This window comes from Nocardioides marinquilinus (assembly GCF_039543705.1).
GTDB classification, from domain to species: Bacteria; Actinomycetota; Actinomycetes; order Propionibacteriales; family Nocardioidaceae; genus Nocardioides; species Nocardioides marinquilinus.
The window spans coordinates 1016173-1072617 of sequence record NZ_BAABKG010000002.1 but is presented as its reverse complement, the minus strand read 5'-3'; the positions used below and the strand labels follow the sequence as shown (position 1 = coordinate 1072617).

General features: G+C 74.2%; 55 protein-coding genes (2 of these 55 cut by a window edge). 38 read left to right on the top strand and 17 right to left on the bottom strand.

All coding sequences use genetic code 11. The annotated features are described in order from the left end of the window. On the bottom strand, window positions 1-40 hold the beginning of the coding sequence (gene rimP / locus ABEA04_RS11065; RefSeq protein ID WP_345458231.1) for a ribosome maturation factor RimP. The gene continues 464 nt to the left of window position 1, outside the view; the window shows 40 of its 504 coding nt (coding positions 1-40); the start codon lies at window positions 38-40; the stop codon falls past the left edge of the window. A 140-nt stretch (window positions 41-180) separates the two neighbouring features. Between rimP and ABEA04_RS11060 the strand changes: the two genes are divergently transcribed. Continuing rightward, window positions 181-717, top strand: coding sequence for a hypothetical protein (locus ABEA04_RS11060; RefSeq protein ID WP_345458229.1), 537 nt, complete (start codon window positions 181-183; stop codon window positions 715-717). Next, window positions 714-1139, top strand: a complete 426-nt coding sequence (locus ABEA04_RS11055; RefSeq protein ID WP_345458227.1) for a DUF4439 domain-containing protein — start codon at window positions 714-716, stop codon at window positions 1137-1139. The genes ABEA04_RS11060 and ABEA04_RS11055 overlap by 4 nt, the downstream gene beginning before the upstream one ends. A 554-nt stretch (window positions 1140-1693) precedes the next feature. Here ABEA04_RS11055 and ABEA04_RS11050 read toward each other — a convergent pair. Next, window positions 1694-2650, bottom strand: a complete 957-nt coding sequence (locus tag ABEA04_RS11050) for a zinc metalloprotease (protein WP_345458225.1) — start codon at window positions 2648-2650, stop codon at window positions 1694-1696. A gap of 109 nt (window positions 2651-2759) precedes the next feature. Beyond that, complete coding sequence (locus tag ABEA04_RS11045; RefSeq protein WP_345458223.1) at window positions 2760-3482, bottom strand: HAD family hydrolase; 723 nt, start codon at window positions 3480-3482, stop codon at window positions 2760-2762. 53 nt (window positions 3483-3535) lie between these two features. Between ABEA04_RS11045 and ABEA04_RS11040 the strand changes: the two genes are divergently transcribed. After that, entirely contained in the window at window positions 3536-4312 is a 777-nt protein-coding gene (locus ABEA04_RS11040; RefSeq protein WP_345458221.1) for a phosphotransferase, read from the top strand. A gap of 3 nt (window positions 4313-4315) precedes the next feature. Here ABEA04_RS11040 and ABEA04_RS11035 read toward each other — a convergent pair whose 3' ends face one another. After that, window positions 4316-6097, bottom strand: a complete 1782-nt coding sequence (locus ABEA04_RS11035; RefSeq protein WP_345458219.1) for a proline--tRNA ligase — start codon at window positions 6095-6097, stop codon at window positions 4316-4318. 110 nt (window positions 6098-6207) lie between these two features. Between ABEA04_RS11035 and ABEA04_RS11030 the strand changes: the two genes are divergently transcribed. Both ABEA04_RS11030 and ABEA04_RS11025 read left to right on the top strand, forming a co-directional pair. After that, window positions 6208-7191 carry a hypothetical protein gene (locus tag ABEA04_RS11030; RefSeq protein ID WP_345458217.1) on the top strand — a complete coding sequence of 328 codons (984 nt, stop codon included), beginning with the start codon at window positions 6208-6210 and terminating at the stop codon, window positions 7189-7191. Window positions 7192-7408: 217 nt separating this feature from the next. Next, entirely contained in the window at window positions 7409-8035 is a 627-nt protein-coding gene (locus ABEA04_RS11025; protein ID WP_345458215.1) for a GIY-YIG nuclease family protein, read from the top strand. A 427-nt stretch (window positions 8036-8462) separates the two neighbouring features. Here ABEA04_RS11025 and ABEA04_RS11020 read toward each other — a convergent pair whose 3' ends face one another. Beyond that, window positions 8463-9053, bottom strand: coding sequence for a hypothetical protein (locus ABEA04_RS11020; RefSeq protein ID WP_345458213.1), 591 nt, complete (start codon window positions 9051-9053; stop codon window positions 8463-8465). Between the two features lie 64 nt (window positions 9054-9117). Here ABEA04_RS11020 and ABEA04_RS11015 point away from each other — a divergent pair, with 64 nt between their 5' ends. Continuing rightward, on the top strand, window positions 9118-10896 hold the full coding sequence (locus ABEA04_RS11015) for an acetyl/propionyl/methylcrotonyl-CoA carboxylase subunit alpha (protein ID WP_345458211.1): 1779 nt from the start codon (window positions 9118-9120) through the stop codon (window positions 10894-10896). Window positions 10897-10965: 69 nt separating this feature from the next. Here the strand turns inward: ABEA04_RS11015 and ABEA04_RS11010 are convergent, their stop codons facing one another. Both ABEA04_RS11010 and ABEA04_RS11005 read right to left on the bottom strand, forming a co-directional pair. After that, window positions 10966-11139: a hypothetical protein gene (locus ABEA04_RS11010; protein ID WP_345458209.1), complete on the bottom strand. Its 174-nt coding sequence runs from the start codon at window positions 11137-11139 to the stop codon at window positions 10966-10968. Window positions 11140-11175: 36 nt separating this feature from the next. Continuing rightward, entirely contained in the window at window positions 11176-11301 is a 126-nt protein-coding gene (locus ABEA04_RS11005) for a hypothetical protein (RefSeq protein ID WP_345458207.1), read from the bottom strand. 79 nt (window positions 11302-11380) lie between these two features. On the opposite strand from ABEA04_RS11005, the gene ABEA04_RS11000 reads away from it, so the two are divergent. Genes ABEA04_RS11000 through ABEA04_RS10985 form a run of 4 tightly spaced genes read left to right on the top strand, consistent with a single transcriptional unit; the run spans window position 11381 to window position 17913 of the window. After that, entirely contained in the window at window positions 11381-12337 is a 957-nt protein-coding gene (locus ABEA04_RS11000; protein ID WP_345458206.1) for a nucleoside hydrolase, read from the top strand. Window positions 12338-12379: 42 nt separating this feature from the next. Then, entirely contained in the window at window positions 12380-12910 is a 531-nt protein-coding gene (locus tag ABEA04_RS10995; protein ID WP_345458205.1) for a PH domain-containing protein, read from the top strand. After that, window positions 12907-14454, top strand: coding sequence for a PH domain-containing protein (locus ABEA04_RS10990; protein WP_345458203.1), 1548 nt, complete (start codon window positions 12907-12909; stop codon window positions 14452-14454). The genes ABEA04_RS10995 and ABEA04_RS10990 overlap by 4 nt, the downstream gene beginning before the upstream one ends. Before the next feature lie 60 nt (window positions 14455-14514). Next, window positions 14515-17913, top strand: coding sequence for a pyruvate carboxylase (locus ABEA04_RS10985; protein ID WP_345458201.1), 3399 nt, complete (start codon window positions 14515-14517; stop codon window positions 17911-17913). Between the two features lie 28 nt (window positions 17914-17941). Here the strand turns inward: ABEA04_RS10985 and ABEA04_RS10980 are convergent, their stop codons facing one another. Continuing rightward, window positions 17942-19126 carry a SpoIID/LytB domain-containing protein gene (locus ABEA04_RS10980; protein ID WP_345458199.1) on the bottom strand — a complete coding sequence of 395 codons (1185 nt, stop codon included), beginning with the start codon at window positions 19124-19126 and terminating at the stop codon, window positions 17942-17944. Window positions 19127-19141: 15 nt separating this feature from the next. Beyond that, complete coding sequence (locus ABEA04_RS10975) at window positions 19142-20620, bottom strand: LVIVD repeat-containing protein (RefSeq protein ID WP_345458198.1); 1479 nt, start codon at window positions 20618-20620, stop codon at window positions 19142-19144. Window positions 20621-20655: 35 nt separating this feature from the next. Between ABEA04_RS10975 and ABEA04_RS10970 the strand changes: the two genes are divergently transcribed. Beyond that, entirely contained in the window at window positions 20656-21351 is a 696-nt protein-coding gene (locus tag ABEA04_RS10970; protein WP_345458196.1) for a DUF305 domain-containing protein, read from the top strand. A 109-nt stretch (window positions 21352-21460) separates the two neighbouring features. Here the strand turns inward: ABEA04_RS10970 and ABEA04_RS10965 are convergent, their stop codons facing one another. Together ABEA04_RS10965 and ABEA04_RS10960 are read right to left on the bottom strand one after the other, a co-directional pair. Further along, window positions 21461-22852: an NAD(P)H-quinone dehydrogenase gene (locus tag ABEA04_RS10965; RefSeq protein WP_345458194.1), complete on the bottom strand. Its 1392-nt coding sequence runs from the start codon at window positions 22850-22852 to the stop codon at window positions 21461-21463. Window positions 22853-22925: 73 nt separating this feature from the next. Continuing rightward, window positions 22926-23390 carry a MarR family winged helix-turn-helix transcriptional regulator gene (locus ABEA04_RS10960; RefSeq protein ID WP_345458192.1) on the bottom strand — a complete coding sequence of 155 codons (465 nt, stop codon included), beginning with the start codon at window positions 23388-23390 and terminating at the stop codon, window positions 22926-22928. Window positions 23391-23490: 100 nt separating this feature from the next. Here ABEA04_RS10960 and ABEA04_RS10955 point away from each other — a divergent pair, with 100 nt between their 5' ends. The 3 genes from ABEA04_RS10955 (at window position 23491) to ABEA04_RS10945 (ending at window position 26662) form a co-directional block, all read left to right on the top strand. Next, window positions 23491-23811: a GNAT family N-acetyltransferase gene (locus ABEA04_RS10955; RefSeq protein WP_345458190.1), complete on the top strand. Its 321-nt coding sequence runs from the start codon at window positions 23491-23493 to the stop codon at window positions 23809-23811. After that, window positions 23811-24761, top strand: a complete 951-nt coding sequence (locus tag ABEA04_RS10950; protein WP_345458189.1) for a DUF5996 family protein — start codon at window positions 23811-23813, stop codon at window positions 24759-24761. Before ABEA04_RS10955 ends, ABEA04_RS10950 begins: the two co-directional genes overlap by 1 nt. Window positions 24762-25438: 677 nt before the next feature. Further along, the gene (locus tag ABEA04_RS10945; protein WP_345458188.1) at window positions 25439-26662 is read left to right on the top strand and encodes an HNH endonuclease signature motif containing protein; all 1224 of its coding nucleotides are present in this window, start codon (window positions 25439-25441) and stop codon (window positions 26660-26662) included. A 474-nt stretch (window positions 26663-27136) separates the two neighbouring features. Here ABEA04_RS10945 and lpdA read toward each other — a convergent pair whose 3' ends face one another. Next, the gene (gene lpdA / locus ABEA04_RS10940) at window positions 27137-28546 is read right to left on the bottom strand and encodes a dihydrolipoyl dehydrogenase (RefSeq protein ID WP_425577007.1); all 1410 of its coding nucleotides are present in this window, start codon (window positions 28544-28546) and stop codon (window positions 27137-27139) included. 69 nt (window positions 28547-28615) lie between these two features. Between lpdA and ABEA04_RS10935 the strand changes: the two genes are divergently transcribed. Continuing rightward, window positions 28616-29068, top strand: coding sequence for a gamma-glutamylcyclotransferase family protein (locus ABEA04_RS10935; protein ID WP_345458186.1), 453 nt, complete (start codon window positions 28616-28618; stop codon window positions 29066-29068). A 26-nt stretch (window positions 29069-29094) separates the two neighbouring features. Here the strand turns inward: ABEA04_RS10935 and ABEA04_RS10930 are convergent, their stop codons facing one another. Next, on the bottom strand, window positions 29095-30729 hold the full coding sequence (locus ABEA04_RS10930) for a hypothetical protein (protein ID WP_345458184.1): 1635 nt from the start codon (window positions 30727-30729) through the stop codon (window positions 29095-29097). Between the two features lie 63 nt (window positions 30730-30792). Continuing rightward, window positions 30793-32508: a hypothetical protein gene (locus tag ABEA04_RS10925; protein WP_345458182.1), complete on the bottom strand. Its 1716-nt coding sequence runs from the start codon at window positions 32506-32508 to the stop codon at window positions 30793-30795. A gap of 79 nt (window positions 32509-32587) precedes the next feature. On the opposite strand from ABEA04_RS10925, the gene ABEA04_RS10920 reads away from it, so the two are divergent. The 11 genes from ABEA04_RS10920 (at window position 32588) to ABEA04_RS10870 (ending at window position 44081) form a co-directional block, all read left to right on the top strand. Then, window positions 32588-33400, top strand: coding sequence for a purine-nucleoside phosphorylase (locus ABEA04_RS10920; protein ID WP_345458180.1), 813 nt, complete (start codon window positions 32588-32590; stop codon window positions 33398-33400). 232 nt (window positions 33401-33632) lie between these two features. Continuing rightward, window positions 33633-34763 carry a heme/hemin ABC transporter substrate-binding protein gene (locus ABEA04_RS10915; RefSeq protein WP_345458178.1) on the top strand — a complete coding sequence of 377 codons (1131 nt, stop codon included), beginning with the start codon at window positions 33633-33635 and terminating at the stop codon, window positions 34761-34763. A gap of 77 nt (window positions 34764-34840) precedes the next feature. Beyond that, window positions 34841-35881 (top strand): FecCD family ABC transporter permease, encoded by a 1041-nt coding sequence (locus ABEA04_RS10910; RefSeq protein WP_345458176.1) that lies wholly within the window; start codon window positions 34841-34843, stop codon window positions 35879-35881. Beyond that, window positions 35878-36678, top strand: a complete 801-nt coding sequence (locus ABEA04_RS10905; protein WP_345458174.1) for a heme ABC transporter ATP-binding protein — start codon at window positions 35878-35880, stop codon at window positions 36676-36678. The genes ABEA04_RS10910 and ABEA04_RS10905 overlap by 4 nt, the downstream gene beginning before the upstream one ends. After that, on the top strand, window positions 36675-37874 hold the full coding sequence (locus ABEA04_RS10900; RefSeq protein WP_345458172.1) for a hypothetical protein: 1200 nt from the start codon (window positions 36675-36677) through the stop codon (window positions 37872-37874). Before ABEA04_RS10905 ends, ABEA04_RS10900 begins: the two co-directional genes overlap by 4 nt. Then, window positions 37871-39373, top strand: a complete 1503-nt coding sequence (locus ABEA04_RS10895; protein WP_345458170.1) for a hypothetical protein — start codon at window positions 37871-37873, stop codon at window positions 39371-39373. The genes ABEA04_RS10900 and ABEA04_RS10895 overlap by 4 nt, the downstream gene beginning before the upstream one ends. Continuing rightward, window positions 39370-41289, top strand: coding sequence for an Ig-like domain-containing protein (locus ABEA04_RS10890; protein ID WP_345458168.1), 1920 nt, complete (start codon window positions 39370-39372; stop codon window positions 41287-41289). The genes ABEA04_RS10895 and ABEA04_RS10890 overlap by 4 nt, the downstream gene beginning before the upstream one ends. Window positions 41290-41377: 88 nt before the next feature. Continuing rightward, entirely contained in the window at window positions 41378-42067 is a 690-nt protein-coding gene (locus ABEA04_RS10885) for a biliverdin-producing heme oxygenase (protein ID WP_345458166.1), read from the top strand. Between the two features lie 42 nt (window positions 42068-42109). Further along, on the top strand, window positions 42110-42496 hold the full coding sequence (locus ABEA04_RS10880; protein WP_345458164.1) for a MerR family transcriptional regulator: 387 nt from the start codon (window positions 42110-42112) through the stop codon (window positions 42494-42496). Window positions 42497-42632: 136 nt separating this feature from the next. Further along, window positions 42633-43634, top strand: coding sequence for an aldo/keto reductase (locus tag ABEA04_RS10875; protein WP_345458162.1), 1002 nt, complete (start codon window positions 42633-42635; stop codon window positions 43632-43634). 84 nt (window positions 43635-43718) lie between these two features. Further along, entirely contained in the window at window positions 43719-44081 is a 363-nt protein-coding gene (locus ABEA04_RS10870) for a hypothetical protein (RefSeq protein WP_345458160.1), read from the top strand. A gap of 202 nt (window positions 44082-44283) precedes the next feature. Here the strand turns inward: ABEA04_RS10870 and ABEA04_RS10865 are convergent, their stop codons facing one another. After that, entirely contained in the window at window positions 44284-44832 is a 549-nt protein-coding gene (locus ABEA04_RS10865; protein WP_345458158.1) for a HEAT repeat domain-containing protein, read from the bottom strand. 18 nt (window positions 44833-44850) lie between these two features. Between ABEA04_RS10865 and ABEA04_RS10860 the strand changes: the two genes are divergently transcribed. Beyond that, the gene (locus ABEA04_RS10860) at window positions 44851-46533 is read left to right on the top strand and encodes a phospho-sugar mutase (RefSeq protein ID WP_345458156.1); all 1683 of its coding nucleotides are present in this window, start codon (window positions 44851-44853) and stop codon (window positions 46531-46533) included. Between the two features lie 21 nt (window positions 46534-46554). On the opposite strand, the gene ABEA04_RS10855 is transcribed toward ABEA04_RS10860, so the two are convergent. Beyond that, window positions 46555-47157, bottom strand: coding sequence for a hypothetical protein (locus ABEA04_RS10855; RefSeq protein ID WP_345458154.1), 603 nt, complete (start codon window positions 47155-47157; stop codon window positions 46555-46557). A gap of 72 nt (window positions 47158-47229) precedes the next feature. Here ABEA04_RS10855 and deoC point away from each other — a divergent pair, with 72 nt between their 5' ends. The 9 genes from deoC to ABEA04_RS10810 all read left to right on the top strand — a co-directional run bounded on the left by deoC (window position 47230) and on the right by ABEA04_RS10810 (window position 54223). Further along, the gene (gene deoC, locus ABEA04_RS10850) at window positions 47230-48222 is read left to right on the top strand and encodes a deoxyribose-phosphate aldolase (RefSeq protein ID WP_345458152.1); all 993 of its coding nucleotides are present in this window, start codon (window positions 47230-47232) and stop codon (window positions 48220-48222) included. 11 nt (window positions 48223-48233) lie between these two features. Beyond that, a complete protein-coding gene (locus ABEA04_RS10845) occupies window positions 48234-49670 on the top strand; it encodes an aldehyde dehydrogenase family protein (protein ID WP_345458151.1) in 1437 nt (478 codons plus the stop codon). A 67-nt stretch (window positions 49671-49737) separates the two neighbouring features. Continuing rightward, window positions 49738-50634 (top strand): aldehyde dehydrogenase family protein, encoded by an 897-nt coding sequence (locus tag ABEA04_RS10840; RefSeq protein WP_345458149.1) that lies wholly within the window; start codon window positions 49738-49740, stop codon window positions 50632-50634. 10 nt (window positions 50635-50644) lie between these two features. Beyond that, window positions 50645-51004, top strand: coding sequence for a hypothetical protein (locus tag ABEA04_RS10835; RefSeq protein WP_345458147.1), 360 nt, complete (start codon window positions 50645-50647; stop codon window positions 51002-51004). A 127-nt stretch (window positions 51005-51131) separates the two neighbouring features. Then, a complete protein-coding gene (locus tag ABEA04_RS10830; protein ID WP_345458145.1) occupies window positions 51132-51836 on the top strand; it encodes a YbaB/EbfC family nucleoid-associated protein in 705 nt (234 codons plus the stop codon). A gap of 72 nt (window positions 51837-51908) precedes the next feature. After that, complete coding sequence (locus ABEA04_RS10825) at window positions 51909-52220, top strand: hypothetical protein (protein WP_345458143.1); 312 nt, start codon at window positions 51909-51911, stop codon at window positions 52218-52220. 121 nt (window positions 52221-52341) lie between these two features. Continuing rightward, window positions 52342-53079 (top strand): hypothetical protein, encoded by a 738-nt coding sequence (locus ABEA04_RS10820; protein WP_345458141.1) that lies wholly within the window; start codon window positions 52342-52344, stop codon window positions 53077-53079. 62 nt (window positions 53080-53141) lie between these two features. Beyond that, window positions 53142-53756: an ATP-binding protein gene (locus tag ABEA04_RS10815; protein WP_345458139.1), complete on the top strand. Its 615-nt coding sequence runs from the start codon at window positions 53142-53144 to the stop codon at window positions 53754-53756. Further along, a complete protein-coding gene (locus tag ABEA04_RS10810; RefSeq protein WP_345458137.1) occupies window positions 53753-54223 on the top strand; it encodes a hypothetical protein in 471 nt (156 codons plus the stop codon). The genes ABEA04_RS10815 and ABEA04_RS10810 overlap by 4 nt, the downstream gene beginning before the upstream one ends. A gap of 11 nt (window positions 54224-54234) precedes the next feature. Here the strand turns inward: ABEA04_RS10810 and ABEA04_RS10805 are convergent, their stop codons facing one another. Further along, window positions 54235-55326 carry an adenosine deaminase gene (locus ABEA04_RS10805; protein ID WP_345458135.1) on the bottom strand — a complete coding sequence of 364 codons (1092 nt, stop codon included), beginning with the start codon at window positions 55324-55326 and terminating at the stop codon, window positions 54235-54237. A 44-nt stretch (window positions 55327-55370) separates the two neighbouring features. Between ABEA04_RS10805 and ABEA04_RS10800 the strand changes: the two genes are divergently transcribed. Beyond that, entirely contained in the window at window positions 55371-55826 is a 456-nt protein-coding gene (locus ABEA04_RS10800) for a MaoC family dehydratase (RefSeq protein ID WP_345458133.1), read from the top strand. Between the two features lie 49 nt (window positions 55827-55875). Next, a protein-coding gene (locus tag ABEA04_RS10795) for a DedA family protein (protein WP_345458131.1) crosses the window boundary here: on the top strand, window positions 55876-56445 show its 5' portion. The gene runs 120 nt beyond the window's last position; 570 of the gene's 690 nt are visible here — the first part of the coding sequence; it begins with the start codon at window positions 55876-55878; its stop codon lies off the right edge, out of view.

The window sequence follows — 56445 nt, the reverse complement described above, 5'->3', positions numbered from 1 at the left end:
CGGCCGCGTAGCGGGTGGTCGACGCCTGGTCGGCTGGCATGGTTCTCGACCTCCTGTGCTGTTGTCCTTGCGTGCCCGGCGGTCGTGCGCGCCCGGACGGGGCGCCGCGCCGGGACGGCGGTGCGCGTGCCGCTCCACCATAGGGGATCGCCCGTGGCGCCCGGCGATATCGTCGGCCGGGTGCCCGTCCCCCGCCCCGCCTCCCGCCGCCTGGTGCTCGGCAGCGCGCTCGCGGGCGTCGCCGGGACGACGGCGTGCTCGCTCGACTCGCTCGACCCCTCCCCCGACGACCCGACCTACACCCCCACCACCTCGCCGACCGGCGAGGGCAGCGACGAGGTCGACCCCGACGACCCGACCGAGCCCGCGGAGCCCTCGGCCGACGAGGCGCTGACGCTGCGGGTGCGGCGGGCGGTGGCGCGCACGGAGGCGACCACCGCGGCGGCCGTGCGTCGTCATCCGGCCCTCGCCGGCGACCTGGGCCCGCTCACCGACCTGCACCGCGCCCACCTGCGCGAGCTCGGCGGCCCGGTGCGCGGCGCCGCGGCCCCCGAGCCCCCCGGTGGACGCCGCGCGGCGCGGGCGGGCGCCGTCCGGGCGGAGGCACGGTTGCAGCGCACGCTGCTGGCGGCCGCCACCGAGGCCGAGAGCGGCCCGCTGGCGCTGCTGCTGGCCACGATGGCGGCCTCGGTGGCCCAGCACCGGGAGGTGCTGTGAGCTACCGCGACGCCCTGCAGACCGCGCTCGCCGCCGAGCACGCCGCGGTGTGGGTGCTGGGCTACCTCGGGGCGCAGACCTCGGCGTCGGCCGAGCCGACGCTCTACGGGCTGCTGCAGGAGGCCTACTCGGTGCACCGCGACCGGCGCGACCTGCTCGAGGCGCTCGTGCGCGACGACGGCGGCGACCCGGTGGCGGCGGCGCCGGCCTACGACGTCACCGACGTCGACGCGGCGGCCGACCCGGTGCGCGCGGTGCGCAGCCGGGCGCTGCGGCTCGAGCGCGACTGCGGCGCCGCCTACGGGTTCGTGGTGGCGAACGCGCCGGGTGAGCGGCGGGGCGCGGCGCTCGAGGCGCTGCTCGACTCCGCGCTGCGCGAGCTGGCCTTCGGCGGGTCGCCGCGGCGCTACCCCGGTCGCTGAGGACCGTCCGCCGGGCTGACTGCCGGGGCGGGCGGAAAAAAGAAGCAGTCCGCGAACTCGTCCTCCCGGGGAACTCCCGAGATGCCCCCCGGAAAGACGAGCTTGCGGACTGCGTGTGGCCTGGGACAGAGGCCGTGTGGAGGGATCCGGCGGGGACGTGCCGGGGGGACACCCTCCGTGCATGAGTCTGCAACAGCCACCCCGCTCCCAAACATGGCTGCGCCTCATCACAAAACTGCAATGCAGAAACCTGCAACGTGGGACACCGAGGGCGGACGGCGCGAGAACCTGCAGCCGGCAGGTCTGGACCAGCGGTCCAGACCGCCGTCCCGGGTGCGCATCCCCCCGTGCTGCGGGCGGATGGCGGCCACGGAGCACCGCCCCGCCGGCAGCCTGGTCTAGACCGGGACGGGTCGGTCAGGAGCCGGTCAGGGGTCGTTCACGGGGTCGCGAGCACACCGGCGACGAGGCTTCCGGGACGTGCGGAGGGCCCCGCCCGTCGTCCTGCACAAGTCTGCAGGGGACGGGCGAGGCCCTCGGCCCGGCCGTGCGCGTCAGGCGCGGTAGGCGGCGAACATCTGGGTCATGCGCGAGCTCTGCCCGGGGCTGAACTCGGTGTAGCAGGCGTCGTAGCTGTAGTCCATGTAGTTGTGGATCGGGTCGAGGCCCGGCAGCGCGCACGAGTCGCGGCCCGCGGGGCAGCCACTGGTGGCGCTGGACTGCGCCGGGGTGTCGGCCACCTGGTCGTTGGTGGTCGTGCAGCCGCCCTGGAACGTGTGGTAGAGCCCGAGCCAATGGCCGGCCTCGTGCGTGGCGGTCTCGCCGAGGTTGTAGTTGGTGGCCGAGCCGCCCGGCAGCGAGGAGTACTGCACCCGGATGCCGTCGATCTTCGGGTTGCGGGCGTAGTCCCACGGGAACGTGGCGATGCCGAGGTAGTCGAAGTCGACGAGCCAGATGTTGAGGGCGTTGGCGCCGCCCTTGCGGGTCTGCGAGCGGTACTTGCTGCTCGCGCCGTCGCGGTGCCAGGTGTCGTTGGCGAAGCGGTCGATGCCGGCGAGGGTGAAGGTGAAGCCGGTGTCGACGGCGTCGCCGCGACCGCCGTAGGAGGCGTTGAGCACCGCGACCTGCTGGCTGACCTGGGCGTCGGTGACGTTGCCGGCGCCGTTCTTGGCCGTCATGACGTGCACGTAGACCGGTATGGAGGAGGCCTGGGCGACGGCGGCGCGATCGGCGGCGGTGGTGCCCTTCAGCAGGCCCGCGGTGCGGGCCTCGATGCGGCGGACCTCGGCGGCGTCCACGTGGCGGTGGTCGTGCTCCTGCCCGCCCCGGGCCGAGGTGGCGAGGTCGGCGCCCGGCTCGAAGCACTCCTGCTCGACGTCGCCGGACGGCGGCGCCTCGGTGGCGGGGTGGGCGGCGAACGCGGGCGCGGCCAGCTGGGTGCCGGTGGCGGCGGCCACGGTGAGGGTCAGGACGGCGAGGGCCCGGCGGGCGGGCAGGGTCGGGAGCGACATGCGCTCACCGTCCTCGCGACCGCGGACGTCGGCAAGGGTCCGTGACCTCAGGTTCGTGCGTTGCGAGAACCTGCAACGGCGACCTGGACCGCCGGGCCGGGCCGGCCGGTCAGCGCCAGCCGTCGACGACGTCCAGCACGTCGCCCAGGCGCTGCACGACGGCGTCCGGCTCGCCCTCGGTGTGGCCGACCTGCGAGCGCGGGATCGCGCTGTGCGGCACGTGGACGGCGCGCAGCCCGGCGTTGTGGGCGCCCCACACGTCGTCGAAGAGGCGGTCGCCGACGTAGACGCAGGCGGCCGGGTCGGTGGCGCCGACGGCGTCCATGGCGGCGCGGAAGGCGTGCGGGGACGGCTTGGTGTGGGCGATCTCGCTGGTGTAGACGTCGCCGTCGATCAGGTGGCGCACGCCGTCGCGCTCGAAGATGCGCTCGTGCACCGCGCGGGGCCAGATGGTGTTCGAGAGCACGCCCACCGCGATGCCGCGCTCGTGCAGGGCCTCCCACAGCGGCCCGACGTCGGGGTCGGTGAGGGTGTGCGGCTCCCAGAAGGCGTAGTAGCCCTCGAGCAGGTCGGGGTCGTGCTCGAGCCCGGCCTCGGCGAACAGGTCGGCGACCGTCGAGCTCTGCTGGTGGTCGCGGCTGCGGCCCCAGATCGTGTCGCCGGCCTGGTGCAGCAGGCGCTGCGAGACCTCGACGTCGTGGTCGGCGCCGACGACCGCCTGGGCCAGCGCGAGCGACTCGGCGTGGAAGTCGACGTCGTGCCAGGCGGTCAGCGTGCCGCCCCAGTCGAAGATGACCGCCTCGATGCCCGTGCCGCTCGTTACGCGGCACAAGGTAGGGCGCAACCGGGTTGCCCACGGAATCGGCCGGGTGGTGGGGTCGGCACGTGACCGACTTCGCCGACGACGGCTGGGACTGCCGCGCGGTGCTGGTCGACGGGCGCTGGGTCGACCGGACGCCGCGCGCGGCCGACCGCGAGCCGCAGCTGCGCCGTGAGGTCGCGCTGCTGCCGTGGCTCGGCCCGCTGCTGCCGCTGCCGGTGCCCGACCCGGTGGTCGTCGCGGAGTCGCCGCTGACGGTGCGGCACGCCCTGCTGGCCGGCGGGCCGTGCCCGGGGACGTCGTCCGCCCACGGGGCCGCGGTCGGCGGGTTCCTGCGGGCGCTGCACGGCCTCGACCCGGCCGAGGCGGTGCGGCGCGGCGCCCCGGACGCGAGCGCCTCGCACGCGGCGCGGCTCGCGGTGGTCGGGCGGATGCGGGTCGACGTGCTGCCGCTGCTGCCGCCGCGGCTCGTCGCCGCCGGGACGGCGCTGCTCGAGCGGGTCTCGGTGCCGCCGTCCGACCCGCGGCTGACGCACGGCGACCTCGGCCCCTCGCACCTGCGCGTCGTGGGCGAGCGGGTCACCGGCGTCATCGACTGGGGCGACGCGGCGGTCGGCGACCCGGCGATCGACCTGGCCTGGACCGCGTTCGGCGCCGGCCCGGCCTTCCGCGAGGCGCTGCTCGCCGCGTACGCCCCCTCCCCCGCGCTGCTGGCGCGCGGGCGCGACCTGCACCTGCTGGGTCCGTGGCACGAGGTGCTGCACGGGCTCGGGCCGGGTGACCCGTCGTTCGTGACGAGCGGCCTGGCGGGCGTGGTCGGCCGGCTCGAGGCGCCGGGCTGACCCTCAGGCGCGGACGAGGCCCACCAGGTGGTCGACGACGGCGCCGACGGCGACGTCCTGACGCTCGCCGGAGCGACGGTCCTTGACCTCGACCACGCCGTCGGCCAGGCCCTTCCCGACCACGGCGATCGTGGGCACGCCGATCAGCTCGGCGTCCTTGAACTTCACGCCGGGGCTGGTCTTGCCGCCGCGGTCGTCGAAGAGCACGGTGACGCCGGCGGCGTCGAGCTCGTGGGCGATCTGCTCGGCCGCGGCGAAGACGGCCTCGTCCTTGCCGGTGGCCACGAGGTGCACGTCGGCCGGGGCCACGTTGCGCGGCCAGCACAGCCCGATCTCGTCGAGGGTGTTCTCGGCGATGGCGGCGACGGCGCGGGAGATGCCGACGCCGTAGGAGCCCATCGTGACCGTGACGAGCTTGCCGTTCTCGTCGAGCACCCGCAGGTCGAGCGCGTCGGCGTACTTGCGGCCGAGCGCGAACACGTGGCCCATCTCGATGCCGCGGGCGCTCTCGAGGACGCCGTCGTCGCCGCGCGACGCGCAGACGGGACAGGCGTCGCCGTCGCGCACCTCGGCGGCCTCGATGGTGCCGTCGGGGGTGAAGTCGCGGCCGGCGACGAGGTCGATGACGTGGCTGCCGGCGACGTCGGCACCGGTGACCCACCGGGTGCCCTCGACGACGCGCGGGTCGACGAGGTAGCGGATGCCGGAGGCGTTCTTCTCCCCCAGCACGCCGGGGCCGATGTAGCCCTTCTTCAGCGCCGGGTGCCTGGCCAGCTCGGCCTCGTCCATGGGCTCGACCTCGATGGGCTCGAGCTGGCCCTCGAGCCGCTTCTGGTCGACCTCGCGGTCGCCGGGCAGGCCGATGGCCAGCGGCTCGCGGGTGCCGTCGGGGTGCTTGAGGACGACGAGCACGTTCTTGAGGGTGTCGGCCGCCGTCCAGGCGCGGTCGTCGCGCGCGAACGCCTCGTTGAGGTGGTCGACCAGGGTGTCGATGGTCGGGGTGTCGGGGGTCTGCTCGGCGTGCGCGGCCGGGGCGTCGTCGTACGGCACGGGCGCGGGCGGGCGCACCTCGACGGCCTCGACGTTGGCTGCGTAGTCGCAGCGGGTGCAGCGCACGTAGGTGTCCTCGCCGACGGCCGCCTTGGCCAGGAACTCCTCCGACCTCGACCCGCCCATCGCGCCCGAGGTCGCCTTGACGATCACGTAGTCGAAGCCGAGCCGGTCGAAGATCCGCACGTAGGCGTCGCGGTGGCGCTGGTAGCTCGCGTCGAGGCCGGCGTCGTCGACGTCGAAGGAGTAGGAGTCCTTCATCACGAACTCGCGGCCGCGCAGGATGCCGGCGCGGGGCCGCGCCTCGTCGCGGTACTTCGTCTGGACCTGGTAGAGCGAGAGCGGCAGGTCCTTGTAGGAGGAGTAGAGGTCCTTCACGACGAGGGTGAACATCTCCTCGTGCGTGGGGCCGAGCAGGTAGTCGCCGTCCTTGCGGTCCTTGAGGCGGAAGATGCCGTCGCCGTACTCGGTCCAGCGGCCGGTGGCCTCGTAGGGCTCGCGGGGCAGCAGCGCCGGGAAGCTCAGCTCCTGCGCGCCGATGCCGTCCATCTCGTCGCGCACGATCGCCTCGATGCGCCGCAGCACCCGCAGGCCGAGCGGCAGCCAGGAGTAGATGCCGGGGGCGGCGCGGCGGATGTAGCCGGCCCGCACGAGCAGCCGGTGGCTGGGCACCTCGGCGTCGGCCGGGTCGTCGCGCAGGGTGCGCACGAACAAGGACGACATCCGCAGGATCATGAGCGCGAGCGTACGGCGGGCGGCTCGGCTGCAACCAATCAGTTCCGGCGTGCGTCTCCCGGGTGTCGCCGGCTCTCGGCCGGCGCTTCCCCTTCCCGAGAGGACCCCCGATGCACCGACTCCTGCGAGGCCTCGCCGCCGCGGCCGCCGCCTCCACCCTCGCCCTCGCGCTCGTACCGGCGGGTGCGAGCCAGGCTGCGCCGTCCGCACCGAGCCGTGTGCTCGAGATCAAGCCGGCGAAGCTCGACCGTGGACCCGACGCCCAGGTGCCGCGGATGTCGGGCCGTACCGTCGTCGACGGCGACCGGCGGGTGCAGGTCGAGGGCCGCAGGCCCGTGCTGCTCGGGCGCTCGGGCTCGGCGTACGTCGTCGTCTCGCGCATCGACGGCCGCTGGACGACGCAGCGCGTGGCTCCCGGCCGGCCGGCGAGGACCCTGCTGCGCGGCGCCTTCCCCGAGTCGCTGCTGCTCTCCGACGACGGCGCGCACCTGGTCTACAACCAGTTCACGACCCGGCGGAAGACCGTGGTCGACGTGCGCTCGGCCCGCACCGGCAAGCTCGTCGACGGCACCGTCTTCACCGGCTACGTCGACGTCCTCGGCATGGACGGCGGGCGTCTCGTGCTCGGCGGCGACGACATCGGCACCCGCACGTGGAACGTGCCCGCCGGCGCCAGCCGCCGCATCAGCCCACTGCGGGGCTACGACGTCGACTTCGCCGGTGACCGCCTGGCCGTCTACACCGGCGACCCCTACGAGGGCGGCTGCACCCGCGTGCTCCGGCTGAGCAGGCCGGGCACCGTGCTGTGGCGCTCGTGCGACGAGCGGGTCGACTCGTTCTCGCCGCAGGGCCGCCGCATGGTCACCGTCGGCATCCTCGCCGACGGCCTCGGCCCGAACACGCTGTGGGAGCGCGCCACCCGCGGCCGCCTGTTCGCCCGCTACGAGGTCGCCGGCTGGTTCGGCGGCGTCCAGTGGGAGAACGACTCCGACTTCGTCGTCGAGGCCGCCGGCCGCAAGCAGATGGCGCTCGTGCGCTGCTCGGGCGGCGTGTGCGACCGCGCCTCCGCCCTCCGCCCCACCCCGTCGTACTGACCCACCCCACCGCGTCCCGGTGGAGGGCCGGTGGTTTCGACGACGCTCGCCGAGGGCTCGCTGCTCAACCACCGGAGTGCCCGGTGGTCGAGCAGGCCGAGCGGCTACGCGAGGCCGTCGTCGAGACCCCGGGACGTCGACGCGAACGTCCCCGCGCACGTCCGGCGGTTTCGACGACGCTCGCCGAGGGCTCGCTGCTCAACCACCGGAGTCCCCGGTGGTCGAGCAGGCCGAGCGGCTACGCGAGGCCGTCGTCGAGACCCCGGGACGTCGACGCGAACGTCCCCGCGCACGTCCGGCGGTTTCGACGACGCTCGCCGAGGGCTCGCTGCTCAACCACCGGAGTCCCCGTCCGTCACCGGTGGTCGAGCAGGCCGAGCGGCCACGCGAGGCCGTCGTCGAGACCCCGGAACGTCGACGCGAACGCGACCCCTGTCCACAGGCCGGCAACGGGCTGGTTCGGCGCCCGGCAGCCTCGGGCACCGCTCCTCGCATGCCCTGGACCTACATCCTCCGATGCGCCGACGACAGCTACTACGTCGGCAGCACCACCGACCTCGAGCGCCGACTGTGGGAGCACGACGAGGGGCTCGGCTCGACCTACACGCGCCCAGCCCGACGCCGTCCGGTCGAGCTCGTCTGGTCGGCGTCCTACGAACGGATCGAGGACGCGTTCCTGTACGAGACGCAGATCCAGGGATGGGGCCGCGCGAAGCGTGAGGCGCTGATCGAGGGGCGCTTCGAGCTGCTGCCGGCGCTGGCGCGCGGACACAACCGTCGACCGCTGCTGGATGACGATGCGTCCGCGGCCGAGGAGCCCGAGCCTCCGGGCGAGGAGACCTGAGGCCGACGCGGACGTGGCCTTGCGGGGCCGGTGGTTTCGACGACGCTCGTTCCTCGCTGCTCAACCACCGGAGTCGCCGTCCACCACCGGTGGCCGAGCAGGCCGAGCGGCTACGCGAGGCCGTCGTCGAGACGCCGGGACCTCCACGCGAACGTCCCCGTGCACGCCCGGTGGTTTTGACGACGCTCGTTCCTCGCTGCTCAACCACCGGAGTCGCCGTCCACCACCGGTGGTCGAGCAAGCCAAGCGCCCACGTCCCCGCGCACGTCCGGTGGTTTCGACGACGCTCGTTCCTCGCTGCTCAACCACCGGAGTCGCCGTCCACCACCGGTGGTCGAGCAGACCGAGCCCGCCCACGTCCCCGCGCACGTCCGGTGGTTTCGACGACGCTCGTTCCTCGCTGCTCAACCACCGGGGCCGAGCACGCTCAGTCGCAGTTGTCGCAGACGCCGGTGGCGGGGAGGGCCATGAAGCAGGTGGGGCAGACGTTGACGGGCTTGTCGCTCGCCGCGACGCGGGGGGTGCGGGTGGGGCGGGGGGTGCTCTCGGTGCGGGGGGCGCCGGGCACGCGGGAGGGGCGGGACGCCGCGCGGGCGCGCGGGGCGCGGGCGGGGGTCAGCGGGGCCGGGACGCCGCCGTCCTCGGGGGCCGAGCCCGCCCACCGGTAGCACTCCAGCCGCAGCCGCGCGGCGTGGATGTCGTCGTGGCGCGGGTCGAGGACGACCAGCGAGGTCAGCGGCGGCTGGTCGGAGCGCTCGCACCAGGCGGCGACCGGCGCCAGCACCTTGTCGAGCCACTTCTCGGGCGGCCGCGTGGTGTGCACGCCGCTGCGCAGCTGCAGCCGCTGGCCGAACTCCTCGGGGCTCAGGTGGCCGTGGTACTGCTCGGCCGCCTCCCCCAGGAGCTCGTGCGCCACCGGCACCCACGCCTCCAGCGCGTGCACCTCCGAGGTCGGCGTGCCCTCCGGCTCGCGCCAGAAGCCCTTGCGTTCCTGGGTGTACTCGACCAGTCCGCCCACGCCCCGAGCATAGAAGGCGGATCGCCGACCTGGCACGCGGCCACAGAGCGGTAGCCTGCCCGCCGTGCCCGACGTGAAGCCGCTGCAGAAGGTCCTGGTCGCCAACCGAGGCGAGATCGCCGTGCGCGTCGTCCGCGCCTGCAAGGACGCCGGCATCGGCAGCGTGGCGGTCTACGCCGAGCCCGACCGCGACGCCATGCACGTCCGCGTCGCCGACGAGGCCTACTCGCTCGGCGGCTCGACGCCGGCCGACTCCTACCTCGACATCGCCAAGATCGTGGCCGTCGCGCAGGAGTCGGGCGCCGACTCGGTGCACCCCGGCTACGGCTTCCTCGCCGAGAACGCCGAGTTCGCGCAGGCCGTCATCGACGCCGGGCTCACCTGGATCGGTCCGCCGCCGGTGGCCATCGACGCCCTCGGCGACAAGGCCAAGGCCAAGCACATCGCCGAGCGGGCGAACGCCCCGCTCGCCCCCGGCACCAAGGACCCCGTCGCCGACGCCGACGAGGTGAGGGCGTTCGCCGAGGAGAACGGCCTGCCGGTCGCCATCAAGGCGGTCTACGGCGGCGGCGGCCGCGGCCTGAAGGTCGCGCGCACGATGGAGGAGATCCCCGACGCGTTCGAGTCCGCCGTCCGCGAGGCCGTCAGCGCCTTCGGCCGCGGCGAGTGCCTGGTCGAGAAGTTCCTCGACCAGCCGCGCCACGTCGAGACCCAGTGCCTGGCCGACCAGCACGGCAACGTCGTCGTCGTCTCGACCCGCGACTGCTCGCTGCAGCGGCGCAACCAGAAGCTGGTCGAGGAGGCGCCCGCGCCGTTCCTCACCGACGACCAGGTGAGCCGGCTCTACGAGAGCTCGAAGGCGATCCTGCGCGAGGCGGAGTACGTCGGCGCCGGCACCTGCGAGTTCCTCGTCGCCCAGGACGGCACGATCTCCTTCCTCGAGGTCAACACCCGGCTGCAGGTCGAGCACTGCGTCTCCGAGGAGGTCACCGGCCTCGACCTGGTGCGCGAGATGTTCCGCATCGCCGCCGGCGAGGAGCTCGGCTACGACGACCCCGAGATCCGCGGCCACTCCATCGAGTACCGCATCAACGCCGAGGACGGCGGCCGCGGCTTCATGCCGGCGCCCGGCACCCTCTCGGCGTGGAGCCCGCCGCAGGGCCCCGGCGTCCGCATCGATGGCGGCTACGAGAACGGCGAGACCATCCCCGGCGCGTTCGACTCGCTGATCGCCAAGCTCATCGTCACCGGCCGCGACCGCACCCAGGCGCTCGAGCGCTCGCGACGCGCCCTCGACGAGTTCGTCGTCGACGGCATGCCCACCGTCGTCCCGTTCCACCGCGCGGTCGTGCGCGACCCCGCCTTCGTGGCCGCCGACGGCGACTTCGCGGTCTACACGCAGTGGATCGAGACCGACTTCGACAACCGCATCGAGCCCTACGCGGGCACCTCGGCCGAGGCCGGCGAGGCCGCCGAGCGGCAGAGCGTCGTCGTCGAGGTCGGTGGCAAGCGCCTCGAGGTCTCGCTGCCGGCCGGGCTCGGCGGCCTGGCCGCGGGCGGCGCGGCGGCGGGCGGCCCGGCCAAGCCGAAGCGGTCGGCCGGCAAGAAGAGCGGCGCGGCGGCGTCCGGCGATGCCGTCACCAGCCCGATGCAGGGCACCGTGGTCAAGGTGGTTGTCGAGGAGGGCCAGCAGGTCGCCGAGGGCGACACCGTCGTGGTCATCGAGGCCATGAAGATGGAGCAGCCGCTCAAGGCCCACAAGGCCGGCACCGTGACCGGCCTGCAGGCCGAGGTGGGCGCGACCGTCACCAACGGCGCCGTGGTCTGCGAGATCAAGGACTGATCCGGCACGGGCCCACGCGGGCCCGGGGGCCACGACCCGGTCGGGAGCGCTCCGACCGGGTCGGAGGGGTCAGACGCGTCGGCGTCCGGAGAGCACGAACTTGTAGAGCAGGAACGCGATCACCACGATCGCGATCACCAGCAGCACGAACTTCATCTCGTTGCTCCTCTCACCCGGCGTCGCCGCCCGTGCGTCGACTGCCGTGGGCTCAGGGTGGTGGTGCGCAGCACCGCGTGGCCCCACCCGAGCAGGTGGCCCCGGCTGCTCGCGAGGCCGACATCACTCCGGGTCGGGGGCGGGGTGGGTCTGCGGGTCGGCCATCGGCTGGTCGGGGTCGAGGCTCGGGACGACGTCGGGCTGGTCGGTCTCGTCGGGCTCGGGCGGGTCGATCGGCGTGGTCGTCATGCCTCCACCCTCCGCGGCCGGCCACGAGGTCGTCCTCACCGCCGCGGGTGGTCGCCTGAGGGCTCTAGAGTCCGACCCGATGACCGGATCCAGCGCCCCCGACCAGCCCGTGCCCGTCGTCCTCGACTGCGACCCCGGGCACGACGACGTCTTCGCGATCTGGCTCGCCGCCGCGCACCCCGCGATCGACCTGCGCGCCGTGACCACCGTGGCCGGCAACGGGCTGCTCGAGCACACCACCCGCAACGCCCTGATCGCGTGCACCGTGGCCGGCATCGCCGACGTGCCGGTCGCCGCGGGCGCCGAGGGGCCGCTGGCCGGTCCGCTGCGCCCGGCGGTCGACATCCACGGCCACGACGCCCTCGGCGGACCCGAGCTGCCCGAGCCCACCGTGCCGCTCGACCCCCGCCCGGCCGCCGAGCTCACCGCCGACGTGCTCCTCGGCGCCGACGAGCCGGTCACCTGGATCGCCACCGGGCCGCTGACCAACGTGGCCCTGCTGGTGCGCGAGCGCCCCGAGCTGCTCGAGCGCGTCGCGCGGCTGGTGTGGATGGGCGGCTCGACCGGGCGCGGCAACACCACGCCGTACGCCGAGTTCAACGCCTGGACCGACCCCGAGGCCGTGGACGTCGTGCTGCGCAGCGGCCTCGACGTCACGATGGTGGGGCTCAACATCTCCCACCAGGCGCTCGCCACCCGCCCGGTGCGCGAGCGGGTCGCCGCCACCGGCACCCGCACCGGCCGGTTCGGCGCCGAGCTGCTCGACTACTTCTCCCACGCCTACGAGACCGCCCAGCAGATGCCCGACGGCCCGCTGCACGACCCGATCACCGTCGCGCTCGTGGCCGATCCCGCCGTGGCCACCACGGCCCGCGCGCGCATCGACGTCGAGCTGGCCGGCACCGAGACCCGCGGCGCCACGAGCGTCGACCTGAACGGCACGCTCGGCCGCGAGCCCAACGCCACGGTGGCCCTCGAGCTGGACGTCGACCGGTTCTGGCACCTGATCACCGACGCCGTCGCCGCGCTCGCCTGACGACTCCGCCGCCCGGCTGGGGCGTGATGAGAGCCTGACCGGGTGGCCTCCCCCGTCCCACCGCCCGCGCTGCCGACCGTCCCCGAGCCGGGCCGGGGCACGCCGGCCCTGCGCGACCCGGCCCACCGCGTCAGCCCCCGCGCCCGGGTGATGTGGCTGCTCGGCGCGACGGTCGAGGGGCTGTTCCTGCTGGCGGTGCTGCTCGTCGTCGTCCTGGTGTGGGGCGTCTCGGCCTGGTGGCTCGCCCTGCTCGCGGCCGTCGTCCTGGCGTGGGTGGCGGTCGTGCCCCAGTGGCGCTACGCGGTGCACCGGTGGGAGGCCACCGAGACCGCGGTCTACACCCAGACCGGGTGGTGGGCGCGCGAGCGGCGCATCGCACCGATGAGCCGGGTGCAGACCGTCGACTACGCCGAGGGACCGGTCGCCCGGCTGTTCGGGCTCGCGAGCGTCACCGTCACCACCGCCTCGGCCGCGGGCGCCCTGAGCATCGACGGGCTCGACAAGCACGTCGCCCGGCGGCTCGTCGACGACCTCACCCGCCAGGCCGACGCCGTCGAGGGCGACGCCACGTGAGCGACGTCCCGCCCGCACCGCCCTCCCCCGCGACCCACGAGACGCAGGTGCACGAGGTCGAGTGGCAGCGGCTCGACCCGCGCATGCTGCTGGTGCACCCGATCCGCGAGGTCGTGAGGTTCCTGCCGGTGCTGATCGGCCTCGCCGTCGCCGGGACGGCGTCCGGTGGCGCGCCCTGGCAGCTGCTCGGCGTCGCGGTCCCCGTGGCCCTCGGCATCGGGCGCTACCTGACCACCCGGTTCCGCGTCGCCGACGGCCGCGTCGAGCTGCGCCGCGGGCTGCTGAGCCGGCGCGTCAGCTCGACGCCGATCGACCGCGTGCGCACCGTCGACCTCACCTCGTCGCTGGTGCAGCGCGTGCTCGGGCTGACCACGCTGCGCATCGGCACCGGGCAGCAGCAGTCGGACGGCGAGGGGCTCGACCTCGACGGCCTGCCGCACGACCGCGCCCGCGCCCTGCGCGGCGACCTGCTGCGCGCCTCGGCCGTCGCCGACGCGCCCGGGCACCCCGAGGGCCCGGCACCCGGCGTGCCCGGCGTGCCCACCGCCGGCGGCCCCTGGACGGCGCCCCCGCCCGTCCCGCCGCTGGTCACCTTCGACCCCGCCTGGCTGCGGTTCGCCCCCTTCACCGGCACCGGTCTGGTCGTCGCGCTCGCCGTCCTCGGTGGTGGGGCGCAGCTGCTCGACGCCTTCGACGTGTGGCAGCGCCTCGACCGCGACGACGTGCCTGCGGCCTCGACCGTCGGGCTCGTCGTGGGTGGCGTCGTGGTGCTGCTCGTCGTCCTCGCGCTGTCGGTGGTCGGCTTCCTGGTGGCCAACGGGGGGTTCCGGCTCAGCCGCGAGCACGGGTCGTGGCACGTCGCCCGTGGGCTGCTGACCACCCGCGAGACCAGCATCGACGAGGAGCGGCTGGCCGGCGTCGCGCTCGGCGAGCCGCTCGCGCTGCGCGTGGCCGGCGGCCGCCACCTGCAGGCCATCGTGACCGGCATCGACCGCAACCAGATGGGGGCCGCCACGCTCGTGCCGCCGTCGCCCGCCGACGTCGCGCCCCGGGTCGCCGCCCGGCTGCTGGGCGACCCCGCCCCGGTGGAGGCCCCCCTCGTCGGGCACGGACGCCGCGCCGCGACCCGCCGGTGGGTGCGGGCCCTGGTGCCGGCCGCGGTCGTCGCGGCGGTGCTCGTCGCCGTCGCGGCCGCGGGTGGGCCGTGGTGGCTGCTCGTGCCCGCCGCGCTGGTGCTGCTCGCGGCCGCCGCACTCGCCGCCGACCGGGTGCGGGGCCTCGGGCACGCACTCGTCGCCGGGCACCTCGTCGCCCGCTCGGGCAGCCTGAACCGCAGCCGCCAGATGCTCGACGTCGGCCACGTCATCGGCTTCACGCTGCGCTCGACCTGGTTCCAGCGCCGGGCCGGCCTCACCACGCTCGTCGCCACCACGGCGGGCGGCAGCGGCGCGGTCGGGGTGCTCGACGTGCCCACCGAGGAGGCGGTGCGCGTGGCCGACGAGGCCATCCCGGGCCTGGTCTCGCAGTTCCTCGCCCACCCGTGAGCCGTGGCGCGGGCTGAGACCCGCGCGGCGGCGCGCGCCGTCCCCACTAGGTTTTCGCCCATGTTCAGCAAGGTGCTGGTGGCCAACCGCGGCGAGATCGCGATCCGGGCGTTCCGCGCCGCCTACGAGCTGGGGGCGCGCACGGTCGCGGTCTTCCCCTACGAGGACCGGTGGTCGGAGCACCGCCTCAAGGCCGACGAGGCCTACGAGATCGGCGAGCGGGGGCACCCGGTGCGCGCCTACCTCGACCCCGAGGCGATCGTCGAGGTCGCGGTGCGGGCCGGCGCGGACGCCGTCTACCCCGGCTACGGCTTCCTGTCGGAGAACCCGGCGCTGGCCGAGGCCTGCGCCAACGCCGGCATCACGTTCGTGGGCCCGACCGCCTCGGTGCTCGAGCTGACCGGCAACAAGGCGCGTGCCATCGCGGCCGCCCGCGCGGCCGGCGTCCCCACGTTGCGCGGGGTCGACCCCGGCACCGACGTCGACACGCTCGTCGCGGCCGCCGAGCAGCTCTCGGGCCCGCTGTTCGTCAAGGCCGTGGCCGGCGGCGGTGGTCGCGGCATGCGCCGCGTCGACGACCGCGGCCCCGACAACGCCGCCCTGCGCGAGGCCGTCGAGACCTGCATGCGCGAGGCCGACGGCGCCTTCGGCGACCCGACGGTCTTCATCGAGGAGGCGGTCGTCGAGCCGCGCCACATCGAGGTGCAGATCCTGGCCGACGGCACCGGCGAGACCATGCACCTCTTCGAGCGCGACTGCTCGGTGCAGCGCCGCCACCAGAAGGTGGTCGAGATCGCCCCCGCGCCCGGGCTCGACCCCGAGCTGCGCGAGCGCATCTGCGCGGACGCCGTCCGCTTCGCCCGCGAGATCGGCTACCGCAACGCCGGCACCGTCGAGTTCCTGCTCGGCGCCGACGGCGAGTACCGGTTCATCGAGATGAACCCGCGCATCCAGGTCGAGCACACGGTCACCGAGGAGGTCACCGACGTCGACCTCGTGCAGTCGCAGCTGCGCATCGCCTCGGGCGAGACGCTGGCCGACCTCGGGCTGTCGCAGGAGACGGTCACGCTGCGCGGCGCCGCGCTGCAGTGCCGCATCACCACCGAGGACCCCGCCAACAACTTCCGCCCCGACACCGGCCGCATCACCACCTACCGCTCCCCCGGCGGCGGCGGCATCCGCCTCGACGGCGGCACCGTCTACACCGGCGCCGAGGTCTCGGCGCACTTCGACTCGATGCTGGCCAAGCTCACCTGCCGCGGCCGCACCTTCGACATCGCGGTGGCCAAGGCCCGGCGCGCCGTCGCGGAGTTCCGCATCCGCGGCGTCTCCACCAACATCCCGTTCCTGCAGGCGCTGCTCGACGACCCCGACTTCATCGCCGGCGGCGTGACCACCTCGTTCATCGAGACCCACCCGCAGCTGCTCAACGCCCGCAGCTCGGGCGACCGCGGCACCAAGCTGCTCACCTACCTGGCCGACGTCACGGTCAACCAGCCGCACGGCTCCGCGCCGGTGCGCGTCGACCCCGTTGCCAAGCTGCCCGACGTCAGCCTCGACGTGCCGGCGCCCGACGGCAGCCGGCAGCTGCTGCTCGAGGTGGGCCCCGAGGAGTTCGCCCGCCGGCTGCGTGCGCAGAAGCAGGTGGCGGTCACCGACACCACGTTCCGCGACGCCCACCAGTCGCTGCTCGCCACCCGCGTGCGCACCCGCGACCTGCTCGCGGTGGCCGGCCACGTGGCCCGCACGACGCCCGAGCTGTGGTCGCTCGAGGCCTGGGGCGGCGCGACGTACGACGTCGCCCTGCGCTTCCTCGGCGAGGACCCGTGGGAGCGGCTCGCCTCGCTGCGCCAGGCCGTGCCCAACCTCTGCCTGCAGATGCTGCTGCGCGGGCGCAACACCGTCGGCTACACGCCCTACCCGACCGCCGTCACCGAGGCGTTCGTGCAGGAGGCCGCCGACACCGGCCTCGACGTCTTCCGCATCTTCGACGCCCTCAACGACGTCGAGCAGATGCGCCCGGCCATCGAGGCGGTGCGGGCCACCGGCACCACCGTCGCCGAGGTGTGCCTGTGCTACACCGGCGACCTGTCGAGCCCCGACGAGAAGCTCTACACGCTCGACTACTACCTGCGGCTGGCCGAGCGCATCGTCGACGCCGGCGCCCACGTGCTCGCCATCAAGGACATGGCCGGCCTGCTGCGCGCCCCGGCCGCCCGCACCCTCGTCACCGCGCTGCGCGAGCGCTTCGACCTGCCGGTGCACCTGCACACCCACGACACCCCCGGCGGGCAGCTGGCCACCCTGCTGGCCGCGATCGACGCCGGGGTCGACGCCGTCGACGCCGCCACCGCCTCGATGGCCGGGACGACGTCGCAGCCGCCGCTCTCGGCGCTGGTCTCGGCCACCGACCACGCCGAGCGCGAGACCGGGCTGTCCCTGGGCGCCGTCAACGCGCTGGAGCCCTACTGGGAGGCCGTGCGTCGGGTCTACGCGCCGTTCGAGTCGGGCCTGGCCTCGCCCACCGGTCGCGTCTACCGCCACGAGATCCCCGGCGGTCAGCTCTCGAACCTGCGCCAGCAGGCCGTCGCCCTCGGGCTCGGCGAGAAGTTCGAGGCCATCGAGGACATGTACGCCGCAGCCAACGACATCCTCGGCAACGTCGTGAAGGTGACGCCGTCGTCGAAGGTCGTCGGCGACCTCGCCCTCTCGCTCGTCGGCATCGGCGCCGACCCGGCCGAGTTCGCCGACGACCCGGCGCGCTTCGACATCCCGGAGTCGGTCATCGGCTTCCTGCACGGCGAGCTCGGCGACCCGCCGGGCGGCTGGCCCGAGCCGTTCCGCTCCAAGGCCCTCGAGGGACGCACCTGGACGCCGCCGTCCGAGGAGCTCACCGACGAGCAGGAGGCCGGCCTCGCCGGCGGCTCGACCAGCCGGCGCCGCACGCTGAACCAGTTGCTGTTCCCCGGCCCGACGCGCGAGTTCGACGAGGTGCGCGAGACCTACGGCGACGTCTCGGTGCTGCCCACGCTCGACTACCTCTACGGCCTGCGGTTCGGCGAGGAGCACGAGGTGCAGCTCGAGGCGGGCGTGACGCTGCTGCTCGGCGTCCAGGCCATCAGCGACCCCGACGAGCGCGGCTTCCGCACCGTGATGACCACCATCAACGGGCAGCTGCGCCCGGTCTCGGTGCGCGACCGCGCCGCCTCGGCCGACGTCGTCGCCGCCGAGAAGGCCGACCCCGCCAAGCCGGGCCAGGTCGCCGCGCCCTACCAGGGCGTCGTCACGCTCGCCGTGGCCGAGGGCGACGCCGTCGAGGCCGGCCAGACGCTGGCGACCATCGAGGCCATGAAGATGGAGGCCGCCATCACCGCGCCCTTCGCCGGCACCGTCGAGCGGGTCGCCCTCTCCGGCACCCAGGCCGTCGAGGGCGGCGACCTGGTGGCCGTCGTCCGCTGACCCGTCGCTTGTAGGAGACGGGTCAGCGTCAGCCGATCCTGAACAGCGTCGAGCGGAGGCCGAAGAACGAGCGGAAGTCGTCGCCGGAGAGCACGGTGGAGGTGCGGGAGCCGACGACGCGGACACGGACGACGCGGCCGCCGTACGCGCCCTTGCCGTCGCGGGCGACGACCCGCACAGAGCGGAACGAGCCGATGGCCGGCAGCGCGCGCTCGATCTCGCCCGCGGTGACGGGGTCGCGCCAGTCGCGGTAGGCCGTGTCGTAGGGGTCCTTCCTGGCCACCAGGTAGGGCTGCGAGCCCGCCGCCATCTGGCCGCCGTTGCTGGCCGAGAACTGCGTGAACGCCGGCTGCCCGCGGTAGGTCAGCACGTCGTGGCGGGTCTGGTCGATGGCCCGGTTGGTGCTGGCGACCTCGTCGGTGGCGCCGCCGTAGACCTGGCACTGCGTGGTGTCGCAGATCTGGTAGTGCCGGGCGTTGGCGTCGCGGCGGTCGAAGGCGGCGTAGGTGCGCGCCGCGACGGCCTGCGCCCGCAGCGCCGCCGGGTGCCACGAGGTGTAGACCTCGCGCGGGACCACGCCCTTGAGGTAGCTCTCGAGCGGCAGCACGTTGACCGTGTCGCGGGTGCGGGACGACGCCGTTGGCCGCGCCGAGCGCAGGACGCCGCGGTAGGCGCGCCGCGCGACGGGCGTCACCAGCGTGATCGGCGCGCCCCCGGCCCCGAACTGCGCCTCCCCGGGCAGGGTGCGCGAGCGCTTCCAGCCGCCGGTCGCGCCGCGCCACTCCAGCAGCGTGGCGTCGCCGCCCGAGACGGGCGTCAGCCGCCAGCGTCGGGCGGCGGTCGGCCGGTCGAGCCGGGTGGTGCGGCCACCGCGCAGGGCGGTGACCCGCAGCCCGGGCCGGTCGAGGACGACGAGGTCCGGGCTGGTGTCGCCGCTGATCAGCACCGAGACGTTGCCGGTGGCCCTCCCCGGCTTCAGCGTCGGGTAGTAGAAGCGCAGGATGGCCTGGGTGCCGAGCCCGCGCTGCGCGGCACCCTGGGCGCCCCACTGCGACATCCCGTGGCCGTGCCCGTAGCCGCTGCCGACCACGGTGACGCCGGCCGGTCGCGGCGCCGGGCGCTCGGCGGCGGACGCCGGGGCGCCCGCCGGTGCCGCGGTGGCGACCAGCCCCAGCAGGGCGGCCGCCACCGCGATCGTCCGTCGTCGTCGCACCGCTGACGCCTCCGCTCAGCCGTTGTAGGACGGCTGGCTCTGGGCGTTGAAGAGCGACATCCGCACCTTCGCCGCCTCGCCGGCCCAGCGGAGCCCGCTCACCTCGAAGACCTCAAGGCCGCGGGTGATGTCGCTGGAGTAGATGTGGCCGTTGTACCAGTACGACGACCACGAGCCGCCGAGCACGAGCTCGTCGTCGCTGATCGCGCCGCGGTCGAAGTGGGCGAGCTCGCGCGGGTTGCGCGAGTCGGTGAAGTCCCAGACCGACGTCCCGCCCTGGTACCAGGCCTGCACCATGATGTCGCGACCCTCGACCGGCACCAGCGAGCCGTTGTGGGCCACGCAGTTCTCGGTGTCGGACTGCACCCGCGGGATCTTGAAGTAGCTGCGGAAGACCAGGCGCCGCTTGACGATGTCGTAGACGCCGTCGGCGCCGCGATTGGGACCGACGTCGTTGTTGCACTCGGCGCCGCCGCCACCGCCCAGCTCGTCGGTGAAGACGACCTTGGTGCCGGCGTTGTTGAACGTCGCGGAGTGCCAGAAGGCGAAGTTGCGGGTGTCGCGCACGCGGCTGATGACGCGCGGCGCGGAGCGCTTGGTGATGTCCATGAGGATGCCGTCGCCCATGCAGGCGCCGGCCGCGAGGTTCTTGGCCGGGTAGGCGGTGATGTCGTGGCAGCCGGAGGTGTCGCTGCTGTAGTCGTCGCCGTCGACGCCGCCGCCGGGGAAGAGCACCGGCCGCGCGGTCACCTTCGCCTGGCCGGGGTTCGCGACGGGGATCTTGACGATGCTGATCCGGTCGTGCGGCGGCTGGCAGTTCGGCAGTGCCGGGCTCGGGCCGTAGGAGGAGACGTAGACGAACAGGTCGCGACCGTCGCGGCTGGGCGCCAGCGTGTGGGTGTGCGAGCCGCACGCGGTGAGCACCGACTTCACGAACCGCGGCTTGCGCGGGTTGCTGATGTCGAAGACCCGGATGCCCTCCCAGGTGCCCGGCAGCGGCGCGGTGGCGGCCTCGTTGTCGCACGTGCTGTTGCTGCGCAGCGAGTCGACCGACAGCACGAGCAGGCCCTTGTAGAGCGAGATGTCGTTCTGCGAGCCCGGGCACTCCACCTGCGCCACGCGCTGCGGCTTCGCCGGGTTGCCGATGTCGTAGACGGCGAAGCCGAGGTAGTTGCCGACGAAGGCGTAGTCGCCGCGGAAGGCCAGGTCGGTGCCGAACGCGCCGTCCTGGGCGAAGGAGCCGGCGAGCGGCACCCGGGCGATCTGCCGCATGACCTTGCTGCGGTCGACCTCGCCGCTGCGCACCTCGGGCACCGCCGGCTCGAGGCGCGCGATGCGCTGGCCCGGCAGCACCGGGCGCTCCTCGATGGTCGGGTCGTCGGGGTCGGCCTGCTGGGTGCCGGCCGAGCTGACGGGGTCGGCGGTCGCCGGCGCGACGGCCGCGAGCCCCACCGCGAGCACGAGGGCACCGGCGGTGGTGAGGAGCTTCTTCACGAGACCTCCCGAGAGGGTCGCCTAGGGTGGAAGGGATGCGACTGATCCGAGGACGCCGGGCCGTGGCCGCCGCCACGGTGGTGCTGACGACGCTGGGCGCGGTGCTGGTCTCGGGGTGCGCTGGCGAGCAGACTACGCAGGATGCGGCCGGGTCCGCGCCACCCGTGGTCGACGGATCCGCCGATCACCCGGTGCACGGCGCGAGCGACGGCGCCGCCATGCCCGGGATGGAGCCGGTGCCCGAGCCGCCCGAGGACGCCGACTGGAACGCCGCCGACGCGACCTACCTGTCGATGATGGTCGCGCACCACAGCCAGGCGCTCGACCTCGCCGAGCTGGCCGCGACCCGCGCCCGTGACCCCCGCGTCCGGCGCCTGGCCGAGTCGATCGACGCCGGTCAGGGCCGCGAGATCATCGTCATGGCGACCTGGCTGGTCGACCACGGCCTGCCCGAGCCCACCGTCGAGGGCGTCGAGCACATGACCGAGATGGGCATGCCGGGCATGCTCACCACCGAGCAGGTCGACGACCTCGCGCAGACCAGCGGCCCCGCCTTCGACCGGCGCTTCCTCGAGGACATGGTGCAGCACCACCAGGGCGCCGTCCGGATGGCCGAGGACCACCTCGGCTCGGGCGAGGACGTGCGCGTCACCGAGATGGCCACCGACGTCGTGGTCACCCAGAACGCCGAGATCGCCCGGATGCGCGACCTGCTCGCCGTCCTCCCCTGACGCGCCAGCGGCGATAGTCCCGGACGTTTGGGGGGTCAGAACGGCCTTCTGACCCCCCAAACGTCCGGGACTACCTCGCGCTCGGCACCGCCCGGCGCGGAGCGACCGATCAGAAGCGGTGCAGGCGACGGGCGGCCTCGGCGACGGAGCCGCTGACCGAGGGGTAGACGGTGAAGGCCTGGGCGAGCTGGTCGGCGGTGAGCGACTCGGCGACGGCGATCGAGACGGGGTGGATGAGCTCGCTGGCGCGGGGGCCGACGACCACGCCGCCGACGACGATGCCCGTGCCGGGGCGGCTGAACAGCTTCACGAACCCGTCGCGCACGCCCTGCATCTTGGCGCGGGCGTTGCCGGCGAGGGGCAGCATGACGCTCTCGACCTGGATGTCGCCGGCGTCCACGGCCTGCTGCGACCAGCCGACGGTGGCGATCTCGGGGGCGGTGAAGACGTTGCTCGAGACCTTCTTGAGGTCGAGCGGGTGCACGGTGTCGCCGAGGAAGTGCCACATCGCGATGCGACCCTGCATGGCGGCCACGCTGGCGAGCATCAGGACGCCGGTGCAGTCGCCGGCGGCGTAGACGCCGCGGGCCGAGGTCCGCGAGACCCGGTCGACCTCGACGAAGGCGCCGTCGTCGAGGCGGACGCCGGCCTCCTCGAGCCCGAGGTCGGCGGTGTTGGGCACCGAGCCGAGGGCGAGGATGCAGTGGCTGGCCTCGACGGTGCGGCCGTCGGTGAGGGTGACCGTGACGACGTCGCCGTCGCGGGTCACCGACTCCATGCGCGAGCGCGCGAGCACGGTCATGCCGCGGCGGGTCGAGACCTCCTCGAGCACCTGCGAGGCGTCGGCGTCCTCGCCGGGCAGCACGCGGTCGCGGGAGGAGACGAGGGTGACCGGGATGCCGAGGGCGAGGTAGGCGCTGGCGAACTCGGCGCCGGTGACGCCGGAGCCGACCACCACCAGCGAGGTGGGGATCTCGGTCAGGTCGTAGACCTGCTCCCAGGTCAGGATGCGCTCGCCGTCGGGCTGCGCGCTCGGCAGCGTGCGGGGCGCGGCACCGGTGGCGACGAGCACGGCGTCCGCCTCGAGCTCCTCCTCGCCGTCGGCGCCGTGGGCGACCACCCGGTCGGCGGCGGCGAGGGTGCCGCGCGCCTCGATCATCCGCACGCCGGCCTCGTCGAGGCGGGCGCGGATGTCGGCGGACTGGTCGGCCGCGAGCCGCTTCACGCGCTCGTTGACGCGGCCGAGGTCGACGTCGATCGCGGTCGCGACGTCACCCTCGTGGTCGTGGAAGGTGAGGCCGAGCTCGCCGGCCTCGGAGACCTCGGTCATCACCTCGGCGGTCGCGATGAGGGTCTTGCTGGGCACGCAGTCGGTGAGCACGGCCGAGCCGCCGATGCCGTGGGAGTCGACGACGGTGACGTCGGCCCCGAGCTGGGAGGCGACGAGCGCCGCCTCGTACCCGCCCGGTCCGCCGCCGAGGATGACCACCCGATCGCTCATGCGGCCAGTCTCGCAGCCGGGGTGCGGGCGCGGCGGGGCGGTGCGGCGTGGTGGTGCGGCGTGGGCCGGGCGGTCAGTCGCCCAGCTCGTCGAGCCGGGCGACCACCTTCTCGACGGCGCGGCGCAGCGCCTGCTGCTCGGCGTCGTCGAGCGGGTCGAGGACGACGCGCCGCACGTGCGCGACGTGGTCGGGTGCGGCGTCCTCGAGGTGGCGGTGGCCCGCCTTGCTGAGGACGGCGAGGGTGAACCGGCCGTCCTCGGGGTCTGGCTCGCGGCGCACCAGCCCGCGCCGCTGCAGCCGGCTGATCAGGTGCGAGAGCCGCGACAGCTCGCAGTGGGCGAGCTCGGCGAGACGGCTGATGCGCACGGCGTGGCCGGGCTGGTCCGACAGCCCGGCGAGCACGTAGTACTCCATCAGGCTGAGGTCGGCGTCGCGCTCGAGCTGCCGTTCCAGGGCGGCGGGCAGCCGGTTCAGCAGGCTGTCGAGGGCACGCCAGGTCGCCATCTCCTCGGCGCTCAGCCAGGGCTCGTCCGGCACGCGCGCACCCTACTCAGCCGCCCGCGCGCCGGATCACTTGAATGCTCAAGTCATCACTGACACGATCGGGGCGACCCGTCCCCCCATCGAAGGGCCCCCCGTGACCGACCCCGCCGCCGACGTCTCCGTGACCCCCGACCGCGACCAGCACCGCTACGAGGCCCGGGACGGCGCCGGCGCCGTCGCTGGCTTCATCGACTACCAGGACGCCGGCCAGGTCGTGGTGCTCAGCCACACCGAGGTCGACCCCGCCTTCGAGGGCCGCGGCATCGGCAGCGTCCTCGCCCGCGCCGCGCTGGACGACGTCCGAGCGCGAGAGCTCAAGGCTCTGGTGACGTGCCCGTTCATCATCGGCTGGCTCAAGCGGCACCGCGAGTACGTCGACGTGCTCTACAACGCGCCGGCCCGGGGCGGGCAGTGATGGCGTCCGCGTCGGGGGCGGCGTCGGCGTGGCCGCGGCTGCGCGTCGACTCCTGGACCGAGACCCGCGACACCCTGCACATGTGGACCCAGGTGGTCGGCAAGGTGCGGATGGCGCACGCCCCGCTGACCAACCACTGGTGGCAGGTGACGCTCTACGTGAGCCCGCGCGGCCTCACGACCGGCCCGGTGCCGCACGGCTCCGGGGTGCTCGACCTCGAGCTCGACCTCGTCGACCACCGGCTCGCCCTGCGCACCAGCGCCGGCGAGCGGCGCGAGGTGGCGCTGTCGTCCCGGCCGGTGGCGGACTTCTACGCCGAGACGATGGCGGCGCTGGCCGACGTCGGCGTCGAGACCCGCATCGACCCGCGCCCCAACGAGGTCGACCCGGCGATCCCGTTCGACCAGGACGACGTCCACACCACCTACGACCCCGAGGCGGCGCACCTGTTCTGGCAGCAGCTGGTGCGGGCCGACCGAGTGATCGGTGAGTTCCGCTCGCACTTCGTCGGCAAGGTCAGCCCGGTGCACTTCTTCTGGGGTGCGCTCGACCTGGCCTGCACGCGGTTCTCCGGACGCCGCGCGCCCGAGCACCCCGGCGGCGCCCCGAACTGCGGCGACTGGGTGATGGTCGAGGGCTACTCGCGCGAGCTCAGCAGCTGCGGGTTCTGGCCCGGTGGCGGCGAGGAGGGCGCGTTCTACTCCTACGCCTACCCCGAGCCCGACGGGTTCGCCCAGGCCGCCGACCTGCCCGACGGCGCGTTCTACAGCGACCAGCTGCGGCAGTACCTGCTCCCCTACGAGGCCGCCGCCGACGCCGCCGACCCGGACGCCGTCGTCTCGCGGTTCCTGCACGCCACCTACGGCGCCGCCGCCGACCTCGCCCACTGGGACCGCGCCGAGCTCGAGGACGACCCCGCCCGCTGGCCCCAGCACCGCCCCGGCCGCTAGCGCACCGGCTGCCGGTGGTCGAGCGGCGAGGTCGGGACCTCCGGCCGTCGATGCGAACGTTCGCCTCCACCTCGCGCGGTCTCGAGGCTCGGCCGTGGCCGGCCTCGCACCTCGACCACCGTGCAGGTCCGCCCCCCACGATGGTCGAGGTGCGAGGAGCCCCGGCGACGAGCCTCGAGACCGCCGGCCCACCGATCCCACCCCGACCACACGGACCCTGAGCTTGTCGAAGGGTCACACCGGTGGTTGAGCAGCGCGCGTCGTCGAAACCACCGGCCCACCCAGCCCAACCCGACCCCACGGACCCTGAGCCCGTCGCGGGCCCGGTCTGCCGGTGGTTGAGCAGCGAGCCCTCGGCGAGCGTCGTCGAAACCACCGGCCCACCACGCAGACGTTCGGGCGCGACGTCCCTTCGGCAAGCTCAGGGTCCGTACGGGGACGTTCGCGTTGACCGTGCGAGGTCTCGAGGCTCGGCCGTGGCCGGCCTCGCACCTCGACCACCGCCAGGCCGACTCCGGTGGTTGAGCAGCGAGCCCCAGCGAGCGTCGTCGAAACCACCGGCCTTCACAGCCCAGCCAGACCCCACGGACCCTGAGCCTGTCGAAGGGCACCCCAGCGATCTCCACAGGCCATCGAACACCTCAGCGGTTGTCAGTGGTCAGCGATAGAATCGGCCTATGCCGACCACCACCCAGACACCCCGCCTCAGCAGCGACCCGCTGCTCGACGCGGTCGAGTCCGTGGTGGCCGAACAAGCCCGGGTGGACGTCGCCAAGCTCCGCGCCGTGCTCGCCTGGGCGGCCGAGAACGAGTTGCAGGACGCCGACTACATCACCGACGCCCTGGCCGAGCCGGGGCTCGAGGTAGCCGGCCCCGGCGCACCGGTCGTCCACGAATGGGCCGCGCTCGACCTCGCAGCCGTCATGGGCGTCTCCACCGACTCCGGACTGCGCTACCTCGGCCACGCCCTCGAGCTGCGGCACCGACTCCCGCGCTTGTTCGCTCGGGTCATTGGTGGCGAGGTTCCGGTCTGGCGGGCGTTCCGGGTCGCCGAGCACACCGTGATCCTGAGCAAGGTCGGCGCCGCGTTCGTCGACCAGGCCCTGGCGCCGTTCGCCCACGACCTCTCGCTGGCCCAGATCGAACGGACCACCGCCGCCGCCATCGCCCGGTTCGACCCCGCCGAGGCCGAACGACGACGTCAGGACGCAGCCGAACGTCGCGGCGTCGACATCCGACTCAACGGGCTCGACGTCCCGATCAACGGCACCGTCGAGATCGCCGCCACCCTCGACGTCACCGACGCGATCGACCTCGAAGCCGCCGTCCGCGCCGGCGCGCAGCAGCTCGCCGACCTCGGCTCGACCGAGACCCTCGACGTCCGCCGCTCCCAGGCCCTGGGAGAGATGGCCCGCGCGCAGCTCGCCCTCGACCTCAACACCGAGACCGGGTCGGGACGTGGGGTCACGCTGTACGCGCACCTCGACGGCAGCGATGTCGCGACCCTCGATAACACCCAGACCCCCGTGCTCATCGAGCAGATCAAGGAGTGGTGCGGGGCAGCCGCGACGAAGGTCACCGTGCGACCCGTCGTGGACCTCAACACCGAGACGGCGAGCGACGCCTACCGGCCCAGCCCCACCGTCGCCGAGCACGTCATGCTCCGCGACCGTCACTGCGTCTTCCCGCGCTGCACCAGACGGCGGGTCGACCTCGACCACATCCACCCGTACGAGTGCGGCGGACCGACGTCCACCGCCAACCTCGCGCCGCTGTGCCGACGGCACCACCGCGCCAAGACCCACAGCCGCTGGCGCTACCGCATGCTCGAACCCGGGCTCTACGAGTGGACCAGTCCCACCGGACGCACCTTCACCGTCGACCGACGCCGACGACCCTGACCGCCCTACACCCCGCCTCGGCGGGGCTATCGGCGTGCGTTGGGGCCCTTCGACAAGCTCAGGGTCCGTGGGGTCGCGTTCACGGTGACCTCCCGGGGTCCTCGAGGCTCGGCCGTGGCCGGCCTCGCACCTCGACCACCGTCAGGCCGACTCCGGTGGTTGAGCAGCGAGCCCCAGCGAGCGTCGTCGAAACCACCGGCCGTCCACGCAGACGTTCGCGCACGACGTCCCTTCGACGGGCTCAGGGTCCGTGGGGTCGCGTTCGCGTTGACGTCCCGAGGTCTCGAGGCTCGGCCGTGGCCGGCCTCGCACCTCGACCACCGCCAGGCCGAGTCCGGTGGTTGAGCAGCGAGCCCCAGCGAGCGTCGTCGAAACCACCGGCCGTCCACGCAGACGTTCGCGCACGACGTCCCTCCGACGGGCTCAGGGTCCGTGCGGGGCTGGGTTCGCGGCGGCTGTCGAGCCGCGGGGTCGTCAGAGGTTGATCATGTGGCCCGCGATGCCCTCGACGGCCTCCTTCATGGCCTCGGAGAGCGTGGGGTGGGCGAAGATGTTGCGGGCGACCTCGTCGGCGGTGAGGTCCCACTGCTGGGCGAGGGTGAGGGCGGGGAGCAGCTCGGTGACCTCGGGGCCGATGAGGTGGGCGCCGACGATCTCGTTGTGCTCGGCGTCGGCGACGATCTTGACGAACCCGACGCCCTCGGCCATGCCGCGGGCCTTGCCGTTGGCCGAGAACGGGAACTGCGCGACCTTGACGTCGTAGCCCTTCTCCTTGGCCTGCTCCTCGGAGTAGCCGAAGGAGGCGATCTGGGGCTGGCAGAACGTGGCCCGCGGGATCATGTCGAAGTTGATCTCCATGGTCTCGGCGTCGGCGATGGTCTCGGCCGCGACGACGCCCATGGCCTCGGCGGTGTGGGCGAGCATCAGCTTGCCGGTGACGTCGCCGATCGCGTAGACGTGCTCGACCGACGTCCGGCCGCGGCCGTCGACGGCGATGGCACCGCGGTCGGTCAGCTCGACGCCGACCGAGTCGAGGCCGTAGCCCTCCAGCCGCGGTGCGAAGCCGAACGCGGCGAGGAACTTGTCGGCCTCGAGGGTCTGGGAGTCGCCGCCGTCGGCGGGCGAGACGGTGACCGTCACACCGGAGCCGGTGTCGTCCACCTTCTCGACCTTGGTCGAGAGCAGCACCTTCACGCCGAGCTTCTTGTACTGCTTGAGCAGCTCCTTCGAGACGTCGGCGTCCTCGGTGGGCACCATGCGGTCGAGGAACTCCACGATCGTCACGTCGACGCCGAAGTTCTTCATCACGTAGGCGAACTCGACGCCGATGGCGCCCGAGCCACCGATGATGATCGAGCTCGGCAGCTGCTCGTCGAGGATCTGCTCCTCGTAGGTGACGACGTTCTCGCTGAGCTCGAGACCCGGCAGCAGCCGGACCTTGGCGCCGGTGCCGATGATGAGGTCGTCGCAGGTGTGGGACGTCGTCTCGCCGGCCCCGTCCTTGACGTCGACGCCCTGCTTGCCGCCGTCGGCGCCGGTGAGGGTGCCCCACCCGTCGAGCTCGGTGATCTTGTTCTTCTTCATCAGGTAGTGCACGCCCTTGGCGCTGGCCTCGGCCACCTTGCGGCTGCGCTGGTGGGTCGGCGCGTAGGCCATCGTGGCGTCGCCCTCGATGCCGAACGTCTTCTTCTCGTGCGTGATGATGTGGCTGATCTCGGCGTTGCGCAGCAGCGCCTTGGAGGGGATGCAGCCCACGTTGAGGCACACCCCGCCCCAGTACTTCTCCTCGACGACCGCGACCGACTTGCCGAGCTGGGCGGCGCGGATGGCGGCGACGTACCCACCGGGGCCGGCGCCGAGGACGATGACGTCGAAGTGGCTCACGACAGCCAGCGTAGTGGCGTGGCGGAGCGCGTCGGCCGCGGGCCACGGCCGGGCACTACCCTGCTGCCCGTGCCGCTCTACGCCGCCTACGGCAGCAACCTCGACCCGGCCCGGATGGGCGAGCGGTGCCCCCACTCCCCCTTGCAGACCACCGGCTGGCTCACCGGCTGGCGGCTGACCTTCGGCGGGGAGGAGCACGGCTGGGACGGCGCCCTGCCGACCCTCGTGCAGGACCCGATCGACCAGGTCTTCGTCGCCGTCTACGACGTCAGCCCGCACGACGAGTCGACCCTCGACCAGTGGGAGCAGGCCGACACCGGCCTGTACCGCAAGACCAAGGTGCGGGTGGCGACCATGACCGGCTCGCTCGTCGTCTGGACCTACGTGCTCGACGCCTACGAGGGCGGTCTGCCCTCGGCGGTCACGCTCGGCGTGCTCGCCGACGCCGCGGACGCCGCCGACGCGCCCGCCGACTACGTGGCGTCGCTGCGGCGTCGTCCGTGCCGCTCGACGGGGCTCTAGCCCGGGCGGACACCCGCGCGGAGGGGTCAGAGCATGCCGTCCATCGCTGAGCGGAACCGCTCGCGAGCGGAGTCGTCGGTGTCGTCGTAGGTGTCGGCGACGGTCGAGAGGCCTTCGGCGCTGACGTCGGTTGCGTACGTCGCGGCCTTCGTCGACTCCAGCGTGTCGTTGAAGTACTTGGCCAGCTGGGAGGCGAACGCGGGGCCGCCGTCCACGTCGCCGACCGCAGGGGCCGGCAGGTCGAACCCTTGGATCTTGTTGCGCTCGCCCTCCAGGCCGGCCTTCGCGGCCCGCAGCTCGCGCATGCCCTCGCGCAAGGACTCGGTGTGCACCTGATAGCCGGCTCCGGAGTTCGGCACCTCGAAGATGTGGGTGGTGCCCCAGAGGTCGAGCGGGCTGTCTCCGGCCTCCTTCGGCTGGTCGTAGAGGGCCGAGCCCGACTCCGACATGCCGTAAACCCGATCGCCGACACGCGTCAGGTTCTGCGACATGTTCGGGATCTCGTCGGTCGAGATGGTGTGGTAGTCCGAGGGGTCCTCGCCCGGCAGGACACGGACGAGCTCGGCAGGATTGTCGCGCCCCTGCTGTGTCGAGTAGGTGAAGACTCCGTTGTTGATCTCCAGGCCGTTCACGTGCCCGGGAGTCGACAAGTAGTCGTCCTCGTCGTAGGACACGCTGCCGTCGTCGGCGACGTCGATCGGCCAGACCGCGTTCTTGTCGTCCTCGCCCACGTAGACCTGGCCGTCGTCGGACACCGTCACGTAGGCCGAGCCCGGGATCTCCGACGACTTGATGGCCACGGCCGGCTCGCCCGTGCGCGACGCCTCGCGGATGTCGGAGAGGTTGTAGACGTGCAGCGTCTTGCCCCCGACGACGTAGACCTTGTCGCCGTCGACTACGGTGCCGCCGGCGTGGTCGGGTGAGCTGCGACCGTCGTCGCTCCTCAGCGGCACCGGCTCGCTCGGCTCCCCCGTCTTGCCGTTGATGATGGTCATCTGGCTCTGACCGTCAGGCTTCCCGTTCGACTCGCCGTAGGACGTGGTGAGGAAGTTGCCGTTCTTGTCGCTGGTCAGGCCCTGCGGTGTCCACGATCCCCCCTTGCCGTTGATGTAGGTGTCGGGGATGCGCACGGCCGGCAGCACGTCGTACTCGAGGTAGAAGACGTAGTCGAGGATGGCGCCCTGCTTGACCCAGTTGCGGAAGTCCTCGTCGACCTTCAGGTACTCGCTGACGGCCTTTCGGAGCTGTTCCTCGTACTGGGCTTTCAGCTGGTCGAGCGCGTTGACGAACGTGGCTCGGTCGATCTGCTTGACGAACCACGACCGGTCGTCGGGCAGCTGACGCCACTGGGTGATGATCAGCTCGGCCTGCTGCTGGGTGCCGCGGTAGAAGTCGCCGAGGAAGTCGAGGACGTTGCTCACGCGGATCAGCCGCAGCGACGACAGGGCAGCACCGAGGTAGGCCTCGAGCCCCTTCTCCTCGAAGCTCATCCGAGCCTTGCCGGTCCACGAGCCGTTCTCGGACGGGCTCGAGGCCGCCTTGACGATCGCCCGTGCGTCGCGGTCGATCGAGCGGGAGCAGTCGCCGGTCTGCTCCGCGAGCGTGGTGAAACGCATGGGATCGCCGGAGGCGATCTTCGCGTAGATGGTCTCGGGGTCCACGTCAGCCCTCCTGGTGGGGTCGCTGGTGGTCGGGGGTCGATGGCATCACGGCGGCGACGGTGCTCACACCATCCGGTCGACGAGGCGCTGGGCCGAGCGGGCGGCGTCCTCGTCGCTGCCGCGGTAGAGAACGGTCGCGGCGCGCAACCCGTCGACGCTGACGCGGACGGCGTCCAGCGACCGGTTCAGCCGGCGCGCGACGCGGTCGAAGTACGCCGTGGTCGCCTCGGCCAGAGGGGTGCGGCCGGGGACGTCGCCGAGCGTGCCGGGCGCGAGGTCGAGGCTGCGGATGCGGGCGTGCTCGTCGTCGAGGCCGGCCTCGGCGAGGGCCAGCTCGCCGGCGGCCTGGTCGAGGGTGCGGGGCACGACGGCGTAGCCCTCGCCACCGTTGACGAGCTCGGTGAGGTGGGTCTGGCGCCACAGGAACGGGGCCTGGCCGGGCCCGAGCGGCCGCAGGTACTTCTCGGCACCCGACTCGGAGACCGAGACGACGCTGCCGTTCACGAGCGCGAGGTTCTGCACCATGTTGCCGACGCGGGTGTGCTCGGCGGCCTCGAGGTCGGCGGCCTGGACCTTGCCGTCGCCACCGGAGTCGACGGTGACGAGGTCGCCCCGCTCGCCGCGACCGCCCTGCACGGCGAAGGTGAAGACCCCGCCGTCCTCGACCGCGACGCCGTTGACGCCGGCGGGGGTGTCCCACGCCTGCTGCGTCGTGAGCGCGCCGGTGCTCTCGTCGTAGCGCACCTGGTAGAGGACGCCGTGCTTCTCGCCGGCCGGCTCCTCACCCGGCTCGAAGCGGCTGGTGCGGCCGAGGTAGAGCGACCCGTCGGCGCCGACCCCGGCGTAGGACGACGCGGGCGCGGCGATCTTGTCGAGGGCGGCCACCGGAGGGCCACCGGCCTGGTAGGCGGCCAGCGCCGACCGGTCGTAGACGTAGACGAAGCTGCCGGCCTCCTCGGTGGAGGTGACCAGCACCCGGTCGCCCTGCACCGCCACGCCGCCGACGTGGTTCGGCTGGCGGTGGGCGCCGGGCTCGTTCGAGTGCACCAGCCCGTCGGCACCCCTGCCGACGCCGCCGAGCGGCACGCTCGGGCCCGGCGCGCCGGTCGTGGCGTCGACCGCCGTGAGCCGCGCACCGTCGGTCGCGCCGTCGCGGGGCTGGTAGGAGGAGATCAGGTACTGGTTGCTCGCGGGGTCGTAGCCGAGGCCCTGCTGGATCCAGCCGCCGCGAGCGCCGTTGAGACGCGAGTCGGCGACCCGCGGGCCCGGCAGGGCGTCGTTGCGCAGGTAGCCGACGTAGTCGAGGACGGCGCCCTCGCCCATCCAGCGCTCGACCTCCGCGTCGACGCGCCTCAGCTGCCGCACGGCGTCGTGCAGCGCCCGGCCGTAGGCGTCCTTGGCCCGCTGCACCTCGCGCACCGCGTGGTCGGCCCTCGGTCCCGTCGTCGGGCGGCCGGCCCGCTCCCAGTCGCGCACGACCTCGCCCGCCCACTCGCGCGCGTCGTCGAGCTCACCCGCCACCCAGCGCAGGACGACGCTGCCGCGGTGGAGCCGGAACGAGGCGATCGCGGCGTTGAGGTAGGCCTCCAGGCCCCGCGCCTCGAAGCGCCGCCGCGCCTCCCCGCCCTCCCAGTCGGCCAGCGGCCGCGAGGCGGCGTCGACGATCGCGCGGGCGTCGGCGTCGACCGCCCGGGAGCGGTCGTCGGCGTCGTCGGCGAGGGCGCGCACCTGGCCGGGATCGCCGGCGAGGAGGTCGCGGTAGATCGGCCACGGGCTCATGGAGTCAGGGTTGCCAGTCCGGACGACGCGGAAACCGCCGCCATCGCCGGCACCGTACCGACGCTCTAGGCTCCGGCCCATGACCGAGCAGAACGCCGTCCTCGACCCCTACGCGGCCGCCGAGCAGGCCGCCGCCCGCCTCGCCGAGCTGACCGGCGTCGAGCGCCACGACGTCGCGCTGGTGCTGGGCAGCGGCTGGCTGCCCGCGGTCGACGCGCTGGGCGAGGCGACGGCCGAGATCGCCACCACCGACCTGCCCGGCTTCTCCGCCGCCGCGGTGGCCGGGCACTCCGGCAAGATCCGCAGCGTGCGTGCGGGCGACCGCCAGCTGCTCGTCTTCCTCAGCCGCACCCACTACTACGAGGGCAAGGGCGTGCCCGCCGTCGTGCACGGCGTGCGCACCGCGGCCGCCGCGGGCTGCCGCACGATCGTGCTCACCAACGGCTGCGGCGGCCTGAACGAGGCGTGGACGCCGGGCACCCCCGTGCTCATCAGCGACCACGTGAACCTCACCGGCCGCTCCCCCATCGAGGGCGCCAGGTTCGTCGACCTCACCGACCTGTACTCGAGCCGGCTGCGCGCGATGTGCCGCGAGGTCGACGGCAGCCTCGACGAGGGGGTCTACGTGCAGTTCCCCGGGCCCCACTACGAGACGCCGGCCGAGATCCGCATGGTGCGCGCCATCGGGGGCGACCTGGTCGGCATGAGCACCACCCTCGAGGCCATCGCCGCCCGCGAGGCCGGCATGGAGGTGCTGGGCATCAGCCTGGTCACCAACCTCGCCGCCGGCATCGGGGGCGAGCCGCTCGACCACGCCGAGGTGCTCGAGGCCGGCCGCGCGGCCGCCAGCCGCATGGGCGACCTGCTCTCGCGCATCGTGCCGCGCCTCTGACGCCTCTGACGCCGCTGACGCCTCGGCGTCCGCGCCCGCCGTCGGGCCGCGCCTGCTGCGACCGACCGCCGTCACGAACCGCGCGATCGCGCGGTTCGCGCACACGCCTGAGCTTGGACCCGTCTCATTAGGTAAGCCTTGGCTACATAAGGTTAGGCAAACCTAATCTCTTGCCCTAGGCTCCCGGCGGCGGACCGACCCGGTCCGTCGTCAGCCGAGACGGCAGGACCCCATGCGCCCCCTTCCCACCCCCGCCGCGTGCCTCGCCGCGGCCCTCGTCGCCTCGGCCGTCGTCGCCTGCAGCCCGGTGGTGGGAGCCGACGACGCGCCCCGGGCCGACGACACCCGGGCCGGGGCCGCGGTCCCCTCGCTCGCCGACGTCACCCCCCTCGACGACCCGAGGTCGTGGCGCGGTGCGGTGGACGTCGACCTGCCCGACCCCGACCTCGACCCGGTCGGCCCGTCCCCCGAGCCGGTGCTGCCGGCCCGCGTCACCGACGTGCAGGGGCGCGACGTCGTCGTCCGCGACGTCAGCCGGATCCTGGCCCTCGACGTCTACGGCACGCTGGCCACCACGGTCTTCGAGCTCGGCCTCGGCGACCACGTCGTCGGCCGCGACGTCTCGTCGTCCTTCCCCGAGATCGCCGACCGCCCGCTGGTCACGCACGACGGTCACGCGCTGAGCGCCGAGGCGATCCTCGACCTCGACCCCACCGTCGTGCTCACCGACACCTCGCTCGGCCCCTACGACGTCGTCCTGCAGCTGCGGGACGCCGGCGTGCCCGTCGTCGTCGTGGACTCCCACCGCGGCCTCGACAACCTGGCCTCGCTGACCGAGCAGGTCGGTGACGCGCTCGGCGTCCCCGACGCCGGCCGCGAGCTCGGCGCCCGTCTCGAGCAGGAGGCGGCGCAGACCTCCGCCGCCATCGGCGAGGTCGCGCCCCGGGACGTCACGGGGCGGCTGCGCACCGTGTTCCTCTACGTGCGCGGGCAGGCCGGCGTCTACTACATGTTCGGCGAGGGCTCGGGCGCCGACACCCTGATCGAGGCCGCCGGCGGGTACGACGTCGCGGCCGAGATCGGCTGGCGCGGCATGAAGCCGGTCACCGACGAGGCGCTCGTCGAGGCCGCCCCCGACGTGCTGCTGATGATGAGCAAGGGCCTGGACTCCGTCGGCGGCGTCGACGGGCTGCTCGAGCGGTTCCCGGCGCTGGCGAGCACACCCGCCGGCGAGAACGAGCGCGTCGTGGCCATGGACGACGACCAGGTGCTCTCCTTCGGCCCCCGCACCTCCGACGTGCTCGACGCCCTCGCGGTCGCCCTGTACGCCCCCGACGCACTGGCCGGGCGGTCGGGATCGTGAGCACCGACGAGGTCGCCCCGCCACGGGCGCTGCGCCCGTCGAGGGGGCCCGGCGCCCTCTCGACGGGACCAGGGCCCGTGGCGGGGGCCCGTCGGGGCCGGTGGCTGCTGCCGCTGCTCGCCGTCGGCCTCCTCGTGGCCGCGCTGGCCGCCGCCGGGTCGGGGCAGGTCGCCGTCCCGTTCGAGGAGGTCCTCGGGTCGGTGCTGCACCGCCTCGGCCTCGACCTCGGCCCGCTGCCCACGCACCCGCGCGGTGACGACACGCTCTGGGCGGTGCGCTTCCCGCGCGTGGCGATGGCCGTGGTCGTCGGCGCCGCCCTCGCGGTGGCGGGGGCTCTGATGCAGGGCGTGTTCGGCAACCCGCTGGCCGAGCCGAGCGTCGTGGGCGTCTCGGCCGGAGCAGCGGTCGCCGCAGCGGCGTCCATCGTCTTCTCGCTCGGCTTCGCCGGCGACTGGACGATCGCGGTGTGCGCCTTCGCCGGCGGCCTGCTGACCACGCTCGCCGTCTACGCGCTCGCCCGGGCCGACGGGCGCACCGAGGTCGTCACCCTGGTGCTCACCGGCATCGCGGTCAACGCCGTCGCCGGTGGGGCGCTGGCGTTCCTGATGTTCGCCGGCGACACGCAGGCCCGTGAGCAGATCGTGTTCTGGCAGCTGGGCAGCCTCAACGGCAGCCGCTGGGAGCAGGTGTGGGTCGTCGCGCCGCTCGCGGTCGGCGGCGTCGTCGCCGCGCTCCTCGCCGCCGGGCGGCTCGACCTGCTGGCCCTCGGTGAGCGACCCGCGCGCCACCTCGGGGTCGACGTCGAGCGGCTGCGCGTGGCGCTGGTCGTGGTGGTGGCGCTGCTGACCGCCGCCGCGGTGAGCTTCTGCGGCATCGTCGCGTTCGTCGGGCTGGTCGTGCCGCACCTGGTGCGCATGGTCACCGGCCCCGGCCACCGGGTGCTGCTCTGGGCCTCGATGCTCGCCGGGGCGCTCGTGCTCGTCGTCGCCGACACCGTCGCCCGCAGCTTCGTGGCCGGCGCCGACCTGCCGCTCGGCATGCTGACCTCGCTGGTCGGCGGTCCCTTCTTCTTCTGGCTGCTGCGTCGCACCCGGCGCTCGGCGGGGGGCTGGGGATGAGCGGCGGGCCGGCCCTCACCGCACGAGGCGTCACCGTCCGCTTCGGCGCGACCACCGTGCTCGACGGCGTCGACCTCGACGTGCGGCGGGGGGAGGTCCTGGCGCTCGTGGGCCCCAACGGCGCCGGCAAGTCGACCCTGCTGACCGTGCTGAGCGGTGACGTGGTCCCCACCGACGGCAAGGTCGAGGTGCAGGGCCGCCCGCTCGAGGCCTGGCGCCTCGCCGACCTCGCCCGCGAGCGGGCCGTGCTGACCCAGAGCAACCACCTCGCGTTCCCCTTCCCCGTCGCGGACGTCGTCCGCATGGGCCGGGCGCCGTGGCGCGGACGCGTGGAGGAGGACGCCGACGACGCCGCCGTCGCCGAGGCGATGCGCGCCACCGACGTCACCGCGCTGGCCGACCGCCCGTTCCCGGTGCTCTCGGGCGGCGAGAAGGGGCGGACGTCGTTCGCGCGGGTGCTGGCCCAGCGCACCGGCGTCCTGCTGCTCGACGAGCCCACCGCCGCCCTCGACCTCGGTCACCAGGAGCACGTGCTCGGCGAGGCCCGTCGCCGCGCCGACGCCGGCGACGCCGTCGTCGTCGTGCTGCACGACCTCGGCCTGGCCGCGGCCTGGGCCGACCGCGTGGTGCTGCTGCACGGCGGACGGGTGGCTGCCGAGGGCCCGCCGCGCGACGTCCTCACCTCGGGCCTGCTCACCGAGGTCTACGCCCACCCGATCGAGGTGCTGCCGCACCCGGTGACCGGCGACCTGCTCGTGGTCGCCGACCGACGCAGCACCAGGCAGGAGACCCGATGAGACGCCTGACCCTGGCCGCCGCGCCACTGCTCGCCGCCGCCCTCGGCGCCGCCCCCCTCGCCCCCGCCCACGCCGACGCCCGGGTCGACGTCGTGAACGACCGCGGCACCGGCGACGCCGACGTCCGCTACCGCACCACGATGACCGTCACCGGCCGCGGCTTCCAGGTGGTGCCGAAGGGCTTCGGCGGGGTCTACGTCATGTTCGGGTGGGTCGACGGGGCCGGCCGCGGGTCGTGGCGACCCTCGCGCGGCGGGCTCACCGGCCGCGACTACCGCTACATCCCCGACGCCGAGGACGCCTCGGCCAGCCAGGGCTACCTGCGGTACGTCGCCTTCCCGGGCGGGTCGACGGCCGGCGAGGCCGACACCGTGCTGTCGCGCACCGGCGGCTTCTCCGTCGAGCTCGTCGTGCCCGGCCCGGTCTTCCAGAGCGTCGACCGCGACGGCGCCGTCGCCGAGGTCGACTGCCGCGAGGTCACCTGCGGCGTCATCACCATCGGCGCGCACGGCGTCGCGAACGCCGCCAACGAGACCTTCACCCCGGTGCGGTTCGGCACCGTCTACGACGACGCCGCGCCCGACACCGCACCCGACACCGCACCCGAGGCACCCGAGGCCCCCGAAGCGGCGGGAACGAACGAGCCGGGCGAGCCGGCCGACGTCGCCGACCCCACGACGGCGCCGACGCCCACGGCGTCGGCCGACCCGGACACCGTCCTCGCCACGGACGCGCCGTCGCAGGCCGGCGAACCCGCCCGCGGCGAGGAGGCTGCGGCCGCCCCCGGGCTCACCGTCGACCGGGTCACCGCCGTGGCCGGCCACGCGATGACGTTCACCGGCCGGGGCTTCCGCCCCGGCGAGCAGGTGGTCGGCGTCCTCGACGACGGCATCGCCGCCCTCGGGCCGCTGGTCGCGGGCGGCTCCGGCGAGGTCGCCGGCGTGCTGCAGCTGCCCGCGAACCTCGAGGTGGGCACCCACGAGCTGCGGCTCACCGGCGCGGCCTCCGGCGTGGAGACCCTCGAGCGCTTCGCCGTCGCCGCGGCCGACGCGCCCACCCCCGAGCCCGTGGACGCCGTCCCCGCCGACGCGGGTGGGACCGCCGCCGCGGTCTTCGTCGCGGGCGCCGGGGCCGCCCTCCTCCTCGCGCTCGCCGGCGCCGTCCTCACCCGACGCCGCGCCCGGAGGACGGCGTGAGCCCCCGCCGCGCCGCGGGTGCCGCCCTGGCCGCCGTGACCACGGTGACCGCCCTCGCGACGCTGACGGCCCCGCTCGGTCCCGGCCCCGCGACGGCGGCCGCCTCCGGGCCGGCCGAGGGCGCGTTCACCGTCGTCGACGCCGAGCTGTCGTGGGGGCTGAACGACGAGAGCAACAACAAGGCCCACGCGCCGGGCACCTACAACTTCCTCTCCGCCGGCGCCGTGCCCGACCCCGGTGCCGGAGGGCAGAGCATCGTGGCGCCCGGCGTGTGGCAGGGCACCCGGACCCGCGCCTGGCGGGCCCGGTCGGGTCGCGTCGAGGTCCAGAAGCAGCAGCCCGACGGCGGTTTCGCCACCGCGGGCTTCGCCGGGCTCTCCACCGGCGTCGACGGCGCGCCGCTCACCTCGACGGCAGGCCCCTTCTCCCAGCACCGGGTCGTGCTGGGCGGCGGCCGCGGCACCGTCGACCCCGCGGCCGGGACCGCCCGGCTGCAGTGGCGCGGCTCGTTCTCGGTCGTCTACTACTCCGGTTACTCCTTCTTCGTCGTCACCGACCCCAGCCTCGAGGTCGCCGACGGGCGCGCCCGCCTGCGCGCCACGCTGTCGGGCTACGCCGCCGACCGCGACGACGCCTCGCAGTGGACGGCGGTACCGCCGCGCGAGGTCACCCTCGCCGACCTGCCCGGCGACCTCGTGCTGCCGGCCGAGGGCGGCTTCACCGCGGAGCCCGCCTACCGCGGCGTCCGCTGGAGCCCGCCCGCCGACGCACCCCGCCAGGTGCGCACGGGCTCGTCGTGGGGAGCCTTCCCGGCGTCGTTCCTCGCCTACCTCGACCGCGTCGGGACGGCGGCGTTCTGGTACTCCTCCGGCGGCACCGCCGACCCCCACAAGGTGCCCCGCCCCCTCACCGTGAGCTACGACGCCGGCCGGCCGGTCGAGCCACCGCCCGGTTCGCCAGGTCCCAGCGGTCCCACGGCCGAGCCCACCCGGCCCACGACCCCGCCCGAGCCGACGACGAGCGTCAACCCGGAGCCGCCGCCCACACCGCCCACGCCGCCCACGACGGCCACGCCGCCCACGTCCCCGGCGGCCACGCCGAGCGCGACGCCCCCGACCCGGCCCGAGCCGCCCGTCGTCCCGCCCCCGTCGGCGGCGCCCGACCCGACGCAGCCCGCGGGGCCGCCGCTGCCCTCGCAGCCGCCGGCGTCCGGTCCCCCGGCCACACCGCCCGGGGTCCAGGACACGGCCGTCGCGGCGCCGGTGCCGCTCGCCGCGGCCGCCGTCCACGCCGCCGGCGCGGTCGGCACGGCCGGTGCGGCCGAGCCCGTCGCCGACCGGGCGCCGCAGCCCTCGCCACCGACCTGGCCCTGGTGGCTGGGCGGTGCGCTGCTGCTCGCCGCAGCCCTCGTCACCGTCCACACCGCCCACGCCGTCCACACCGCGCGCGCAGCGCGCACCCGTTCCCGCACCACCCCGTCCCCGAGAGGAAACCGATGACCCACCGCACCCGCCGAGGAGCCGCCGCGCTCACGGCCCTGACCACGGCCGCCGCCGGCCTCGCCGTCGGCCTCGCCGTGGCCGCCGCGCCCCAGGCGAGCGCCGCCGACCCGGTCGCCGTCACCGGCGCCACGTTCGCCTGGGACCTCAACGACGAGGCCACCAGCGGGGCGTTCGCGCCCGGCACCTGGAACCTGATGTCGGCCGGCCGCATCGGCGACCCCGGCGCCGGCGGCCAGACCCTCCGCTCCGCCGACGACGGCGCCACCTGGAGCAACGGCGAGGCCGCCGGGTGGAGCGCGACCAGCGGCGACGTCACCGTCGAGGACCTGCGGTCGGACGGCTCGTGGGCCACGGCCACCTTCGCCGGCACCCGCACCGACGCCGCGGGCGTGCCGGCCAACGTCGGCGGCGTCCGCGGTGAGACCCGGCTGAGCTTCGGCGGCGGCACCGGCACGGTCGACGCGGACGCCGGCACCGCGACGCTGTCGTGGGACGGCGACGCCACCCTGCTCGCCTACTCGGGCATGACGTTCTTCTACCTCTCCGACCCCGAGCTCACCGTCGCGGACGGCGCGGGCACCGTCACGGCCACGGTCGGCGGCTACGCCACCTCGCAGGCCGACCCCGACGCGTGGGAGGCGCTGCCCGAGGTCGAGGTCACGGTCGCGACGTTCTCCGGCGTGACCGTCGGCCCCGGCGGCTTCACCGCCACCCCCGACTACGCCGGCGTGACCTACGACGGCCCGTCGGGGTCGACCGCCCAGGTGCGCACCGGGGCGACCTGGGGTGCCTTCCCGACCGACTTCGTCGACGTCCAGCAGGACCTCGGCCAGGGCCCCTACTGGTACTCCACCGGCAGCTCGGCCGACGTCCGCAAGCCCGCCAACCCGTTCACGGTGACCTACGCGACCGTCCCCACCGTGCGCGCGAGCCGCACCGACTTCCTGCCCGACGGCACCTTCGAGGTGACCGTCGAGGGCTCGGGCTTCGACCCCGCCGCGGCCACCGGCGCCCGCCCGCCGCTCGCCGGTCGACCGGCCGGCGCCTACGTCGTCTTCGGCAAGTTCGCCCCCACCTGGCGGCCCTCCGAGGGCGCGACCGGTGCGACCCGCAAGAACACGAGCCAGAAGTGGGCCGTGCTCGCCGAGGACATGGCAAGCATCGGCGGCCCCGACGGCGGCGCGGTCGAGCTGCGTCCCGACGGCAGCTTCACCGCCGTCCTCACCGTCGACCGGGCCGCGATCGACGCCGCGGCGACCGACCCCGCCCTGACGCAGTACGGCATCTACACCTACGCCGGCTCCGGAGCGGTGAGCGCCGGCTACGAGACCTACACCCCCGTCACCTTCACCAGGGCCACGCCGCAGCTGACCGTCACGGCTCCTGCGGTGCGCTTCGGCCGGCCCGCCACCGCCACCGTGCTCGTCGCCGGGGAGGGCGGCTCCGACGGCAGCGTGACGCTGCGCCGTGCCGGCACCGCGGTCGGCACCGCCGACCTGGTCGACGGCCGTGCCACCTTCCGCCTCGAGGGGCTGCGGGCCGGCGACCACACGCTGAACGCCGTCTACTCCGGCAGCACCACCAGCCTGGGCGGCAGCCGCACCGCCACGCTGACCGTCGCGCGGGCGATCACCACGACCCGACTGCAGGTCGTGCGTCGCCCCACGAGGACGAAGGCGGGTGCGGTCGCGGTGACCGTCTCCTCACCGACCACCGCACCCGCCGGTCGGGTCACGGTGGCGGTCAGCCGCGGCACGACGACGGTCCGCACCACGACCCCGGTCCTGCGCGGCGGCACGGTGCGCGCCGTCCTGCCGCGCGGCCCCCGGGGCCGCTGCACGGTGCGCGTGACCTACGCCGGCACCCGCGACGTCGCCGGCTCGCGACGGTCGACGACCTACTTCGTCAAGTAGCCCCGAGCCGCGGCCGGCGCGCGGTACCGTGCGCCGGTCGCGGCGAGACCTCCCCCTCCAGCCCGCCCGACCAGAGAGCGACCGCCCCATGACCCTCACCCACGACGGCGCCCCCGCCGTCCTCCCCGCGAGCCTGTCGGCCGCCATGCGCGACGGCTCGCGGGCCGAGCACGAGGCGGCGGAGGGCTCGGCGTTCATGACCGAGCTGCTCGAGGCCCGGCTCCCCGCGAGCGGCTACGCCGAGTACCTGCTGCGGCTGCGCGTGGTCTACGCGACGCTCGAGGACGCCGTCCGCCGGCACGCGGGCGACCCGCTCGTGGCCGCCGTCCACGACCCCGCGCTCGAACGGCTCGCCGCCCTCGACGCCGACCTGGCGCACTGGGCGCCGGGCCGTGCGCACGACGACCTCGACTCCCCGGCCGCCGAGGCCTACCGCGCCCACCTCGACGACGCCGCCCGGCGGGCCGCCGGCGGGTGGGGCGGCGGGCTCGTGGCCCACCACTACACGCGCTACCTCGGCGACCTCTCCGGCGGGCAGGCCATCGGCCGCATCCTCGAGCGCGGCTACGACACCCACGGCGCCGGCGTCGCCTTCTACGCCTTCGACGCCGTGCCGAAGCCGAAGCCCTACAAGGACGCCTACCGCGCCCGGCTCGACGCGCTCGCCCTCGACGCACAAGCGGTCGCGGCCGTGGTCGACGACGTCCGCGCCGTCTTCGGTCTCAACCAGGCGCTCTTCGCCGAGCTGGGCGAGCGGCTCGGCACCTATCCCCGCTGACCCGCGTTGACCTGGAGCCGACTCCAGGGTTCTCATGGGGCGGTGAGCCCGCTGACCATCGCCGAGACCGCCGAGCTGGTCGGACTGACCCCCGACACGCTGCGCTACTACGAGAAGGACGGCCTGCTGCTGCGTCCGGTGGCCCGCTCGGCCAGCGGTCACCGGCGCTACGACGCCGCCGACGTGCGCTGGATCGAGCTGGTGACGCGGCTGCGCGCCACCGGGCTCCCGATCCGCGACGTGCGCCGCTACGCCGAGCTGGTGCGCGCGGGCTCCGGCAACGAGGAGGAGCGGCTCGAGCTGCTCCGCGCGCACCGCAGCACCGTGCTCGCCCGGCTCGCCGAGGTGCAGGAGCACCTCGGCGCCATCGACCACAAGATCGGCATCTACACCGAGGCGCTCGAGCGGCGCAGCGAAGGGGCCGCGTGAGGTGTCGGACCCTGCCTCCAGCCGGGTCGCCGTCGGCCCGGTGTGACCTCGACCCGCCCGTCGCGAGCCCGTCCCTCGCTCGCGGGCCGGCTGCGCGCTTGACCTGGAGCGCACTCGAAGGAGCAGAGTGGACGGCATGACCCTTTCCCACCGCACCCTCGGGACGACGTCCCCCCTCACCGTCTCGGCCCTCGGCCTCGGCTGCATGGGCATGTCGGAGTTCTACGGCGCGCCCGACGAGGAGGCCGGGCTCGCCACCATCCACCGCGCGCTCGACCTCGGCGTCACCTTCCTCGACACCGCCGACATGTACGGCCCGTTCACCAACGAGCGGCTCGTCGGCAAGGCCATCGCCACCAGCAGCCAGGGCCGCGACGGCGTCGTCCTGGCCACCAAGTTCGGCAACCAGCGCGAGGAGGACGGCACGCGGCTCGGCATCAACGGCCGCCCCGAGTACGTGCGCGCCGCCTGCGACGCCTCGCTCGAGCGCCTCGGCGTCGACCACATCGACCTCTACTACCAGCACCGCGTCGACAAGACGGTCCCGATCGAGGAGACCGTCGGGGCGATGAAGGAGCTCGTCGAGGCCGGCAAGGTGCGCCACCTCGGACTCTCCGAGGCCTCCGCCGAGACGATCCGGCGCGCGCACGCCGTGCACCCGATCACCGCGCTGCAGACCGAGTGGTCGCTGTTCACCCGCGACCTCGAGGCCGAGATCCTGCCGACCGTCCGCGAGCTCGGCATCGGCCTGGTGCCCTACTCCCCCCTCGGTCGCGGCATCCTCACCGGCAGCTACACCAGCGCCCCCACCGACGAGAAGGACAGCCGCGCCTCGGCCTACTTCCCGCGCCTGAACGGCGAGGCGCTCGAGGCCAACCTGCGCCTGGTCGACCGGGTGCGCGAGATCGCTGACGAGAAGGGCTGCACGCCCGGCCAGCTCGCGCTGGCGTGGGTGCTGGCGCAGGGCGAGGACGTCGCCCCCATCCCCGGCACCAAGCGGGTGCGCTACCTCGAGGAGAACGTGGGCGCCGCCGACGTCGAGCTGAGCGACGACGACCTGGCCCGCATCGAGGACGCCGTCCCGGCCGACGCCGTCGTGGGCGCGCGCTACGGCGACATGAGCAGCATCGACGCCTGATCGTCACCGCTCCGTGAGGTCGCCCGGCGGCGCCGCACCCCGGGGGTGTGGCGCCGCCGGGGGCCGCCTGCTCCGCTGTGCGCCATGAGCGAGCAGGCCGGCCCCGTGCCGTCGGAGGAGGAGCGCCGCGAGATCGAGGAGGAGCGGCAGCGCCGGCTCGACCCGGCCAACCGCCCCGAGCGCGCCGAGGTCGACAACACCGGCGTGACGCTGCCGGCCGTCGAGGAGTTCGAGCGGCAGGTCGCCGACGACGACGAGGCCTCCGCCGGCACCGCCGACCCCACCGCCGACCCCACCGCCGGCTTCCGCGAGCAGGAGGTCGACGAGGACGAGCGGCGCGAGATCGAGGAGGAGCGCGCCCGTCGGCTCGACCCCGCCAACCGCCCCGAGAACACCGAGGTCGACAACACCGGCCGCACCTTCGAGGGCGACCGGTTCGTCGACTGAGACCGCAGGGAGACGCGACGAAGGAGCGTCTCGCGTAGCGGGCGAAGGTCGAGCAAGCGCCGCGGGTGAGGAACGAACCCGCGACGCGCGGGTCGAGACCACGCGAGCCCACGGGAACGTCCGCACTTACGGCAGGGCCCTTCGACAAGCTCAGGGTCCAAGGGTCGGGTCCGCGTCCAGGTTCCGCGGTCTCGACGACCGGTCAGTCGAGGTCGAGCCGCGCAGCCATCGCCTCCCAGGCCCGCCCGGCCTGACGTCGCACCTCGGGCGCGGGGTCGTCCAGACCGGCGCGGACGACGTCCGCGTGCTCGGTGTCGCCGACCACGGCCAGCGCCCGCATCGCCTGGGCCCGCACCCGCGGCAGCGCGTGGCCCGCGAGCGCGGCCGCACCGTCACCCGCGCCGGCCACGTCGTGGCGGGCGACGACCTTGAGGCACATCTCGGCCGGGCGGTGGTGCTCGTCGCCCAACCCCGCGACCACGGCGTCGGTGGCGTCGGGGTCGTCGGGGTCCCACACGTGCAGCAGCCCGCGGGCGCCCCACGTGCGCACCCAGTAGTCCTTCCACACGTCGTGGTCGAGGACGCCGTCGCCCGGCTGCCAGTCGTGCCCGGTGAGGCCGCGCAGCTCGTCGACGTAGCGCTCGCGCGGCGCCCCGCGGAGCAGGTCGACGCACACCGCCACGAACGCCGGCCGACCGAGGCGGTCGGCGAGGTCGGCGATGCCGACGGCGACGGGCGGCCGGTCGGTCATGTCGCTACGGTGCCCCACATGAGCCACGAAGTCGACGCCCTGCTCCAGCGTGCCCGCGCGTGGGCGGCCGACGACCCCGACGACGTCACCCGCGCCGAGCTGGAGTCGCTGGTCGACGCCGTCGACGGCGGCGACGACGCGGCTGCCGCCGACCTGGCCGACCGCTTCGACGGCACGCTCGAGTTCGGCACCGCCGGGCTGCGCGGCGCGCTCGGCGCCGGCCCCAACCGCATGAACCGGGTGGTCGTCACGCGGGCCGCGGCCGGGCTGGCCGCCTACCTGCGCGACACCCTGCCCCACCCCGGCCCGGTGGTCATCGGCTACGACGCCCGCCACAACTCCGACGTCTTCGCCCGCGACACCGCCGAGGTGATGACCGGCGCCGGGCTGACGGCCCACGTGCTGCCCCGTCCGCTCCCGACGCCGGTGCTCGCCTTCGCGATCCGCGAGCTCGGGTGCGCGGCCGGCGTCATGGTGACCGCCAGCCACAACCCGCCGCAGGACAACGGCTACAAGGTCTACCTCGGTGACGGCAGCCAGATCGTGCCGCCCGCCGACGCCGAGATCGCCGCCCGCATCGAGGCGGTCGGCCGGGTGGCCGACGTCCCGCGCGGCCCGGCCGGCCGGGTGCTGGGCGAGGACGTCGTCGACCGCTACCTCGACACCGTGGCCGGCCTGGCCGCCGACGGCCCCCGCGACCTCGACCTCGTCTACACGCCGCTGCACGGCGTCGGGGCCGCACCGGTGCTGCAGGTGCTCGAGACCGCCGGGTTCTCCGAGCCGCGGGTCGTGGAGCAGCAGGAGCAGCCCGACCCCGACTTCCCGACCGTCGGCTTCCCGAACCCCGAGGAGCCCGGCGCGATGGACCTCGCGCTCGAGCTCGCCGCCGCCACCGGGGCCGACCTGGTCGTCGCCAACGACCCCGACGCCGACCGGTGCGCCGCGGCCGTGCCGGGCGACACCGGCTGGCGCATGCTGCGCGGCGACGAGGTGGGCGCCCTGCTGGCCCACCAGCTGCTCACCTCGGGCCGCGAGGGCACCTACGCGACCTCGGTCGTCTCCTCCACGCTGCTCTCGAAGATGGCCGCCGCCGCGGGCCAGCCCTACGCCGAGACGCTGACGGGATTCAAGTGGATCAGCCGGGCCGAGGGCCTGGCGTTCGGCTACGAGGAGGCGCTGGGCTACTGCGTCGACCCCGAGCACGTGCGCGACAAGGACGGCGTCTCGGCGCTGCTGCTGCTGTGCGAGCTGGCCGCCCGGCTCAAGGCCGAGGGACGCACGCTCCTCGACGTGCTCGACGACCTCGCCGCCGCCCACGGCCTGCACGCCACCGACCAGGTCTCGGTGCGCGTCTCCGACCTCGCGCTCATCGGGCAGGCCATGGCCCGGCTGCGCGACCGGCCGCCGTCCGAGCTGGGGGGCCTGGCCGTCGAGGGCGTCGACGACCTCGCCCGGGGCTCCGTCGAGACCACCGGCCTGCCGCCCACCGACGGCCTGCGGTTCCGGCTCGCCGACGGCGCCCGCGTGGTGGTGCGGCCGAGCGGCACCGAGCCGAAGCTGAAGTGCTACCTCGAGGTCGTCGTCCCGGTCGAGCAGGGCCGCGACGGCGAGCGCGCCGACGCCGTCGAGGGCGCGCGCATCACCGCCGCCGCCCGGCTCGACGCCATCGGCGGCGACGTCCGGGCCGCGCTGGGGCTCTGACCCGAGCCCGGGCCCGACCCCTCAGAGCACGATCAGGACGACGAGCGCCACCGCGGGCACGGCGAGGCCGGTGATCTCGGCCACCGCGGGGGTCTTGGTCACCTCGGCGCCGAGCCGTTCCTGCTCGTCGGAGAACGGGGCGATGCCGAGCCGCTCGCGGGCCTGCTTCGACAGCGTGCGGATGCGGTCCTCGACGAACATGCCGTAGGAGTCCTCGGCCAGCTCGACGGGGCTGCGGTCGCGCCCGGCGCCGGGCAGCTTGTCGTCGCGGCGGATCTGGCGGCGGCTGCGGCCGATGGCGGCGGAGGTGAACCGCCGCTCCCCGACCCGCACCGCCAGCACCTGCCGCACCGCGATCTCCTCGATGGCCGCGAGCGGGATGCGCACGGTGTCGACCATGTTGCGCAGCACCAGCCGGTCGTCCTCGACGATGACGACCGGGCGCAGCATCGCCGCCCACGCCAGCACCGCGACGAACACGCCGACGGCGACCAGCGCCCACTCGACGCCACCGGACGTCGTCAGGCCGAGCACGGCGAGACCGAGGCCGACGAGCAGCGCGAGCACCCCCGAGACCCGGCCGCTCGTGGGCCGGAAGACCTGGCGCTCCGCGACGTCCTCCATGCCCCCACTGTAGGAGACGGGACGATCGCCGGGCCCTGCGGAACCGGGCCCCGACCGGCCTATGCTGACCCAATGCCCACGCTCGCCACGGACCACGCGGCCACCGGGGGCGGCGCCTCCGCGCTGTCCGACGTGACCCGCTCCGAGGCCTCGCTGCGACGCTTCCTGCACGGCCTCCCCGGGGTCGACCAGGTCGGTGCCGAGGCCCGTGCCGCCACCCTCGGCACCCGTTCGATCAAGACGACCGCGAAGGCGCAGGCGCTCGACCTCGCCATCCGCATGGTCGACCTCACCACGCTGGAGGGCCAGGACACCCCCGGCAAGGTGCGGGCGCTGGCCTCGAAGGCGATGCGGCCCGACCCCGGCGACCCCACCTGTCCCGCCGTCGCCGCCGTGTGCGTCTACGGCGACCTCGTGGCCGAGGTCAAGCAGGTGCTGGGCACCTCGGGGGTCAACGTGGCCGCCGTCGCCACCGCGTTCCCCAGCGGCCGCGCGGCGATGGACGTCAAGCTGGCCGACACCCGCGACGCCGTCGCCGCCGGGGCCGACGAGATCGACATGGTCATCGACCGCGGCGCCTTCCTCTCCGGCCGCTACCTGCAGGTCTTCGAGGAGATCGCGGCCGTGCGCGAGGCGTGCGCCCGGCCCGACGGCACCACCGCGCACCTCAAGGTCATCATGGAGACCGGCGAGCTGCAGACGCTCGACAACGTGCGCCGGGCCAGCTGGCTCTCGATGCTCGCCGGCGGCCACTTCATCAAGACCTCCACCGGCAAGGTGCAGCCCGCCGCCACGCTGCCGGTCACCCTGGTGATGCTCGAGGCCGTGCGCGACTACCGCGAGGCCACCGGCGAGATGATCGGCGTCAAGCCCGCGGGCGGCATCCGCACCGCGAAGGACGCCATCAAGTACCTCGTGATGGTCAACGAGGTCGCCGGGCCCGATTGGCTCGACCCCGACTGGTTCCGCTTCGGCGCCTCCACGCTGCTCAACGAGCTGCTCATGCAGCGCACCAAGCTGACCACGGGCCGCTACTCCGGCCCCGACTACTTCACCCTGGACTGAGCGAGGCCGCGATGACCACCTTCGAGTACGCCCCCGCGCCCGAGTCGCGCAGCATCGTCGACCTCAAGCCGTCCTACGGCCTGTTCGTCGACGGCGAGTTCGTCGACGGCCACGGTGGCGCCTTCAAGACCATCAGCCCGGCCACCGAGGAGGTGCTGGCCGAGGTCGCCGAGGCCGACGAGTCCGACGTGGACGACGCGGTCAAGGCCGCCCGCCGCGCCTACGACCGCGTCTGGTCGCGGATGCCGGGCCGCGAGCGCGCCAAGTACCTCTACCGCATCGCGCGGATCATCCAGGAGCGCAGCCGCGAGCTCGCCGTGCTCGAGTCGCTCGACAACGGCAAGCCGATCCGCGAGTCGCGCGACGTCGACGTCCCGATCGTCGCGGCGCACTTCTTCTACTACGCCGGCTGGGCCGACAAGCTCGAGTACTCCGGCTACGGCTCGACGCCGATCGGCGTCGCCGGGCAGATCATCCCGTGGAACTTCCCGCTGCTCATGCTGGCCTGGAAGATCGCGCCCGCGCTCGCCTGCGGCAACACCGTGGTGCTCAAGCCGGCCGAGACGACGCCGCTGACCGCGCTGCTGTTCGCCGAGATCTGCCAGCAGGCCGACCTGCCGCCCGGCGTCGTCAACATCGTCACCGGTGCCGGCGCCACCGGGCAGGCCATCGTCGGCCACGACGACGTCGACAAGATCGCCTTCACCGGCTCGACCGAGGTCGGCAAGGCCATCGCCCGCGCCGTGGCCGGCACGCCGAAGAAGGTCACCCTCGAGCTCGGCGGCAAGGCCGCCAACATCGTCTTCGACGACGCCCCGCTCGACCAGGCCGTCGAGGGCATCGTCAACGGCATCTTCTTCAACCAGGGCCACGTGTGCTGCGCCGGCTCGCGGCTACTCGTGCAGGAGTCGGTCGCCGACGAGCTGCTCGAGAAGCTCAAGCGCCGCATGGGCACCCTGCGCCTCGGCGACCCGCTCGACAAGAACACCGACGTCGGCGCCATCAACTCCGCGGAGCAGCTGGCCCGCATCCGCGAGCTCTCGCAGGTCGGCGAGGACGAGGGCGCCGGACGCTGGTCGGCGCCGTGCGACCTGCCCGACCGCGGCTTCTGGTTCCCGCCGACGATCTTCACCGGCGTCACCCAGGCCCACCGCATCGCGCGGGAGGAGATCTTCGGCCCGGTGCTCTCGGTGCTGACCTTCCGCACGCCGTCGGAGGCGGTCGAGAAGGCCAACAACACCCCCTACGGCCTCTCGGCCGGCGTGTGGACCGAGAAGGGCTCGCGCATCCTGCACCTCGCGGGCGCGCTGCGGGCCGGCGTGGTGTGGGCCAACACGTTCAACAAGTTCGACCCCACCAGCCCGTTCGGTGGCTACAAGGAGTCGGGCCAGGGCCGCGAGGGCGGCCGCCACGGACTGTCCGCCTACCTGAAGGGAGGCGACCTGTGAGCACCCCACGATGTTCTTCGCCTCCCCCGCTCCGCTCCGCCGCCGAACAACACCGAGGGGACCCCGCATGAGCCGCGCGAGCAGCCGCCGCGCCGCCGAGCGCCAGGGCGTGCGCAAGACCTACAAGCTCTACGTCGGCGGGGCGTTCCCCCGCTCGGAGTCGGGCCACTCCTACGAGGTGGTCGACCACCAGGGAGCCTTCGTGGCCAACGCCGCCCTCGCCTCCCGCAAGGACGCCCGCGACGCCGTCGTGGCCGCCCGCAAGGCCTTCGGCGGCTGGGCCGGGCGCACGGCGTACAACCGCGCCCAGGTGCTCTACCGCGTCGCGGAGGTCATGGAGGACCGCCGGCCGCAGTTCGAGGCCGCCGTGCGGCAGTCGGAGGGCCTCAACGCCTCGGGGGCGACCGCCGCGGTCGACGCCGCCGTCGACCGGCTCGTCTGGTACGCCGGCTGGGCCGACAAGCTGACCCAGGTGGTCGGCAACGCCAACCCGGTGGCCGGGCCGTTCTTCAACCTCTCCACCCCCGAGCCCACCGGCGTCGTCGCGGTGCTCGCCCCCCAGGGCTCCTCGCTGCTGGGCCTGGTGAGCGTGATCGCCCCCGTCGTGGTCACCGGCAACACCGCGGTCGTCGTCTCGTCGTTCGCGCGGCCGCTGCCGGCGGTCACCCTCGGCGAGGTGCTGGCCACCTCCGACGTGCCGGGTGGCGTGGTCAACCTGCTCACTGGCGACGCCGCCGCGCTCGGCCCGTGGCTGGCCTCGCACATGGACGTCAACGCCATCGACCTCACCGGCGTCGCCGGCGACGCCGCCCTGGCCACCGAGCTCGAGGTCGCCTCCGCCGACAACCTCAAGCGCGTGCGCCGGGCCCCGGCCGCCGAACCCGACTGGACGGCGTCCCCCGGGCTCGACACGATGACCGACTTCGTCGAGATCAAGACCGTGTGGCACCCGATGGGGGTCTGAGGTCGGCTCGATGACGGCCGAGCTGCGCGCCACGGCGGTGGGCAGCGTCGTCCTCGCCGTCGTGCTCGCGGCGGCCCAGCTGTCCTGGGCGTCGTCCGGCACGACGGCGACGACGGGTCTCGTCGTCGTGGTGCTCTCGCTCGTGGGCTGGCTGTGCCTGCTGGCGTGCGGTGCGGCGGCGCTCGTGCGACGCCGACCGCCGCCGCGCCCGCCCGCGCTGGTCGCCCTCGCGGGTGCGGTGGCCGCGCTCGTCGTGGGCGGTCTCGGCGCGCTCGGGGCCGACGACGACGGCCTGCTCACGCTGACGTGGCCGGCCGTCGTCCTGCTGATCCTGGCGCTGGGCTGGCTGCTGCCGCCGCGCCCGCGGTAGGCCCGCGAGCGGCTCGAGCGGCCGGTGGGTTGTTTGCCACCGGCACCGGCGGGAAGGGGTCTGGGGTCACCGACCGCCGACCCGCTGGTCTTCCTCGCCCGGGTCGAGAACCGAGAACGGAGGCGCCGTGACCGACGCCATCGACGCACGCCTGAGCGACCTCGCCAGGCGCACGCAGGAGTTCGCCCAGCAGCTCGAGGCCTCGCTCTCGAACGTCGCGGCGAGCCAGACCACCAGCGAGCAGGGCGGCGTCACCGTGCGCCTCGGCGCCGACGGCACGGTCGAGCGGGTCGTCGTCGCCGACGCCTGGCGCCGCGAGGCCACGCCGGCCGAGCTCGGCAACCTGGTCCTCACCACGATGGGCCTCGCCTTCGGCGAGCAGTTCCGGGTCTGGGCCGAGCGCGCGCCCGACGAGCTCGACAAGCCCGTGCCGCGCACCGTGCCGCGGCCGACCCGTGTGGTGCAGCCCCCGCGCGGACCCGCCGGCGACCACTACGTGAACGACACCGTGCGCGCCGTCGGCGGCGTCGAGGGAGCCCTCGACGACCTCATCGACGCCCTGCGCATCGCCAGCGACCAGCGCTTCGAGGGCCGTGACCGCACCGGCCACGTCGTCGCCACCGCCGACGGCCGCGGACAGCTGATGAGCCTCGACCTCGACCCCGAGTGGGTCGACGGCTCCCCGGCGTCCGCGCTCGGCGTCGCCGCCACCGAGGCGATGCAGGACGCCGTCGCCCGCAGTCGTGCCGGCACCGACCTGCAGGGAGTCGTGGAGGAGAGCCGCCTCGGCCGCCTGCACCGCTCCCTCGTGAACGACGCGCCCGCGTCCTAGCGCGGCCCGGGCACCCGCCCGGCGCCATCCACCCACCCAGGACCCCGCTCAGCTCGGAGAACGGAGACAATCATGGTCGACCTCAGAGTGGCCAACGAGGCCCTCGACAACGACATCGGCGTCTGGAACGCAGCGTCGGAGTCGTTGAGCACCGGCGCCACCAACGCCGACGCGCAGACGCTGGGCGCCGGCGTCTTCCCCATCAACATCCCCATCGACATGCTGTCGAAGTACCAGGCCCTGCAGGAGAAGGTCGCCACCCTGTTCGACCAGGGCGCGAAGGAGACCCAGGGCATCAGCGAGACGCTCGTCTACGTCCGGTCGACGATCAACTCCACCGACGCCTCGGTCGCCGACGACCTGAACGGCCTCTGGGACTACTGACGCCCCACGGCCCCCCCACCCCGGCCACCCCGGCCGGCCCCCTCCTGCACCACCCATCCCGCAGTGATCTCGGGCAGAGCCGCACCGGTTGCTGCCGACTCTGACTTGACGAGGAGACGTCATGGCTGACGACTACACGATGTTCGAGGTTCAGAAGTTCCTCGACGACGTACAGGACAAGATCGACGAGCTGCAGTCGGGCGTGAACAACGTCCTGCAGAACCTGCCCTGGTGGGTTCCCGACTGGGCCATCGACCCCGTCTACGACAAGTGGAACGAGCTGATGGACGCCTGGGGCGCCGCCATCCAGGACCTGCAGAACCTGCTCGACAACATCGGCGAGGCCTGGACCCTGCGGGCCAGCGCCCTCGCGTGGCGCCAGGAGGTCGAGGCCGAGACCAGCTCGGTCGGCGGCACCATCGGCCTCGGTCAGCTCTCGACCGACGACGTCTTCTCGGGCGTCTCGGCCAACGCCTACCGCAGCATCGTGCCCGGCCAGCAGCAGGCGGCCAACGCGATGAAGCCGCAGTACACGACCAAGGTCGCCGAGGGCCTCGACGACACCGCCGACGCCATCAACAAGTCGCTCTCGACCGTACAGGAGGCGCTCGTCGCCCTCGGCGTCGCGGTCGCCGGGGCGATCGTCGCGATCGCCGGCGCCGCCGCCGTCATCCCGCTGATCGCCGGCATCGTCACCTGCATCGGCGCCATGGCCACCTTCGCGGTCAAGATGATGAACGCGAAGGACCAGCTGATCGACGACTGCCAGGCCGTCGTCAGCTCGTGGGACGGCGCCCTGGAGGACTGGACCAACTTCGACACCAACAACAGCTGGCCGAAGGCCGTCTTCCCGGCCTGAGGCCGTCACCGCGGCCGCACCCCGGGGGCGACAACCGACGACCGACCGGGGAGGATGTGCCGGTGCGCGCACGGGTCGTCGTCGTGGCCGGGCCCTCGGGGTCGGGCAAGTCCCGCCTCGCCGCCCGCACCGGGCTGCCGGTGCTGCGCCTCGACGACTTCTACAAGGACGGCGGCGACCCGACCCTCCCCCGCATCGCCGACGGCCCCAACGCCGGCATCGCCGACTGGGACGACCCGGAGTCGTGGCTGTGCGACGACGCCGTCGCCGCGATCGAGACGCTCTGCCGTGAGGGCGCGGGCGACGTCCCGGTCTACGAGCTGGCGAAGGACGGCCGCACCGGCTGGCAGCGGCTCGACCTCCACGGCTCGCCGCTGTTCGTGGCCGAGGGCATCTTCGCCCAGGAGGTCGTGCCGCGGGCCAGGGAGGCCGGGCTGCTGGCCGACGCGGTCTGCGTGCGCCAGCACCCGATGGTGACGTTCTGGCGGCGGCTGACCCGCGACCTGCGCGAGCGCCGCAAGCCACCGCTGGTGCTGGTGCGCCGGGGCCTCGCCCTGATGCGTGCACAGCGCGAGGTGGTGCGGCACGCCGTGGCGCTGGGCTGCCGGCCGGTCACCCCCGACGAGGCGCTGCAGGCCGTCGCGTCGCTGTCGCGCTCCGGCGCCGTCGAGCGGTGAGCCCGCTCGGCGCGGGGCTGCGCCAGCCCGACCGCCGCTCCTGCGGCGCCGCCTGCATGGTGATGGCCGAGGCGCTCACGCCGCCGGTCGAGGACGCCGCCACGCTCGCGCCGCGCTTCGCCGAGCGCGTGCTCGCCACCCACCGCCGCCTCACGTCGTGGCGGCTGCACGGCCGCCCCCAGCTGCCCTACCCGCGCGCGCTCGGCACGCCCCCGTGGGCCGTGGCCCGCGAGCTGGGCGCGCTGACCGGACGACGCCACCGGGTGCGGCTGGTGCGACACCTCGCCCGCACAGCCGGGCCGCCGTCGTCCGGCGCGCTCTACGTCGGCAGCCGGCTGCTGCCGCGTCACGTCGTCCTGCTCGTCGGCGAGGGCCGCTGCTACGAGCCGTCCTCGGGGCGCGTGCTGCCCGTCGACGGCCCGCTCGGCGGTTGGCGCCACCGCTGGTTCGCGATCACGCCCCGCTGATCACCCGCTGATCACCCGCTGATCAGCCGCTCGTAGCCCGGCTTCACGATGCCGTCGATGATGGCGAGCCGCTCGTCGAAGGGCAGGAAGGCCGACTTCATCGCGTTGATCGTGAACCAGCGCAGGTCGGGCAGGCCGTAGCCGAACGCCTCGACGAGCGCGGTCATCTCGTCGGTCATCGAGGTGCGGCTCATCAGCCGGTTGTCGGTGTTGACCGTCACCCGGAACCGCAGCCGCGTGAGCAGCCCGATCGGGTGCTCGGCGATGCTGGTGGCCGCGCCGGTCTGCACGTTCGAGGCCGGGCACATCTCGAGCGGGATGCGCTTGTCGCGCACGTAGGAGGCCAGCAGACCGAGCTCGACCTCCCCGTCGTCCTTCACGGTGATGTCGTCGGCGATGCGGACGCCGTGCCCCAGCCGGTCGGCGCCGCACCACTGGATGGCCTGCCAGATCGACGGCAGGCCGAACGCCTCGCCGGCGTGGATGGTGAAGTGCGAGTTCTCGCGCTGGAGGTACTCGAAGGCGTCGAGGTGGCGGGTCGGGGGGAAGCCCGCCTCGGCGCCGGCGATGTCGAAGCCGGCGACGCCGCGGCCCCGCCAGGCCACCGCCAGCTCGGCGATCTCCATCGAGCGGGCCTGGTGGCGCATGGCCGTGAGCAGCTGGCGGACGACGATCGGCGTCCCGTTCGCCTGTGCCGCGGCGACGCCCTGGTCGAAGCCCTCCTGGACGGCGGCGACGACCTCGTCGAGGGTCAGCCCCTGCTCGACGTGCTGCTCGGGCGCGTAGCGCACCTCGGCGTAGACGACGCCGTCGGCGGCGAGGTCCTCGACGCACTCGCGGGCCACCCGCGTGATGGCCGGGGCGGTCTGCATGACGCCGACGGTGTGGTCGAAGGTCTCGAGGTAGCGCACGAGCGAGCCGGAGTCGGCCGCCTCGGCGAACCAGGTGCCGAGCGCCTCGGCGTCGGCGTCGGGCCCGACGGGCAGCTCGTGGCCGACCTCGCGGGCCAGCTCGAGCACGGTGGCCGGCCGCAGGCCGCCGTCGAGGTGGTCGTGCAGCAGCACCTTCGGAGCCGCGCGCACCTGCTCGCGTGTAGGTTCCATCCGGTCATCCAACCACCGCCGCGCGGCACCGCAGGAGGCACCCGATGCGCACCCTCTCCACGCTCGACGAGATCACCGCGGCGGTCGGCGACGAGCTCGGCAGCGGCGAGTGGCTGACCATCGAGCAGGACCGGGTGCAGACCTTCGCCGACGCCACCGGCGACCACCAGTGGATCCACGTCGACATCGAGCGGGCGAACGCCGGTCCCTTCGGCGGGCCCATCGCGCACGGCTACCTCACGCTGTCGCTCATCCCGTTCCTCGGCTCGACCGCGTTCGCCCTCGAGACCCCCGGCGCCCGGCTCAACTACGGCCTGAACAAGGTGCGGTTCCCGAACCCGGTGAAGGTGGGCCAGCGGGTGCGCGACACCGTCACGCTGCTCGCGGCCGACCGGGTCGGCGCCGGCGTCCAGGTGACGATGAAGCACGTCATCGAGATCGAGGGCGAGACCAAGCCGGCCTGCGTGGCCGAGATGCTGGTGCTGCTGCTCGACGGGTGACCCGACCGGTGACCCGGCGGGGTGGGGTCGCCCCCGTAGGTTCGGGGCCGTGAGCAGCGCGGCGAGCACGGGGCCAGGCGACCTCGGCGGGGTGGCCGGGTGGGCCGTCGACGTCATGGCGGCCCTCGGTGCGCCCGGCGCCGGCCTGCTGATCGCGCTCGAGAACCTGTTCCCGCCGCTGCCCAGCGAGCTGATCCTGCCGCTGGCCGGGTTCGCGGCGTCCCAGGGCCGCATCGGCCTGGTCGAGGCCATCGTGTGGACGACGGTCGGCTCGGTCGTCGGGGCGCTCGCGCTCTACGGCCTGGGGGCCAAGCTCGGCCTGGCCCGCATCGAGGCGATCGTCGACCGGCTGCCGCTGCTCGAGCTCGACGACGTCGAGCGCACCGTGGCGTGGTTCGAGCGCCACGGCGACAAGGCGGTGCTGCTCGGCCGGTTCGTGCCGCTGTTCCGCAGCCTGATCTCGATCCCCGCCGGCGTGACGCGGCTGGGCGTCGTCCGGTTCACGGTGCTGACGACGCTCGGCAGCGCCATCTGGAACACCGCGTTCGTGCTGGCGGGCTACCAGCTGGGCAACGAGTGGGAGCGCGTCGAGGGCTGGCTCAGCCCGGTGCAGAACATC

Coding starts and splice junctions, on each gene's coding strand:
- ABEA04_RS11050 (WP_345458225.1), bottom strand. CDS start 2,650: ATGTCGCTCCCGACCCTGCCCGCCCGCCGGGCCCTCGCCGTCCTGACC.
- ABEA04_RS11035 (WP_345458219.1), bottom strand. CDS start 6,097: ATGATCCTGCGGATGTCGTCCTTGTTCGTGCGCACCCTGCGCGACGAC.
- ABEA04_RS11030 (WP_345458217.1), top strand. CDS start 6,208: ATGCACCGACTCCTGCGAGGCCTCGCCGCCGCGGCCGCCGCCTCCACC.
- ABEA04_RS11005 (WP_345458207.1), bottom strand. CDS start 11,301: ATGACGACCACGCCGATCGACCCGCCCGAGCCCGACGAGACCGACCAG.
- ABEA04_RS11000 (WP_345458206.1), top strand. CDS start 11,381: ATGACCGGATCCAGCGCCCCCGACCAGCCCGTGCCCGTCGTCCTCGAC.
- ABEA04_RS10985 (WP_345458201.1), top strand. CDS start 14,515: ATGTTCAGCAAGGTGCTGGTGGCCAACCGCGGCGAGATCGCGATCCGG.
- ABEA04_RS10970 (WP_345458196.1), top strand. CDS start 20,656: ATGCGACTGATCCGAGGACGCCGGGCCGTGGCCGCCGCCACGGTGGTG.
- ABEA04_RS10965 (WP_345458194.1), bottom strand. CDS start 22,852: ATGAGCGATCGGGTGGTCATCCTCGGCGGCGGACCGGGCGGGTACGAG.
- ABEA04_RS10950 (WP_345458189.1), top strand. CDS start 23,811: ATGGCGTCCGCGTCGGGGGCGGCGTCGGCGTGGCCGCGGCTGCGCGTC.
- ABEA04_RS10945 (WP_345458188.1), top strand. CDS start 25,439: ATGCCGACCACCACCCAGACACCCCGCCTCAGCAGCGACCCGCTGCTC.
- ABEA04_RS10925 (WP_345458182.1), bottom strand. CDS start 32,508: ATGAGCCCGTGGCCGATCTACCGCGACCTCCTCGCCGGCGATCCCGGC.
- ABEA04_RS10920 (WP_345458180.1), top strand. CDS start 32,588: ATGACCGAGCAGAACGCCGTCCTCGACCCCTACGCGGCCGCCGAGCAG.
- ABEA04_RS10915 (WP_345458178.1), top strand. CDS start 33,633: ATGCGCCCCCTTCCCACCCCCGCCGCGTGCCTCGCCGCGGCCCTCGTC.
- ABEA04_RS10905 (WP_345458174.1), top strand. CDS start 35,878: ATGAGCGGCGGGCCGGCCCTCACCGCACGAGGCGTCACCGTCCGCTTC.
- ABEA04_RS10900 (WP_345458172.1), top strand. CDS start 36,675: ATGAGACGCCTGACCCTGGCCGCCGCGCCACTGCTCGCCGCCGCCCTC.
- ABEA04_RS10890 (WP_345458168.1), top strand. CDS start 39,370: ATGACCCACCGCACCCGCCGAGGAGCCGCCGCGCTCACGGCCCTGACC.
- ABEA04_RS10885 (WP_345458166.1), top strand. CDS start 41,378: ATGACCCTCACCCACGACGGCGCCCCCGCCGTCCTCCCCGCGAGCCTG.
- ABEA04_RS10875 (WP_345458162.1), top strand. CDS start 42,633: ATGACCCTTTCCCACCGCACCCTCGGGACGACGTCCCCCCTCACCGTC.
- ABEA04_RS10870 (WP_345458160.1), top strand. CDS start 43,719: ATGAGCGAGCAGGCCGGCCCCGTGCCGTCGGAGGAGGAGCGCCGCGAG.
- ABEA04_RS10865 (WP_345458158.1), bottom strand. CDS start 44,832: ATGACCGACCGGCCGCCCGTCGCCGTCGGCATCGCCGACCTCGCCGAC.
- ABEA04_RS10860 (WP_345458156.1), top strand. CDS start 44,851: ATGAGCCACGAAGTCGACGCCCTGCTCCAGCGTGCCCGCGCGTGGGCG.
- ABEA04_RS10855 (WP_345458154.1), bottom strand. CDS start 47,157: ATGGAGGACGTCGCGGAGCGCCAGGTCTTCCGGCCCACGAGCGGCCGG.
- deoC (WP_345458152.1), top strand. CDS start 47,230: ATGCCCACGCTCGCCACGGACCACGCGGCCACCGGGGGCGGCGCCTCC.
- ABEA04_RS10845 (WP_345458151.1), top strand. CDS start 48,234: ATGACCACCTTCGAGTACGCCCCCGCGCCCGAGTCGCGCAGCATCGTC.
- ABEA04_RS10840 (WP_345458149.1), top strand. CDS start 49,738: ATGAGCCGCGCGAGCAGCCGCCGCGCCGCCGAGCGCCAGGGCGTGCGC.
- ABEA04_RS10835 (WP_345458147.1), top strand. CDS start 50,645: ATGACGGCCGAGCTGCGCGCCACGGCGGTGGGCAGCGTCGTCCTCGCC.
- ABEA04_RS10825 (WP_345458143.1), top strand. CDS start 51,909: ATGGTCGACCTCAGAGTGGCCAACGAGGCCCTCGACAACGACATCGGC.
- ABEA04_RS10820 (WP_345458141.1), top strand. CDS start 52,342: ATGGCTGACGACTACACGATGTTCGAGGTTCAGAAGTTCCTCGACGAC.
- ABEA04_RS10805 (WP_345458135.1), bottom strand. CDS start 55,326: ATGGAACCTACACGCGAGCAGGTGCGCGCGGCTCCGAAGGTGCTGCTG.
- ABEA04_RS10800 (WP_345458133.1), top strand. CDS start 55,371: ATGCGCACCCTCTCCACGCTCGACGAGATCACCGCGGCGGTCGGCGAC.